This is a genomic window from Mesorhizobium sp. SARCC-RB16n (genome assembly GCF_008520305.1).
Classification (GTDB): Bacteria; Pseudomonadota; Alphaproteobacteria; order Rhizobiales; family Rhizobiaceae; genus Mesorhizobium.
This window is the reverse complement of record NZ_ML703263.1, coordinates 276,100-331,870: the sequence shown is the minus strand read 5'-3', so window position 1 is coordinate 331,870 and position 55,771 is coordinate 276,100. Positions and strand designations below refer to the sequence as shown.

At 63.2% G+C, this 55,771-nt stretch carries 54 protein-coding genes, 1 pseudogene and 1 riboswitch (1 of these 56 cut by a window edge); of the genes and pseudogenes, 33 read left to right on the top strand and 22 right to left on the bottom strand.

From position 1 onward, the window contains the following. Positions 1-413 carry the 3' end of a 3,4-dihydroxy-2-butanone-4-phosphate synthase gene (ribB, locus tag C7I87_RS10170; RefSeq protein ID WP_149904066.1) on the top strand. The gene continues 688 nt to the left of window position 1, outside the view, so the window shows 413 of its 1,101 coding nt (coding positions 689-1,101); its start codon lies off the left edge, out of view; the stop codon is at positions 411-413. A 19-nt stretch (positions 414-432) separates the two neighbouring features. Here ribB and C7I87_RS10165 read toward each other — a convergent pair whose 3' ends face one another. After that, on the bottom strand, positions 433-1,653 hold the full coding sequence (locus C7I87_RS10165; RefSeq protein ID WP_149904065.1) for an MFS transporter: 1,221 nt from the start codon (positions 1,651-1,653) through the stop codon (positions 433-435). Positions 1,654-1,772: 119 nt separating this feature from the next. On the opposite strand from C7I87_RS10165, the gene C7I87_RS10160 reads away from it, so the two are divergent. Together C7I87_RS10160 and C7I87_RS10155 are read left to right on the top strand one after the other, a co-directional pair. Beyond that, a complete protein-coding gene (locus tag C7I87_RS10160; protein WP_149904064.1) occupies positions 1,773-2,381 on the top strand; it encodes a TetR/AcrR family transcriptional regulator in 609 nt (202 codons plus the stop codon). A gap of 90 nt (positions 2,382-2,471) precedes the next feature. Then, complete coding sequence (locus C7I87_RS10155) at positions 2,472-3,455, top strand: hypothetical protein (RefSeq protein WP_246696241.1); 984 nt, start codon at positions 2,472-2,474, stop codon at positions 3,453-3,455. Positions 3,456-3,538: 83 nt separating this feature from the next. Here C7I87_RS10155 and bluB read toward each other — a convergent pair. Next, positions 3,539-4,198, bottom strand: a pseudogene (bluB, locus tag C7I87_RS35920) (5,6-dimethylbenzimidazole synthase); the annotation flags it as partial. 99 nt (positions 4,199-4,297) lie between these two features. After that, positions 4,298-4,477: riboswitch (cobalamin riboswitch) on the bottom strand. A 121-nt stretch (positions 4,478-4,598) separates the two neighbouring features. On the opposite strand from bluB, the gene C7I87_RS10145 reads away from it, so the two are divergent. From C7I87_RS10145 to C7I87_RS10120, 6 genes are all read left to right on the top strand, one after another. Further along, positions 4,599-5,525 carry a histone deacetylase family protein gene (locus C7I87_RS10145; RefSeq protein WP_149904062.1) on the top strand — a complete coding sequence of 309 codons (927 nt, stop codon included), beginning with the start codon at positions 4,599-4,601 and terminating at the stop codon, positions 5,523-5,525. A 3-nt stretch (positions 5,526-5,528) separates the two neighbouring features. Beyond that, positions 5,529-5,780: an exodeoxyribonuclease VII small subunit gene (locus C7I87_RS10140; protein WP_149904061.1), complete on the top strand. Its 252-nt coding sequence runs from the start codon at positions 5,529-5,531 to the stop codon at positions 5,778-5,780. A 94-nt stretch (positions 5,781-5,874) separates the two neighbouring features. Continuing rightward, the gene (locus tag C7I87_RS10135; protein WP_149904060.1) at positions 5,875-6,141 is read left to right on the top strand and encodes a DUF2277 domain-containing protein; all 267 of its coding nucleotides are present in this window, start codon (positions 5,875-5,877) and stop codon (positions 6,139-6,141) included. Between the two features lie 40 nt (positions 6,142-6,181). Next, on the top strand, positions 6,182-7,102 hold the full coding sequence (locus tag C7I87_RS10130; protein ID WP_149904059.1) for a pirin family protein: 921 nt from the start codon (positions 6,182-6,184) through the stop codon (positions 7,100-7,102). Between the two features lie 104 nt (positions 7,103-7,206). Further along, complete coding sequence (dxs, locus tag C7I87_RS10125) at positions 7,207-9,120, top strand: 1-deoxy-D-xylulose-5-phosphate synthase (protein ID WP_149904058.1); 1,914 nt, start codon at positions 7,207-7,209, stop codon at positions 9,118-9,120. 148 nt (positions 9,121-9,268) lie between these two features. Then, positions 9,269-9,562, top strand: coding sequence for a hypothetical protein (locus C7I87_RS10120; protein WP_149904057.1), 294 nt, complete (start codon positions 9,269-9,271; stop codon positions 9,560-9,562). Here the strand turns inward: C7I87_RS10120 and C7I87_RS10115 are convergent. Further along, positions 9,559-9,960: a GFA family protein gene (locus C7I87_RS10115; RefSeq protein WP_149904056.1), complete on the bottom strand. Its 402-nt coding sequence runs from the start codon at positions 9,958-9,960 to the stop codon at positions 9,559-9,561. The two genes, C7I87_RS10120 and C7I87_RS10115, sit on opposite strands and share 4 nt — an antisense overlap. 174 nt (positions 9,961-10,134) lie before the next feature. Here C7I87_RS10115 and C7I87_RS10110 point away from each other — a divergent pair, with 174 nt between their 5' ends. The 4 genes from C7I87_RS10110 (at position 10,135) to C7I87_RS10095 (ending at position 15,451) form a co-directional block, all read left to right on the top strand. Continuing rightward, positions 10,135-10,899, top strand: coding sequence for a TlyA family RNA methyltransferase (locus tag C7I87_RS10110; protein WP_149904055.1), 765 nt, complete (start codon positions 10,135-10,137; stop codon positions 10,897-10,899). Continuing rightward, complete coding sequence (locus tag C7I87_RS10105; protein WP_149904054.1) at positions 10,896-12,137, top strand: class I SAM-dependent RNA methyltransferase; 1,242 nt, start codon at positions 10,896-10,898, stop codon at positions 12,135-12,137. Before C7I87_RS10110 ends, C7I87_RS10105 begins: the two co-directional genes overlap by 4 nt. A 188-nt stretch (positions 12,138-12,325) precedes the next feature. Then, entirely contained in the window at positions 12,326-14,773 is a 2,448-nt protein-coding gene (locus C7I87_RS10100; RefSeq protein WP_149904053.1) for a caspase family protein, read from the top strand. Positions 14,774-15,178: 405 nt separating this feature from the next. After that, a complete protein-coding gene (locus C7I87_RS10095; RefSeq protein WP_149904052.1) occupies positions 15,179-15,451 on the top strand; it encodes a hypothetical protein in 273 nt (90 codons plus the stop codon). 180 nt (positions 15,452-15,631) lie between these two features. Here C7I87_RS10095 and C7I87_RS10090 read toward each other — a convergent pair whose 3' ends face one another. The 3 genes from C7I87_RS10090 to C7I87_RS10080 form a co-directional block, all read right to left on the bottom strand. Continuing rightward, complete coding sequence (locus tag C7I87_RS10090; protein WP_188393799.1) at positions 15,632-16,309, bottom strand: transglutaminase-like cysteine peptidase; 678 nt, start codon at positions 16,307-16,309, stop codon at positions 15,632-15,634. A gap of 221 nt (positions 16,310-16,530) precedes the next feature. Next, positions 16,531-17,943 carry a metalloprotease TldD gene (gene tldD / locus C7I87_RS10085; RefSeq protein WP_149904051.1) on the bottom strand — a complete coding sequence of 471 codons (1,413 nt, stop codon included), beginning with the start codon at positions 17,941-17,943 and terminating at the stop codon, positions 16,531-16,533. A gap of 172 nt (positions 17,944-18,115) precedes the next feature. After that, positions 18,116-18,676, bottom strand: coding sequence for an invasion associated locus B family protein (locus C7I87_RS10080; protein ID WP_149904050.1), 561 nt, complete (start codon positions 18,674-18,676; stop codon positions 18,116-18,118). Positions 18,677-19,052: 376 nt separating this feature from the next. On the opposite strand from C7I87_RS10080, the gene coxB reads away from it, so the two are divergent. The 13 genes from coxB to C7I87_RS10015 all read left to right on the top strand — a co-directional run bounded on the left by coxB (position 19,053) and on the right by C7I87_RS10015 (position 29,321). Beyond that, positions 19,053-19,952 (top strand): cytochrome c oxidase subunit II, encoded by a 900-nt coding sequence (coxB, locus tag C7I87_RS10075; protein WP_149904049.1) that lies wholly within the window; start codon positions 19,053-19,055, stop codon positions 19,950-19,952. Between the two features lie 38 nt (positions 19,953-19,990). Next, the gene (gene ctaD / locus C7I87_RS10070) at positions 19,991-21,643 is read left to right on the top strand and encodes a cytochrome c oxidase subunit I (RefSeq protein ID WP_149904048.1); all 1,653 of its coding nucleotides are present in this window, start codon (positions 19,991-19,993) and stop codon (positions 21,641-21,643) included. A 75-nt stretch (positions 21,644-21,718) separates the two neighbouring features. After that, a complete protein-coding gene (locus C7I87_RS10065; protein ID WP_149904047.1) occupies positions 21,719-22,663 on the top strand; it encodes a heme o synthase in 945 nt (314 codons plus the stop codon). Positions 22,664-22,665: 2 nt separating this feature from the next. Next, positions 22,666-22,827, top strand: a complete 162-nt coding sequence (locus C7I87_RS10060; protein ID WP_127873161.1) for a hypothetical protein — start codon at positions 22,666-22,668, stop codon at positions 22,825-22,827. Next, positions 22,827-23,459, top strand: a complete 633-nt coding sequence (locus C7I87_RS10055) for a cytochrome c oxidase assembly protein (RefSeq protein ID WP_149904046.1) — start codon at positions 22,827-22,829, stop codon at positions 23,457-23,459. Before C7I87_RS10060 ends, C7I87_RS10055 begins: the two co-directional genes overlap by 1 nt. 1 nt (position 23,460) lies before the next feature. Next, positions 23,461-24,342 carry a cytochrome c oxidase subunit 3 gene (locus C7I87_RS10050; protein ID WP_149904045.1) on the top strand — a complete coding sequence of 294 codons (882 nt, stop codon included), beginning with the start codon at positions 23,461-23,463 and terminating at the stop codon, positions 24,340-24,342. 84 nt (positions 24,343-24,426) lie between these two features. Further along, on the top strand, positions 24,427-24,918 hold the full coding sequence (locus C7I87_RS10045) for a L,D-transpeptidase family protein (RefSeq protein WP_149904044.1): 492 nt from the start codon (positions 24,427-24,429) through the stop codon (positions 24,916-24,918). A 40-nt stretch (positions 24,919-24,958) separates the two neighbouring features. Then, entirely contained in the window at positions 24,959-25,345 is a 387-nt protein-coding gene (locus C7I87_RS10040; protein WP_149904043.1) for a DUF983 domain-containing protein, read from the top strand. After that, positions 25,342-26,097: an SURF1 family protein gene (locus C7I87_RS10035; RefSeq protein ID WP_188393792.1), complete on the top strand. Its 756-nt coding sequence runs from the start codon at positions 25,342-25,344 to the stop codon at positions 26,095-26,097. Before C7I87_RS10040 ends, C7I87_RS10035 begins: the two co-directional genes overlap by 4 nt. Positions 26,098-26,185: 88 nt before the next feature. Then, on the top strand, positions 26,186-27,196 hold the full coding sequence (gene ispH / locus C7I87_RS10030; RefSeq protein WP_149904042.1) for a 4-hydroxy-3-methylbut-2-enyl diphosphate reductase: 1,011 nt from the start codon (positions 26,186-26,188) through the stop codon (positions 27,194-27,196). 6 nt (positions 27,197-27,202) lie between these two features. Then, positions 27,203-28,180: a homoserine kinase gene (locus C7I87_RS10025; protein ID WP_149904041.1), complete on the top strand. Its 978-nt coding sequence runs from the start codon at positions 27,203-27,205 to the stop codon at positions 28,178-28,180. Continuing rightward, the gene (gene rnhA, locus C7I87_RS10020) at positions 28,177-28,710 is read left to right on the top strand and encodes a ribonuclease HI (RefSeq protein ID WP_149904040.1); all 534 of its coding nucleotides are present in this window, start codon (positions 28,177-28,179) and stop codon (positions 28,708-28,710) included. The genes C7I87_RS10025 and rnhA overlap by 4 nt, the downstream gene beginning before the upstream one ends. 38 nt (positions 28,711-28,748) lie before the next feature. Further along, on the top strand, positions 28,749-29,321 hold the full coding sequence (locus tag C7I87_RS10015) for a histidine phosphatase family protein (protein WP_149904039.1): 573 nt from the start codon (positions 28,749-28,751) through the stop codon (positions 29,319-29,321). A 2-nt stretch (positions 29,322-29,323) separates the two neighbouring features. On the opposite strand, the gene C7I87_RS10010 is transcribed toward C7I87_RS10015, so the two are convergent. The 3 genes from C7I87_RS10010 to C7I87_RS10000 form a co-directional block, all read right to left on the bottom strand. Next, positions 29,324-29,800 carry a DUF2938 domain-containing protein gene (locus C7I87_RS10010; protein ID WP_149904206.1) on the bottom strand — a complete coding sequence of 159 codons (477 nt, stop codon included), beginning with the start codon at positions 29,798-29,800 and terminating at the stop codon, positions 29,324-29,326. 93 nt (positions 29,801-29,893) lie between these two features. After that, a complete protein-coding gene (locus C7I87_RS10005) occupies positions 29,894-30,376 on the bottom strand; it encodes a peroxiredoxin (RefSeq protein ID WP_149904038.1) in 483 nt (160 codons plus the stop codon). A gap of 82 nt (positions 30,377-30,458) precedes the next feature. Continuing rightward, the gene (locus C7I87_RS10000; RefSeq protein WP_149904037.1) at positions 30,459-31,265 is read right to left on the bottom strand and encodes a protein-disulfide reductase DsbD domain-containing protein; all 807 of its coding nucleotides are present in this window, start codon (positions 31,263-31,265) and stop codon (positions 30,459-30,461) included. Between the two features lie 171 nt (positions 31,266-31,436). Here C7I87_RS10000 and C7I87_RS09995 point away from each other — a divergent pair, with 171 nt between their 5' ends. Further along, positions 31,437-32,045, top strand: coding sequence for a YqgE/AlgH family protein (locus tag C7I87_RS09995; RefSeq protein ID WP_149904036.1), 609 nt, complete (start codon positions 31,437-31,439; stop codon positions 32,043-32,045). An 8-nt stretch (positions 32,046-32,053) separates the two neighbouring features. Here C7I87_RS09995 and C7I87_RS09990 read toward each other — a convergent pair whose 3' ends face one another. Genes C7I87_RS09990 through thrC form a run of 4 tightly spaced genes read right to left on the bottom strand, consistent with a single transcriptional unit; the run spans position 32,054 to position 38,256 of the window. After that, positions 32,054-34,942, bottom strand: a complete 2,889-nt coding sequence (locus C7I87_RS09990) for an EAL domain-containing protein (protein WP_149904035.1) — start codon at positions 34,940-34,942, stop codon at positions 32,054-32,056. Positions 34,943-34,945: 3 nt separating this feature from the next. Then, positions 34,946-35,542 (bottom strand): GNAT family N-acetyltransferase, encoded by a 597-nt coding sequence (locus C7I87_RS09985; protein ID WP_140661409.1) that lies wholly within the window; start codon positions 35,540-35,542, stop codon positions 34,946-34,948. Positions 35,543-35,554: 12 nt separating this feature from the next. Further along, positions 35,555-36,847 carry a M16 family metallopeptidase gene (locus C7I87_RS09980; protein WP_149904034.1) on the bottom strand — a complete coding sequence of 431 codons (1,293 nt, stop codon included), beginning with the start codon at positions 36,845-36,847 and terminating at the stop codon, positions 35,555-35,557. Positions 36,848-36,861: 14 nt separating this feature from the next. Then, complete coding sequence (thrC, locus tag C7I87_RS09975) at positions 36,862-38,256, bottom strand: threonine synthase (RefSeq protein WP_149904033.1); 1,395 nt, start codon at positions 38,254-38,256, stop codon at positions 36,862-36,864. Between the two features lie 130 nt (positions 38,257-38,386). Here thrC and C7I87_RS09970 point away from each other — a divergent pair, with 130 nt between their 5' ends. After that, positions 38,387-39,112: a hypothetical protein gene (locus C7I87_RS09970; protein WP_149904032.1), complete on the top strand. Its 726-nt coding sequence runs from the start codon at positions 38,387-38,389 to the stop codon at positions 39,110-39,112. Positions 39,113-39,184: 72 nt separating this feature from the next. On the opposite strand, the gene C7I87_RS09965 is transcribed toward C7I87_RS09970, so the two are convergent. Beyond that, positions 39,185-40,747 carry a winged helix-turn-helix domain-containing tetratricopeptide repeat protein gene (locus tag C7I87_RS09965; protein ID WP_149904031.1) on the bottom strand — a complete coding sequence of 521 codons (1,563 nt, stop codon included), beginning with the start codon at positions 40,745-40,747 and terminating at the stop codon, positions 39,185-39,187. A 110-nt stretch (positions 40,748-40,857) separates the two neighbouring features. Between C7I87_RS09965 and C7I87_RS09960 the strand changes: the two genes are divergently transcribed. Further along, positions 40,858-41,319 (top strand): cupin domain-containing protein, encoded by a 462-nt coding sequence (locus tag C7I87_RS09960; RefSeq protein WP_149904030.1) that lies wholly within the window; start codon positions 40,858-40,860, stop codon positions 41,317-41,319. A gap of 153 nt (positions 41,320-41,472) precedes the next feature. On the opposite strand, the gene C7I87_RS09955 is transcribed toward C7I87_RS09960, so the two are convergent. Next, entirely contained in the window at positions 41,473-42,162 is a 690-nt protein-coding gene (locus tag C7I87_RS09955; protein WP_149904029.1) for an HAD family hydrolase, read from the bottom strand. A 178-nt stretch (positions 42,163-42,340) separates the two neighbouring features. On the opposite strand from C7I87_RS09955, the gene C7I87_RS09950 reads away from it, so the two are divergent. After that, entirely contained in the window at positions 42,341-43,474 is a 1,134-nt protein-coding gene (locus C7I87_RS09950) for a site-specific DNA-methyltransferase (protein ID WP_149904028.1), read from the top strand. A 64-nt stretch (positions 43,475-43,538) separates the two neighbouring features. Here C7I87_RS09950 and C7I87_RS09945 read toward each other — a convergent pair whose 3' ends face one another. Beyond that, positions 43,539-44,150 carry an HAD family hydrolase gene (locus tag C7I87_RS09945; protein ID WP_149904027.1) on the bottom strand — a complete coding sequence of 204 codons (612 nt, stop codon included), beginning with the start codon at positions 44,148-44,150 and terminating at the stop codon, positions 43,539-43,541. Continuing rightward, complete coding sequence (gene mutY / locus C7I87_RS09940) at positions 44,143-45,297, bottom strand: A/G-specific adenine glycosylase (RefSeq protein ID WP_149904026.1); 1,155 nt, start codon at positions 45,295-45,297, stop codon at positions 44,143-44,145. The genes C7I87_RS09945 and mutY overlap by 8 nt, the downstream gene beginning before the upstream one ends. Positions 45,298-45,346: 49 nt before the next feature. Between mutY and C7I87_RS09935 the strand changes: the two genes are divergently transcribed. The 3 genes from C7I87_RS09935 (at position 45,347) to smc (ending at position 50,274) form a co-directional block, all read left to right on the top strand. After that, positions 45,347-45,847, top strand: a complete 501-nt coding sequence (locus C7I87_RS09935; protein WP_149904025.1) for a DUF721 domain-containing protein — start codon at positions 45,347-45,349, stop codon at positions 45,845-45,847. 164 nt (positions 45,848-46,011) lie between these two features. Next, a complete protein-coding gene (locus tag C7I87_RS09930; protein ID WP_149904024.1) occupies positions 46,012-46,755 on the top strand; it encodes a DsbA family protein in 744 nt (247 codons plus the stop codon). A gap of 60 nt (positions 46,756-46,815) precedes the next feature. Further along, positions 46,816-50,274, top strand: a complete 3,459-nt coding sequence (gene smc, locus C7I87_RS09925) for a chromosome segregation protein SMC (RefSeq protein WP_149904023.1) — start codon at positions 46,816-46,818, stop codon at positions 50,272-50,274. Between the two features lie 152 nt (positions 50,275-50,426). Here smc and C7I87_RS09920 read toward each other — a convergent pair whose 3' ends face one another. The 5 genes from C7I87_RS09920 to C7I87_RS09900 form a co-directional block, all read right to left on the bottom strand. After that, entirely contained in the window at positions 50,427-51,182 is a 756-nt protein-coding gene (locus C7I87_RS09920; RefSeq protein WP_149904022.1) for a GGDEF domain-containing protein, read from the bottom strand. 144 nt (positions 51,183-51,326) lie between these two features. Next, complete coding sequence (locus C7I87_RS09915; RefSeq protein WP_246696240.1) at positions 51,327-51,986, bottom strand: thermonuclease family protein; 660 nt, start codon at positions 51,984-51,986, stop codon at positions 51,327-51,329. A 49-nt stretch (positions 51,987-52,035) separates the two neighbouring features. Then, a complete protein-coding gene (locus tag C7I87_RS09910; protein WP_246696245.1) occupies positions 52,036-53,169 on the bottom strand; it encodes a type 1 periplasmic-binding domain-containing protein in 1,134 nt (377 codons plus the stop codon). An 89-nt stretch (positions 53,170-53,258) separates the two neighbouring features. Beyond that, positions 53,259-53,627 (bottom strand): hypothetical protein, encoded by a 369-nt coding sequence (locus tag C7I87_RS09905; protein WP_149904021.1) that lies wholly within the window; start codon positions 53,625-53,627, stop codon positions 53,259-53,261. A gap of 72 nt (positions 53,628-53,699) precedes the next feature. Beyond that, the coding region (locus tag C7I87_RS09900; protein ID WP_149904203.1) for a DUF5801 repeats-in-toxin domain-containing protein at positions 53,700-55,771 on the bottom strand (2,072 nt) is incomplete at its 5' end.

Here is a 55,771-nt window from a genome sequence, read left to right as displayed (position 1 = left end):
TGCCCTGGGACACGATGCATCATGTCGCCATTGTGTTCGGCGATATTCGCGACGGAGAGGACGTGCCGGTGCGGCTGCATTCGGAGGATGTGGTGACCGACGTGTTCGGCACCAGCCACCGGCTCGACGGCATCATGAAGGCGATGGGCGAGCGCAAGCGCGGCGTCATCGTCTATCTACGCGAGGGCTCGGTCGGCGTCGCTCACCAGGAGCGCAACCGACCGGCGCCAGGCGATCGCGAGGACCATGAAGAGGCGCGCCGGCGCGAGAGCGAATGGCGCGAGATCGGCCTCGGCGCCCAGATCCTGAAGGATCTCGGCATTTCCTCGATCAACCTGATCGCCTCGCGCGAGCGGCATTATGTCGGTCTCGAGGGTTTTGGCATTCATATCGCCAAGACCGAGATTATTTGAGCTCAACAAATCCTGGCTGTCACTCGGCCGGGATTGCCGCCTCGCATCCTTCCAGCTCGCATTTGTGGGTGGCAAGGCTGCGCTGGCCGAGCAACACCGTGACCAGTGCGATAAGGCCTGACGCCGCTGAAACCCAGAACCCGTTCTGGGCGCCGAACGCATCCACCACCGCGCCGGCGGCGAAGGAGCCCAGCGCCATGCCGATGCCGATGCCGGTCGTCACCCAGGTGATGCCTTCGGTCAGCATCGTTTCAGGCACATGCCGTTCGATCAGGCCGAAGGCGGTGATAAAGGTCGGCGAGATCGTCACGCCGCTGAGAAAGACAGTCAGCGCGAGCACGGGCACGGTACCAGCGGTGAGCGGCAGCAGCGTGCCGAGCGCGAGCAAGGCGACCGCGATGGCAAGTTGGCGCTGTAGCGGTGCCTTCAGGTTGAGCGCGCCGATGATGATGCCGAGCACGAAGGACCCCAGCGCATAGACGCCGATGACGAGACTTGCGGCGCCCGGCTGGCCGAGTTCCTTGGTGATCGCCACCGTGCTTACCTCCGTCGTCGCGAACGTCGCGCCGATGAAGATCATGGCGAAGGTAATGATTTGAACCGGTCCCAGGCGGATTGCCGAGCCGGTTGAGCCATGGTCCACCGGCCGCACTTGCGGTTCGGTCGAACGCTGCAGGATAAAGGCTGTCGAGCCCAGGGCGAGGAACAGCGTGCTGACCAGCATACCCGCTTCCGGGAACAGCGCGGCACTGAGGCCTACCGACAGCGATGCGCCGGCGATGTAAACCAGTTCATCCGCCGCCGACTCGAAGGCGAAGGCGGTGTTCATCTCGGGCCGGCCCCGGAAGATCTCGGTCCAGCGCGCCCGCACCATCGCCGGCATGCTCGGCATCGCCGCCGCCAGCAATGCCGACACGAACAGCGTCCATACCGGCCAGTCCTGATTGGCCGACGCGATCAGGACCGCGAATGCAAGCACGGAGACAATGGTGGTGGGTACGACAACCCCCATCTGGCCAAGGCGGTCCACCAGCCTCGATATCTGTGGCGCCAGGAAAGCGTTGGTCAACGCGAATGTCGCGGAAACCGCGCCCGCCAGCCAGTATTCGCCACGCGTCTGCGACAGCATCGCCACGATGCCGATCGGCGCCATGGCGATCGGCAGGCGCGCCATGAAGCCGGCGGCGGCAAATCCCTTGGCTCCGGGGGCGCGGAAGATTTCCGAGTAGGGGTTTTGCATGATCCTGTTCCTCGACAAGGGGCGATTCGGCAATTACATACGAAGCGTATGAGGATCAGATAGATCATACGTCGCGTATGTTAATTGGCATACGGCGCGTATGTAGATAGGCCAGGAATATGCACAGACCCCGCAAGGAGATGATCGCCGAGACGCGTTCCAAGCTTATCGCCGCGGCCCGCCAGGCTTTCGGCACCGTTGGTTACGCCGAAGCGTCGATGGACGATTTCACCGCATCGGCAGGCCTGACGCGCGGCGCTCTCTATCATCACTTCGGCGACAAGAAGGGACTGCTGGAAGCGGTCATCGCCGAAATCGACGCGGAAATGGCCGCCCGGGTGAATGAGGTCGCTTCGCGGGCGCCGACCCGCTGGCAGCATTTCGTCGACGAATGCACGACCTATATCGAGATGGCGCTGGAGCCGGAAATCCAGCGCATCATGTTCCGGGACGGTCCGGCCGTGCTGGGCGACCCGGCGCAATGGTCGAATGCCAATGCTTGCGTCGGTTCAATGACCGATCATCTGACCGCGCTGCAGGGGGAAGGGGTGGTCGTCCCCGGCCTCGATCCGGAGACGGCCGCACGGCTGATCAACGGGGCAAGCAGTCAGGCGGCGCAACGGATCGCCAATTCGGAAGACCCCGAAGCGACGTCGAAGATGGTGGTGGCAGCGTTCAAGCAATTGCTCGAGGGCCTGCTCGAGAAGCCGGAGGCGCGGCCAAACTGAGCTACCGTGGCGCTTCCGCCACCGCCTGCAATTGACAATAGCCGGTTTGAGCGCATCCTCCGCAGCCATCTCTGAGGGGAGATTCGGGGCATGTGGGATTTCGAGATCGGCAGGTCGGTGTCCATCATGATCAGGACCTGGCCTTTCATTGTCTTTCGCATGATCGTCTATTTCGGCATCACGCTGGCCTACATCATGGCCACCGGCACCGGTGCCTCGGTCGGCTACGGCGTCGGCCATATCTCCGCCGATCCCGACGGACCGTTGTCCTTTGCCATGTGGGGCGGCGTGGTCGGTTTCGGCCTCGTCTCGATCGCCGTCTACTGGATCCGCGAATACATCCTCTACGTCGTCAAGGCAGGTCACATCGCTGTCATGGTGCATCTGATCGACGGCCATGACGTTCCCGACGGCCAGAACCAGATCGCCTACGCAAAAGAGGTTGTGACCGAGCGTTTTGCCGAGGCGAACATCCTTTTCGTCGTCGACCAATTGGTCAAGGGCGCCATCCGCGCCATCACCGGCCTGCTGGGCGGCGTCGCGGCCTTTCTGCCCATCCCCGGCCTGAGCGGCCTGGTCTCGTTCCTCAACACGGTGATCCGCTTGTCGCTGACCTATGTCGACGAGATCATCCTCGGCTACAACATCCGCATCAATTCGTCCTCGCCCTTCGAGACGGCACGACAAGGCGTCGTGCTCTACGCCCAGAACGGCAAGACCATGGTCAAGAACGCGGTCTGGCTGGCGGTCATCATGTGGGGCGTCTCCTTCGTCATCTTCCTGCTGATGCTGGCTCCGGCAGCTGCTATTCTTTACCTCATGCCAGGGCAGCTCGCGGGCTGGGCCTTCGTTCTCGCCATCGTCTTTGCCTGGGCTTTCAAGGCGGCTTTCATCGAGCCGTTCGCCATCGCGTGCCTGATGCAGGTCTATTTCAAGACCATCGAGGGCCAGGTGCCCGACCCCGCCTGGGACGCCAGGCTGGCCGAAGCCTCGTCGAAGTTCCGGGAACTCAAGGACAAGGCGCTCTCCACCTTCGACGGTTCGCGCTGGGGCACGGCCGGCGCGACGCGCTGATCGACGGGGACGGCGGGCGCAGCGACGCTGTTGAGGCGGGCAACCGTCGATTTGAGCGGTGCCTCACCCTGGCCGCAAAACGTCTCGCTCATGATCAGGTCGGACAGCGGCAGCCGCCGGCCCCAGCCATGCGTTTCGAGGTCCGGTTTCGGTGCGAATTGCGAAACCCGACCGACGCAAAGATAGGCGATCGGCGTCACGTGGTCGGGAACGGCCAGCAGACGTTTCAACGCTTGCGCCTCGATGATACTGACCCAGCCGACGCCGACGCCCTCGGCGCGTGCCGCGAGCCAGAAATTCTGCACCGCGCAGACCGTGCTGTAGAGATCCATTTCCGGATTGTGCCAGCGCCCCAGCGGCGAGCCTTTCGAGCGCTCGCGGTCGCAGGTGATGCAGATGTTGAGCGCGCTTTCGCAGATGCCTTCCAGTTTCAGCTTGCGGTAGAGCGCCTGCCGTTCTGCCTCGATTTCAGGCAGTTCCTGTTCGCGCGCGGCAAGGAACAGGTCGCGCACCTCTGCCCGCCGCGCGGCGTTGCGAATGATGATGAAATTCCAAGGCTGCATGAAGCCGACGGATGGCGCGTGATGGGCGGCAAGCAGCAGCCGCGCCAGTACGTCGTCGTCGATCGCTTCCGATGTAAAATGGCTGCGCACGTCGCGCCGCGTGAACATGGCGCGGTAAACCGCGTCGCGCGCTACCTGATCAAATCCGTCGCCCACAGGAGCGGTCATGGCTTCCGGCATCGCTTGTCCCCTTGCGATTGCAGCAGTTCAAATTCTCAGAGCGTACTTTGTGCGTCCAAGAGAATGCACGCCGCTCTGATATCATCCGCCTGACCATGCGGATGACGATGCCTGCCAGGCCGGTCTTCTGGCTCGGGATCAACCCGCGTCCGGTGCCTTCCCGTCATCGACAGTGGCATTTACCGGCGCGGTCCCCCTCACAGCGTTGGGCACGCCACGGCGTTAAACCGTGTTCCCGATTCTCCCGCTTTCGCAGGCACCAGGCAGTAGCGGCAATCTTACGCCGAAGTGCTGGCGGCGCCAATGCCCGCAGCGACATGAATGGACGCAGGTTCGATTTTCCCCAGCGATCGGGCCGCAACGCATGGCCATCACGGCACCGGGGCACTAGATAGGGGACATGACAACCCGTCTCTACACGCATCCGATTTTCCTCGAACACATCACGCCTCCCGGTCACCCCGAGCGGCCCGATCGCCTGCGCGCCATCGAACGCGTGCTCGACGACGAAGCTTTTGCCGCGCTTGACCGCGTCCAGGCGCCGGAAGGCGACGAGGCGACGATCCTCTACGCGCATCCTGCCGATTTCGTCGCGCGTGTCCGCGCCGGCATTCCGGAGGAGGGCATTGCCCGCATCGACGCCGATACCACCGCCAGCCCGAAGAGCTGGCAGGCGGTGACCACGGCGATCGGCGCCGCCAATGCCGCCGTCGACGACGTCTTTGCGGGCCGCGCCGACAATGTCTTCGTCGCAGCCAGGCCGCCTGGCCACCATGCCGAAAAGACCACGGCGATGGGCTTCTGCTTCTTCAACACGGCGGCGATCGCGGCCCGCTACGCGCAGAAGAAGCACGGCGTCGAGCGTGTCGCCGTCGTCGACTGGGACGTGCATCACGGCAACGGCACGCAGGATATTTTCTGGGACGATCCCTCGGTGCTCTATTGCTCGACGCACCAGATGCCGCTCTACCCCGGCACCGGCGCAAAGAGCGAGACCGGCGTCGGCAACATCGTCAACGCACCGCTGGCGCCGCAGACCGGCAGCGAGGTGTTTCGCGATGCTTTCCTGTCGCGCGTGCTGCCGTCGATCGATAATTTCGCGCCCGATTTGATCATCATTTCGGCCGGCTTCGACGCGCACCACCGCGATCCGCTGGCGGAGATCAATCTGACCGAGGACGATTTCGACTGGGCGACCGGCCAGCTGATGCAGCGCGCCGCACGCCATAGCGGCAACCGGCTCGTCAGCCTGCTCGAGGGCGGCTACGATCTGCAGGGATTGGCATTTTCGGTCGCCGCCCATGTCGGGCGACTGATGAAAGGATGAATGATGACTGGTGAGATCAACGAAGACGTCAAGGCGATGAGCTTCGAACAGGCACTCGACGCGCTGGAGAAGATCGTCGATGATCTGGAGCGTGGCGACGTCCCGCTCGACCAGTCGATCCGGATCTACGAGCGCGGCGAGGCACTGAAGGCGCATTGCGACCGGCTGCTGAAGGCCGCCGAGGACAAGGTCGAGAAGATCAGGCTGTCGCGCGACGGCAAGCCGGTTGGAACCGAGCCGCTCGACGCGGACTGAGCCCTGGAGCAGCCTTACCGATTTTTGGACACGATCATGATTGAGGATACGGGTTCGTCCCGATTGAAACGGACAAGAGGGAGATACGGAAGCGATGTGCAGAAACATCAAGACCCTGTTCAATTTTGATCCGCCGGCAACGAATGACGAAGTCCGTGACGCGGCACTCCAGTTTGTCCGCAAGCTGAGCGGCACGACGCGGCCTTCCGCCAAGAACCAGCACGCGTTCGATCATGCGGTCGAAGCCATCGCGGCATCCGCACGCGAATTGCTTGATTCCCTCGAAACCCACCAGCATCCGCGCAATCGCGAAGAGGTGGCGGCCAAGTTAAGAGCAAAGGCGGCAATCCGGTTCGCCTGATAAGTCCAATGCGGCCATCGATCGCTGATGAGGAGAGTTCATGAGCTTCTTCCCGGGGAAAGACCCTGAGGCCGGCGATGCCTTCGCCAGCGACCAGATCGAGCTGATGGTCATACCCAACGCCAAGGATATTGGTGGCTTCGAGGTGCGCCGCGCCTTGCCGACCGCCAAGAGGCGGCTGGTCGGGCCGTTCATCTTCTTCGACCGTATGGGTCCGGCTATCCTGAGGGCGGGCCAGGCGCTCGATGTTCGACCGCACCCGCATATCGGCCTGTCGACCGTGACCTATCTGTTCGACGGCAAGATCAGGCACCGCGATTCGCTCGGCACCGAAATGGTGATAGAACCCGGCGACGTGAATCTGATGACCGCAGGCCGCGGCATCGTCCACTCCGAGCGCACGCCGCAGGAATTGCGCGGCGCGCCGATGTCGATCTCCGGCCTGCAGACCTGGTTGGCTCTGCCGGACGGCAAGGAAGAGGTTGCGCCGGTGTTCGAGAACACGGCGGCGCTGCGGCTCCCCGAAATCGATGCCGAAGGCGTCAGCGGACGCGTGGTCATTGGTGATTTCCAGGGACTGCGATCGCCGGTACGGGCGGATTCCGAAACGCTCTACGCTGATTTGCGGCTGGCGCCCGGTGCCAGCGTCAAGATCCCGGCCGATGCGGAAGAGCGCGCCATCTACACGCTGGAGGGCGAGGTTTCGATTTCAGGCGACGTCTTTCCGGCCGAACGGCTGCTGGTGTTCCGGCCTGGCGACGAGATCGTCATATCGTCGCCGACGGATGCGCATTTCATGCTGTTCGGCGGCGCCTCGCTCGGTTCGCAGCGCTACATCTGGTGGAATTTCGTCTCGTCGTCCAAGGAGCGCATCGAGCAAGCCAAGCAGGAATGGAAGACCGGCCGCTTCGATATCGTTCCCGGCGATGAGAAAGAATTCATCCCGCTGCCGGAAGGCTGAGCGGGTCGGTGAGGGGCTGACCGGCCGCGTCACCGACACGCATTTACTTTCGCCGGCCGGCGGCCTATCCCGCCGATGAACAGAAAGCCCGAGCAGGCCTAACCGTGAACGCAACGCCGCATACGCCGCTTCTCGACAAGGTCCGCATCCCTGCGGACCTGCGCACACTTGCCGAAAGCGAATTGCCGCAACTGGCGTCCGAGCTGCGCGCCGAACTGGTCGATGCTGTCTCCCACACGGGCGGCCATCTCGGTGCCGGGCTTGGCGTGGTCGAACTGACGGTGGCGCTGCATTATGTCTTCAACACACCTGACGACCGGCTGATCTGGGATGTCGGCCACCAAGCCTATCCGCATAAGATCCTGACCGGACGCCGGGACCGCATCCGCACCTTGCGCCAGGAAGGCGGCTTGTCGGGCTTCACCCGCCGGGCCGAGAGCGAATACGACCCGTTCGGCGCCGCCCACTCCTCGACATCGATATCGGCCGGCCTCGGCATGGCCGCCGCCCGCGACCTCGCAGGCCGCCGCAACAATGTCATTTCCGTCATCGGGGACGGCGCCATGTCCGCCGGCATGGCCTATGAGGCGATGAACAATGCCGGCGCGCTCGATGCCCGTCTCATCGTCATCCTCAACGACAACGATATGTCGATCGCCCCGCCGACCGGCGCCATGAGCGCCTATCTGGCGCGCCTGGCTTCCGGCAAGACCTATGTCGGCCTGCGCGACTTCGGCAAGAAGCTGACCTCCTATCTCGGCAAGCGGGCCGATCGAGCCATCACCCGCGCGGTCGAGCATGCGCGCGGCTACGTCACCGGCGGCACTTTGTTCGAGGAACTCGGCTTCTATCACATCGGCCCCATCGATGGTCACAATCTGGAGCATCTGATTCCGGTCCTGAAAAATGTCCGCGACAACGGCAAGGGTCCGGTGCTGATCCATGTCGTGACCCAGAAGGGCAAGGGCTATGCGCCGGCGGAAGCCGCCGCCGACAAGTATCACGGCGTCAACAAGTTCGATGTCATCACAGGAACGCAGGCCAAGGCGCCGGCCAACGCACCAGCCTACACCAAGGTATTCGCCGAAAGCCTGATCCAGGAGGGCCGCGAGGACGATCGCATCGTCGCCGTCACCGCCGCCATGCCGAGCGGCACCGGCCTCGACCTGTTTGGCGAAGTGTTTCCGGCCAGGACGTTCGATGTCGGCATCGCCGAGCAGCATGCGGTCACCTTCGCCGCCGGCCTCGCCACGGAAGGCTATAAGCCGTTCGCGGCGATCTATTCGACCTTCCTGCAGCGTGCCTACGACCAGGTCGTGCACGACGTGGCTATCCAGAAATTGCCGGTGCGTTTTCCCATCGACCGCGCCGGCTATGTCGGCGCCGACGGCGCCACCCATTGTGGTGCCTTCGACACCACCTTCCTGGCCTCATTGCCGGGTTTCGTCATCATGGCGGCGGCCGACGAGGCGGAACTGCGCCACATGGTGCGCACGGCCGCCAGCTACGATGACGGCCCGATCGCCTTCCGTTATCCGCGCGGCAATGGCGTCGGCGTCGACATGCCGGAGCGCGGCTCGGTTCTCGAGATCGGCAAAGGCCGCATCGTCCGGGAAGGCAGCAAGGTCGCCCTGCTGTCCTTCGGCACAAGGCTGCAGGATTGCCTTGCCGCCGCCGAGGAACTCGGCGCGGCCGGGCTCTCCACCACGGTTGCCGATGCCCGCTTCGCCAAGCCGCTCGACGAGGACCTGATCCGCCGGTTGGCCCGCTCGCACGAGGTTCTGGTCACGGTGGAGGAGGGCGCCGTCGGCGGCTTCGCCAGCCATGTGCTGCAGTTCCTTGCCCATGAAGGACTACTGGAGAGCGGCCTGAAGGTACGCCCGCTGGTGCTGCCGGACGCCTTCACCGACCACGCCAAGCCGGAGAAGATGTATGCCGACGCCGGCCTCGACGCCGCCGGCATAGTGCGCACCGTTTTCACGGCCCTCGGCCATACAGTCCGTGCCCAGCGCGCCTGAATCAAAACCTCAAGCGCTTGAATCAGTTTGCCGGCTTCATTTCGTAACGCATTGTTAACGCTGCCGTTTGGCTTTTCGCTTACCGTGTCCCTTGGCCGTTTTTCAACGGCGCCCTGCTAGATCACAGCCAGGCAGGGAGACAACAACAATGAAGACGCTTCTGTGCGGCGCGGCCCTCTTGGCGGCGATGGTTGTACCGGCTGCCGCCGAAACAGCCTATGACCGCAATCTTGAAAAGGCGGCGCTAGACATTGTTGCCGGCAAGATCGGCGATATCCGCGGCGGCTTTTCCTACAGACAGGTGCCGCAGCTTGTGGTGCTGCCGGACACCGCGCCTCAGTCCGCTATTGTGACCGAGCATCCACGCGAGCAGGCTTTAGGGAATCGGAACGATGGTCTGTCTCCGGCTGTCGAGCGCCAGGTTTCGCGGACCATCTTCTAAAACCACATATCGCGCACGCAGCGACCATCGCGCGGCAGATCGTCGTAAGAGTCGAGACCATCGAAATGGTCGATCGGCAAGTCGGCGACGGCCTCGGGCGGCGCCAGCCGCACATTGACGGCGATCCGTATTCGGCCAGAATCGCTGGCGCGCAAGCCGCGCCACGCCAGCACGCAGGCGCAGGTCGGGCAGAATAGGATTTCAAGCGACGGCGCGTCCTTTCCGGCGCGCGTATAGCTGGCCGTCGGCCCCGAAACGCGAATGCGTTCGTTGACATAATCATAGGCCCAGAGCGCGCCATAGCGGCGGCAAAGAGTGCAGTTGCAGGCCGTCACCGGGCCGGGATCGCCTTCCAGCGTCCAGTGGGCTGCGCCACAGTGGCAGGTTCCCGTCAGCATTCGTCCTCCTTCGTGTTGCAACAACTGGGACCCTCCTCGACTAATATTCTGCCGGACCCCATACCATGCACGCAAGCTGCGGCTTGGCTCGATGCACCGGCCGCTCGCGCACGACGTCACCTTGTCCCGTGTAATGTCCTTGCCTTCACCGCGCGCTTTCGCCAGAGAAGGCCGATGAATTCGCCTCTGCCAGCCAGCACACGCCAGCGGCTCGACGACCTGCTCGTCCAGCGCGGGCTGTTTGCCAGCCGCTCGCGTGCTCGCGACGCGGTAGAGCGCGGCACGGTGACGGTTGATGGCGCCATTGCCCGCAAACCCGGCCAGAACGTTTCGCCGCAGTGCCTTGTTGTCATCGACGATCCGGCGCAAGGCTATGTGTCGCGCGCGGCGCTCAAACTGATCGGCGGACTGGACCATTTCGGCCTCGACCCCGCCGGCCGCGAAGCCCTCGACATCGGCGCCTCGACAGGCGGGTTCACCCAGGTGTTGCTGGAACGCGGCGCATCCCATGTCACGGCCATCGATGTCGGGCACGGCCAGATGCATCCCGATATCGGCGGCGATCCGCGTGTAACCGTGATCGAAAGCCTGAACGCACGCGATCTCACGGTCGCCGATCTTGCCGGCCGCAGTCCGGATTTCATCGTTTCCGACGTCAGTTTCATCTCGCTGAAACTGGCGCTGCCGCCGGCGCTTGCTATTGCGAAGCCCGGTGCCGGCGCGGTCTTTCTGGTCAAACCGCAATTCGAGGCCGGTCGCGAGGCGATCGGCAAGGGCGGTCTGTTGAAGGATCCCTTCGATGCCGCCCGTGTCGCAGGCCTGCTGCAGGATTGGCTGGATGCCGTTCCCGGCTGGCGCTCGCTTGGTCTGCATCTGTCGCCGATCGACGGTGGCGACGGCAATCGCGAATTCCTGCTTGGTGGGATCAAGGACCGATGAGCGCACGCTTCACCATCAAGAAACTGGGCGCCCAGGGCGACGGCATCGCCGAAACTGAAATCGGCGATCTGTTCATTCCCTTCACGCTGCCGGGCGAGACCGTCACCGCCGCGCGCGAAAGGGATCGCGCCACGCTGGTGGCGGTGCTGGAGGCCTCGCCGTTGCGCGTCGAACCCGCCTGCCGCCATTTCACCGAATGCGGCGGCTGTGCCCTCCAGCATTTCGAGGCCGAAGCCTATCGACAGTGGAAACGCGAAAAGGTGGTGCACGCCCTGAAGGGCAAGGGCATCGAGTGCGGCATCGACGCGCTGGTCCCCTGCGCGCCGCAGTCGCGTCGCCGTGTCGTGCTTGCCGCCCGGCGCACCGAGACAGGCATGTTGCTCGGCTTCAATCGCCATCTGTCGCCGGAAATCATCTCGATATCCGAATGCCCGATCTCGCTGCCCGAGATCGTCGCCGCGCTCGGCCCGTTGAAGGCACTGGCCGAATTGATATGCGCGACCACCAAATCATTTCGGATGGCGGTCACCGTGACGGCTTCGGGCCTCGATGTCGCGGCGCACGAATCCGGCAAGCTCGGCGAACACCAGCGCCGTATCGCCTCCAATTTTGTCATTGCGCAGGGCTTCGCCAGACTGTCCATCGATGACGAGATCGTCATCGAGCCGAGGAAACCCGTGGTCATGTTCGGCAGCGTCGCGGTCGCGGTGCCGCCAGGTGCCTTCTTGCAAGCGATCGAGGCAGCCGAACAGACCATGGCCGAGATCGTCGGCGGACATCTGAAGCGTGCCAAAAAGGTCGCCGACCTTTTTGCCGGATGCGGCAGCTTCGCCTTGCGGTTGGCAGCGAAGTCGGAAGTGCACGCAGTCGAAGGAGATGCGGCCGCACTTTCGGCGCTAGACCGGGGATCACGCTTCGCGACCGGGCTCAAGCGGGTGACGGGCGAACGACGCGACCTGTTTCGGCGGCCACTGACATTCAAGGAGTTGAACGCCTTCGACGGACTGGTCTTCGACCCCCCGAGGGCGGGTGCCGAAGACCAGTCGAAGCAGATCGCCCGCTCGGATGTTCCATACGTTGCTGCGGTGTCCTGCAATCCAGTGACCCTGGCTCGCGATCTGCGCATCCTCATCGACGGCGGCTACACTTTGAAAAGCGTGACGCCAATCGACCAGTTCCTGTGGTCGTCCCATGTCGAGGCTGTCGCCTTGCTGGAAAAACCGAAGAGGCGGCGATAGCCGGCATCGGGTCGGCTCCGCACGAACCGACAATGATCACATTTTCTTGAGGCTGCCGCTTCGGACGGCCTTGATCGCAACTTGCCGAAATCGCGCCGCAAAGCCGCCCCTTTGCGCCCGTCTATTTTCGAATCGATGGTGAGGGAACCTTCCTCCTCCAGCGTCGTTGCCTATGTTGGTGGCCAGAAATGCGGACGCTTCAGAAATTCTTCGGTTTTTTCGCTATTTTCATTTTCATGGCCGCCTCGGCGACGGGTGCCCTCGCGCAAGAGCAAAAACGCCTCGCTTTTGTTATCGGCAACGCTGCCTATTCCTCTGGCGCACTGGTGACACCCGCCAATGATGCCGGACTGATCGCGCAGACCTTGCAGGCTGCCGGTTTCGATGTGGTCGGCGCGCGCGATGTGGATCAAGAATCGCTGCGCGGTGCGCTACGCGATTTTCTCGGCAAGGTGTCCGCCGCCGGTCCCGACGCGGCCGTTTTCGTTTATCTTGCCGGCCAGGGTGTGCAATTCGAAGGTGAGAACTACTTCTTGCCGGTCGATGCCCAGATCTCCAATCCGAGCGACGTCCCGCTTCAGGGTATGCGGCTCTCCGACGTCACCAAGTCGCTGGCTGGATTGTCGACAAAGGTCAACATCGTCGTGCTCGATGCAGCGCGACCCAACGATTTCCCGCAGTCGAACCAGCCGTTGGCCGGCGGCCTTGCGCTCGTCGACCCCGATCCGAACATGCTGATTGCTTTCAACGCCGCTCCGGGAACCGTTGCACCGGAGGGCAAGGGTCCATATGGCGCGTATGCTCAGGGGCTGGCCGAGATGATCCGCGAAGGCGGCCTACCGCTCGACGATGTCTTTGACCGCACACGCCTGCGTGTCAACGAGGTGACGCAAGGTGCGGAAGTGCCGTGGAACGCCTCGGAAATCACGCAACCCTTTGCGTTCTTCGATCGTGGGCCGGATGCGCCGGCGCCGCAGGTCTCAGCCGCCGAAGCGCGAACAAACCGGACCAAGGAGATCCGCGATTTCGACGCGCATGATGCCTATGTGGCGGCTTTGGATCGCGACACGATGCGCGGCTATGAGGATTTCATCGCCGCCTATCCGCATGACCCGATGGCCAAGCGTGCGCGCGCAATCCTGGCGGCTCGGCGCGAGGCGATCACCTGGCGCCAGACCTGGCTTAGGGATACGCCGGAAGCCTACTGGTCCTATCTCGATCGCTATCCGCATGGCCCTCATGCCTGGGACGCCCGCCGCCGGCTCGAGCATTTCGATGCCGAGTTGGAGCCGCCGCAGAGTTTCGCAGTCTACGCCTATGATGTGCCGCCACCACCGCCGGAAGAGATCGTCTATGTCGACCGGCCCGAGCTCTATTTCGACGACCCCGAGTTCGACTTCGATCCACCGCCTCCTGTCGGCGTGATCTTCCTGCAGCCACGGCCGCGCGACTTCATCGAATTGCCGCCACCGCCGCCGCCGGCCGACGTCTTCGTCCTGCCGACGCCGGTGTTTGTGCCGATACCCGCGTTTATCAACCCGCCGCGTGACATCGTGCCGCCGCCGAACGACATCATCTTCAACAACATTCACAACACAACCGTCATCAACAACACCAACAACACGACGATCAACAACGAGACCACCAATCAAGCCGGGCAGCCAAATGGCAATGCATCGGGCGGTCTCACCACCGGGCAGAAGATGGTCGTTGGTGCGGGCGCGGCCGCACTGGTCGCCAAGGTGGCGCTGCCGCCGCTGCTGCAGAAAAAGGCGGTGCTGTCCAAGCAGAATCAGGGCGGCCAGCAGCCCGGCCAGGCTGCCACGCAGGGCCAGCAGCCGGGTGCGGCGTCCCCGCAATCGAAGAACCTGTCCGCCGGCAAGCTTGGAACCGGTCACGCATTGCCCGGAGCCAACGGCAAGGCACTGCCGCTGGTCAATGGCAAGCCGGTACTCAACGGGCAGAATTTGCCCAACGCCAAGTCCAAGAAGCTGCTTGGCAAGCAAGGCATAGTGGGCGGCAACCAGCAGGCCACCGGAAATAGTCAGCAGGCTACTGGAAATGCCGGCGCGGCGGGCACGGCACAGCAGAATGCAACCGGCCAGGGGAAGGGCAAGCTCCGTAAGCTTCCGACCGTCAATGGCGCCCCTGCCCAGCAAGACTTGAACGCCCAGCAGAAGTTCAAGAACAATCCGAACGCGTTGTCCGACCAGAATGGTGGAAAACCGAAGAAGCTCACACGCAAGGATCTATCTTCCGGTCAGCCCAATGTCGCACCGAACGATCAGGGCTCGCCCAATGGGAACAAGAAGTTCCGCAAGTTGCAGAACGGCGATGGCGGTCCCAGCGGCGCGGGAGTCGGCATCCAGCGGAACCTCAAGGTCAACAAGCTGAACGAGAACGCGCAGCGCCAGTTGAAGCGGCAGGAGAAACCCAACGTGCAGGTCTTCTCCAAGCCGCAGAAGCCGGAGTTCCATGCGCAGCCCAAGCCCCAGGTGCAGGAGCGACGCATCCAGCAGCAGCCCAAGCCCCAGGTGCAGGAGAGGCGCATCGAGCAGCAGCCCAAGCCGCAGCCGCCGCAGGCCAACAAGAAGCCCGCTTGCGGGCATCCGGGTGAGCCACCCTGCAAGCAGTAGTCTGTCGGTAACGAGATAGAGCGGTTTGTCGTTTCCGTGAAACGATGAACCGCTCTTGAGCTTTCGTGAGTTCGGATATTCCGACCCGTGATATTGCGATCAAGGGATCGCTGGCGCTGGAGCGCTACAAACCTTTCAAAAAATGAGCCGGCTTGCAGGAAATAGCACATGTTACCCATAGGCGGCTCGGACTTGAGTCGCGACATGCAAAGGGCAAAGGGCTTGAGGCACGTCGCTGGTCGCGTTGTGAGGTGGCGCGGCTGTGCCGGCGGCAGAATATCGCCTGGCTGCGACGGCAACCCGCGATCAGATCACAACTGCGTGGTTGGCGGCTGCCGTGATTGCGCAGTACGCCGGCTCGCTGGTACCCAGTCAGTGCAGGGGGACCAAAAAGGAGTGAGCACAATGAGGATTGCAAGCGTTCTGACATCCATCGCCGTAGCCGCGTTCATCGCGACGGGAGCCGCCGCGGCAGCGACGACAGCAGCCACGACGACCACTGCGCCGGCCGCTACCACAGCCGCCCCTATGAAGAAGGCAAAGACGACTACGATGACGCCCGAGAAAACCGCGATTTCGAAGCAATGTTCCGCGCTTGCGGATGCCCAGAAGCTGCACGGCAAGGCACGCGCGAAGTTCCGGGCCGACTGCAAGAAGAACGGCGGCAAAGCCAGCTGACCGTCTGCCTCCGCGGCAAAGGGTTGCTGCCAGCCTGTCCTGCTGGGAAGGCTGGCAGCGATTCGGGAAATATAAACTGTTTTCCCTCTGAAGCCACTTCCTGAGAGACAAGGGCCGATGACACGGTTCCGGAAACCCGCCGACGCCTGTAGTGCGTGGACCGCTACGGTCCCGACAGTCTCAGTCTATGAGCTTTGCAACATTCGTAAGGGCTTTCGGGCTGCCACCTCGCTGGTTGACCGACAGCCAGACATTCGGATTTTGCTGCGACTGACGTTTCAGGAAATAGTAGCCGGTCGCGTTCCAGGGCCTGATTTCGTCGACCATATTGTCGAGGATGAGATCGCCTTTGTCGGTTTTCACCGTCAGGACGGTGTGCCCTTCATTGTTGAGGTCGCGCACGACCGTCATCAACAGCGCCTGCCGGGGAAATCCAGCCTCCTGAAGGAGCTTGCGTTTGTAGAGTGCGTAAATCTTGCAGTCGCCTTTGCCGTCAACCGGATAATCCCAATGGTCCGCCATCGTGCCCCAGTGATCGAAATTGCTGACGGGTTTGATGGAACTGTTCGCCTTCTGATTTATCCGCTTGAGGACACGGAGAGTCCGCGCTGTCAGCTTGACATTCGCGGCCGGCAGAGCGGGCACCTTGCATTCTTTTGGTCGGCGATGACAGAAATCGATCCAACCGTAGGGGACGCTGGTGCTCCCACCCACGGCGGCAGACCCATCCACGGAAGATTGGGCCGATCGAGACCTGAACAATGTCGACTGCGCCGACGCCGGACTGGCCAGCAGCGATGTCGCACCAATCAACGAAACAAGGCCAAGCCCGAGAGCCAGGACAGGGGAGTGCCGCATTGCCAAAACCACCACCGCAACGAGGAACTGGTGCTGCGTTCGTGCGCTAAAGGCAGCCCAGGCAGTCAAAGACCTAATAATTCCTTAATGTGGATTGTGTCCACTTCAAGGTCCCGGCCGCCGAAATGCCGGCACCTGTCAGGATGACGATGGGCATGGTCGAGAACGCCTGTATCCGGAACATCACTTGGCGGATGATGACATCGGACCGGCACCGAGCCTCAAACCCGCGTGCCGCCGACCGTCATCTGGTTCATCCTTAGATGCGGCTGGCCGACGCCGACGGGCACGCCCTGGCCGGCCTTGCCGCACATGCCGATGCCATTGTCGAGCTTCATGTCGTTGCCGACCATCGTGACGCGGTGCATGGCGTCAGGCCCGTTGCCGATCAGCATGGCGCCCTTGATCGGTTGCGTCACCTTGCCGTTCTCGATCATGTAGGCCTCGGTGCAGCCGAACACGAATTTGCCCGACGTGATGTCGACCTGGCCGCCGCCGAAGGAGACGGCATAGATACCGTTCTTGACGGAGGCGATGATTTCGTCCGGCTCCACGTCGCCTGAGGTCATATAGGTGTTGGTCATGCGCGGCATCGGCTGGTGCGCATAGCCTTCGCGCCGGCCGTTGCCGGTGGCTTTCATGCCCATCAGCCGCGCGTTCTGCCGGTCCTGCATGTAGCCGACCAGCTTGCCGTCCTCGATCAAAACGTTGCGGGCCGAAGGCGTGCCTTCGTCGTCGACGGTGAGCGAGCCACGCCGCTCGGGGATGGTGCCGTCGTCGACGACGGTGACGCCCTTGGCGGCCACTTGCTGCCCCATCAGGCCGGCGAAGGCCGACGTCTTCTTGCGGTTGAAGTCGCCTTCTAGCCCGTGCCCGACGGCTTCGTGCAGCATCACGCCCGGCCAGCCGCTGGACAACACGATGTCGAAAGTGCCGGCCGGGGCCGGAATCGCCTCCAAATTGACCAGCGCCTGCCGGAGTGCCTCCCTGGCGGCGAGCTTCCAGCTATCCTCGATCAGGAAGTCGCCGAACGCCTTGCGCCCGCCCATGCCATAGGAGCCGCTCTCCTGGCGGTCGCCATCGCCGACGACGACCGAGACGTTGACGCGGACCAGCGGCCTGATATCGCGCACCACCTGGCCGTCGGCACGAACGATCTCGACATGCTGCCAGGATGCGGCGATCGAGGCCGTCACCTGGCGCACGCGTGGATCCTCGGCGCGCAGCCAGGCGTCGATTTCCTGCAGCAGCTTCGCCTTGGCCTCGAAGGAAGGCGAGGGGATCGGGTTCTCGTCGCCGTAGAGATGGCGGTTGGTGCGGGCGGGGGCTGCGGCAAGCGTACCGGAATAGCCGCCCTTGACGGTCGAGACGGCTTCGGCCGCGCGCAGCAGCGATGCCTCGGACAGGTCGCTCGAATGGGCGTAGCCGCTGGCTTCGCCGGCGACCGCACGCAGGCCAAAGCCCTGGTCGGTGTTGAAATTGGCGGTCTTGAGCCGGCCATTGTCGAACATCAGCGCCTCGCTCTCGCTATATTCGAGGAAAAGCTCGCCGTCGTCGGCGCCCTTGATGGTATCGGCGACGATCTGCTTGATGCGGTCGTCTGAAATGTCGAATTGGCCGATCAGGCTGTTCATGGCGCGTCCGTCCGTGGGATGATTGCTTTCCCCCGATGTAGGGGTGAAGCCGCGCCCGCACAATCGGCAATGATAATCCGCGCCGACGAATGACACCGTCCGCTTGATGTAAGCCATGCTTTTGGGGTCGGCAAAAAGCCGCGTCCGGGTCTGGTTCAGCGCGGAGCCGCGATCAGGGCAGGGCAGCGAAGCCTTCGGCGAAACCCTTGAGATCGACGGGAATGCCGATGCCTTCCTCTGGCGTCTGGAACACGATGAACGTTGCCGACGTGCCGGTCTTCAGCGTATCGAGCAGCGGCTTTTCGAGAATGACCTCGGCGTAGCATCCGTCCTGGAAGCAGCGCACGAAATAGGCGCGGCCGATATCCTTGCCGTCGACGTTGAGGCCGAGGCCGTTCGGCAACAGCACGCCGAGCGGCGCCAGCACGCGCAGGATCTCGGCCTTGTTGTCGGCGGTGCGCAGCACGACGACCGAAAGCCCCATCTCCGGGCGGTCTTCGGCGACGACGTTCTGCATCATCACGCATTGTTCCGAGGTGGCGCCGGCCGGCGTGTCGCAGATGATCGACCAGGCGCCATGCGTCGAGCGCACCGTGCCGCTCGGCTGGGCGGCATTGGCCTGACCAGCGACGAACAGACCGGCCGCGGACAGGACGGCGAGAAACACGGCGTTCGCCAGGGTTCTCGAAAGTCCCGGTCGCGTATGCCTCAGTCTCGAAAGCCAAGAGTTCATGACGGCTCCATTGCGAATCACGGCACTTTAAGCCGCGCCAATACCAAGTAAAGGACGAGACCGCGGCCGGACTGTCCCGAAACAGGCAATACGGCGCTTTTCCCTGCCAAATTCGCCTGAATTACGACGCTTTGCGGGCGCCGCCAGCATAGGGCGGACAGCCCGCCGAACATACCCGATTCGTCACCATGGCCATTGCCCCGGAAGAGCCATGTCAGCTCGCGCGCAAAAATGCCGCACGGTTTCGACCGCTCCTTTCTTGCGGAGGGAAAAAGAGTATGGTTTGAACCACCTTGAGACTGTCGGGATTCCCGTCCCGGCATTGTTCGTTATTCTCGTTGGCACCGCCGCGAGGAACTGGGAGACGAAGAGGGCGATGAGAAATTTCCTAGCTGGCGCCAGGTTTCTAGCAAGTGCCAAGTTTCTGAGTGCTTGTGCCGCTGCCACGATTTTTGCCGGCACATCCGCCCATGCCGATCAGCCCGTGGAGTGGGAGACCACCTTCCAGGCGCCGGCGACCGATATGATGCGGCAGATCGAATGGTTCGGAAACTACACGATGTGGTTCATCGTTCCGATCACCATCCTGGTGCTCCTTCTCCTCGCCTACTGCATCGTCAGGTTTCGCGCGAGCGCAAATCCGGTTCCCTCCAAGACCAGCCACAACACGCTGATCGAGGTGATCTGGACCGTCGGCCCGGTCGTCGTCCTGCTCTGTCTCGCCATTCCCTCGTTCCAGCTCTTGACCGCGCAATACACCCCGCCGGAAGAGGCCAAGCTGACGGTCAAGGCGACCGGCAACCAGTGGAACTGGGATTACGAGTACCAGACCGACAACACGCTCGCCTTCAACTCCGCGATCCTCCAGGATGGCGATCGCGCCAAGGCAGGCAAGGAAGACCGCAAGGTCTATCCGCGCCTGCTCGCCGTGGACAATGAGCTGGTGGTGCCGGTCAACACCATGACGCGCGTGCTCGTCACCGCGACCGACGTGATCCACTCCTTCGCCATGCCGTCCTTCGGGATCAAGATCGACGCCATTCCGGGCCGCACCAACGAGACCTGGTTCAAGGCGGAGAAGGAAGGCCTTTATTATGGTCAGTGCTCGCAGCTCTGCGGCAAGGATCACGCCTTCATGCCGATCGCCATCCGTGTCGTCTCGGATGCGCAGTTCAAGACCTGGCTGGCGGCGGCCAAGACCGATCTGCCGGGCGCCAACAAGACGCTCATGGCCGAGGTCGATGGCCAGAACAAGGTAGCGGCCGCCGGCAATTGATGTCGCGGGTTAGCAAGATTTAGGGAACGGAGCGGAACATGGCAGACGCTGCAGCTCACGACGGGCACGACCACAAGCCGTATCACGGCTGGGTGCGGTGGGTTTATTCGACCAACCACAAGGACATCGGTACGCTCTACCTGATCTTCGCGATCATGGCCGGTATCATCGGCGGCGCGCTTTCGGTCGCCATCCGCATGGAGTTGCAGGAGCCTGGCATCCAGATATTCAGCGGCCTGGCGCAGATGGTCTACGGCATGAACGGCGACGCCGCCATCGACGGCGGCAAGAGCATGTACAATGCCTTCGCCACCGCGCACGCCCTGATCATGATCTTCTTCATGGTCATGCCGGCGCTGATCGGCGGTTTTGCCAACTGGATGGTGCCGATCATGATCGGCGCTCCGGACATGGCGTTCCCGCGCATGAACAACATCTCGTTCTGGCTGCTGCCGCCGGCCTTCATCCTGCTGCTCACCTCGATGTTCGTGCCAAGCGCACCAGGTGCTTTCGGTGTTGGTGGTGGCTGGACGCTCTACCCGCCGCTGTCGACTTCGGGGCAGCCCGGTCCGGCCATGGATCTGGCGATCCTGTCGATCCACATCGCCGGTGCGTCCTCGATTCTCGGTGCCATCAATTTCATCACCACCATCTTCAACATGCGCGCCCCGGGCATGACGCTGCACAAGATGCCGCTGTTCGCCTGGTCGGTGCTGGTCACCGCGTTCCTGCTCTTGCTGTCCTTGCCGGTCCTGGCCGGCGGCATCACCATGCTGCTCACCGACCGCAATTTCGGCACCACCTTCTTCGCTCCCGATGGCGGCGGCGATCCGATCCTGTTCCAGCATCTGTTCTGGTTCTTCGGCCACCCGGAAGTCTACATCCTGATCCTGCCGGGCTTCGGCATCATCAGCCACGTCATCTCGACCTTCTCGAAGAAGCCGGTGTTCGGTTATCTTGGCATGGCTTACGCCATGGTCGCGATCGGCGCAGTCGGCTTCATCGTCTGGGCGCACCATATGTACACGACCGGCCTGTCGCTCGACACGCAGCGCTATTTCGTCTTCGCCACCATGGTCATCGCGGTGCCGACCGGCGTGAAGATCTTCTCCTGGATCGCGACGATGTGGGGTGGGTCGATCTCGTTCAAGACGCCGATGCTGTGGGCACTGGGCTTCATCTTCCTGTTCACCATCGGCGGCGTCACCGGCGTCCAGCTGGCCAATGCCGGCCTCGACCGTTCGCTGCACGACACCTATTTCGTCATCGCCCACTTCCACTACGTGCTGTCGCTGGGCGCGGTGTTCGCCATCTTCGCCGGCTGGTACTACTGGTTCCCGAAGATGACCGGCTACATGTATTCGCCTGTCATCGCCAACACCCACTTCTGGGTCACGTTCGTCGGCGTCAACCTGATCTTCTTCCCGCAGCATTTCCTCGGCCTCGCCGGCATGCCGCGCCGCACCATCGACTATCCCGATGCGTTTGCGGGCTGGAACTATGTGTCGTCCATCGGCTCTTATATCTCGGCCGTCGGCGTCCTGATCTTCCTCTACTGCGTGTTCGAAGCCTTCCAGAAGAAGCGGGTGGCCGGTGCCAACCCATGGGGCGAGGGTGCAACGACTCTCGAATGGCAGCTGCCTTCGCCGCCGCCCTTCCACCAATGGGAGCAGCTGCCGAAGATCAAGTAAGACGGCTCCCCCTCGAATGCAAAACCGCCGGTCCGCCGGCGGTTTTGGCCAACGGAATAATGGACTTGAGTACGCATGGCCCTAGTCGACAAAACCAGCATTGACGAAGCGGGCTTCCGCATGTCGGAAGCGACGGCGGGCGATTTCTTCGCCCTCCTGAAGCCGCGCGTCATGTCGCTGGTGGTGTTCACCGCCTTTGTCGGGCTGGTCGCGGCACCCGTGACCATCAATCCGCTGCTGGCGGTGATAGCCATCCTGGCTATTGCGATTGGGGCTGGCGCCTCGGGTGCCCTCAACATGTGGTACGACGCCGACATCGACGCGGTGATGACCAGGACTGCCAGCCGCCCAATCCCGTCCGGTCGTATCCAGCCGCACGAGGCGCTCAGCTTCGGCCTGGTCCTTTCGGTCCTGTCGGTGATGACGCTCGGCGTGCTGGTCAACTGGCTGGCCGCGACGTTGCTGGCGTTCACCATCTTCTTCTATGCCGTCGTGTACACGATGTGGCTGAAGCGCTCGACGCCGCAAAACATCGTCATCGGCGGTGCCGCGGGCGCCATCCCGCCGGTTATCGGCTGGGCCGCGGCGACCGGATCGGTCAGCCTCGAAAGCACCATCCTGTTCCTGATCATTTTCCTGTGGACGCCGCCGCATTTCTGGGCGCTCGCACTGTTCAAGTCCGAGGACTATGGCCGCGCCGGCATCCCGATGATGCCGAACGTTGCCGGCCATGCATCGACCCGCCGTCAGATTTTCGCCTACGCTCTGGTGCTGGCCCCGGTCGGCGTGCTGCCCTGGCTGCTCGGCTACACGACGCCATTCTATGGCGTGGCTGCCATGCTGCTTGGCGCTGGTTTCGTCTGGTATGCTTGGAAAGTGCTTGGCATGGCCGACGATGACCGCGCCATGAAGCCGGCCAAGGCCCTATTCGCCTATTCGCTGCTCTATCTCTTCGCCATCTTCGCCGCCTATCTGGCCGACAGTGTCGTCGAACGCGCGCTTGCCATGGGTGGGGCATGACCATGGTCGAGAAAGAACTCGAGACGGTCACCTTGACCGATCGCCAGAAGAAGGCGCAGCGCAGCCGTTCCATTGCGATAGGCGTAGCGCTGGCTCTGCTGGTCGTGATTTTCTACATCGCGACGATCGTGAAGTTCGGCCACAATTTGTCGGGCAAGATGTGATGAGCGTCGAGACGCCCAGAAAGACGGTAGGCAAGACCAGCAACCGTGTCGTCGCGGCCGTCTGCCTCGCCTTCTTCAGCGGCATGATCGGCATGGCTTACGCAGCCGTGCCACTCTACAAGATGTTCTGCCAGGCGACCGGTTATGGCGGCACCACGCAGCGTGTCGAGAAGCAGTATGCCGGCCGCGTGCTTGACCGCGAGATCACCGTCCGCTTCGACGCCAACATTGCCGGCGTGCCTTGGGAGTTCCAGCCGGTCCAGCGCTCGATGAGCATGAAGATCGGCGAGACCGTGCAGGCGCATTATCAGGCGACCAACAAGTTCGATCGCCCCGTCACCGGCCGCGCCACCTTCAACGTGCAGCCGGAACTGGCGGGTCCGTACTTCAACAAGGTCGAATGCTTCTGCTTCACCGATACGACGCTGAAGCCCGGCGAGACGCTGGACATGCCGGTCCTGTTCTATGTGGACCCCGATATCGTGAATGTGCCGGAACTGAAGGACATCAAGACGATCACTCTGTCCTATACGATGTTCCCGGTCGAGAAGAACAAGCCGGTCGCCTCCTCGGAGCCGGCCAAGGGCAGTAGCAAGACAGTTTCAGATACCGAAGCAAATCTCGGGGGTTGATATGGCAGACGCGCACGCAAAACCACACCATGACTACCATCTCGTCGACCCGAGCCCGTGGCCTTTCCTGGGATCGGTCGGGGCGCTTGTCACCGCTTTTGGCGGTGTCTGCCTCATGGAATATTTGAAGGGCGGCTCCTTCCCGATCTTCGGCTTCAACATCGCCAATCCCTGGCTGTTCTTCATCGGCATCGTGATCGTGCTGTACACCATGTTCGCCTGGTGGTCGGACACCATCAAGGAAGCTCATGAGGGCCACCACACGCGCGTCGTGTCGCTGCACCTGCGTTACGGCATGATCATGTTCATCGCCTCGGAGGTGATGTTCTTTGTCGCCTGGTTCTGGGCCTATTTCGATGCCAGCCTTTTTGCAGGTGAGGTGCAGAACTACGCGCGCCACACGTTTACCGGGGGTGTCTGGCCGCCGAAGGGCATGGAGGTTCTCGATCCTTTCCATCTGCCGCTTTACAACACCGTCATCCTGCTGCTGTCGGGCACCACGGTCACCTGGGCGCACCACTCGCTCCTCCATGGCGACCGCAAGGGGCTGATCAACGGTCTGGTGTTGACCGTCGGCCTCGGCATGCTGTTCACCATGGTGCAGGCCTACGAGTACATGCACGCGCCGTTCGGCTTCAAGGATTCCATCTACGGCGCCACCTTCTTCATGGCGACCGGCTTCCATGGCTTCCATGTCATCATCGGCACCATCTTCCTGCTGGTTTGCCTGATCCGCGCGATGAAGGGCGACTTCACACCCAAGCAGCATTTCGGCTTCGAGGCGGCCGCCTGGTACTGGCATTTCGTCGACGTGGTCTGGCTGTTCCTGTTCGCCTCGATCTACGTCTGGGGATCGGTCGGCGCGGTGATCGAAGGCCACTGATCCACCTTGGGGTTTCAATTTCGGGAGAGGCGGCCGCGGCGACGTGGCCGCCTTTCTTCTTTTCGGCGCAATGATCGCCGATCGATGGAAGATGCGGCTGACCTGGGTATTTTCGCCTTCATCCTCTTGGCATTTCCGGCGTTTGGCGCTGACAGGGTCGATCTTGTGCGTGTCCACAAGGCGGAGCGGCGGCTCGAGCTGATCGGCGCCGGCAAGATCCTGCGCAGCTACAGCATCGCGCTCGGTGGGGATCCCGTCGGCCACAAGCACCAGGAGGGCGATCAGCGCACGCCGGAGGGACGCTATGCCCTCGACTGGCGCAACCCCAACAGCATCGCGCACAAGTCGATCCATGTCTCCTATCCCGATGCCGAGGATCTGGCGGCCGCGAAGGCGCGCAATGTCGATCCCGGCGGCATGATCATGATCCACGGCCAGCCGAACGGTTTCGGCTGGTGGGGCTGGCTGCTTCAATTGGTCGACTGGACCGACGGCTGCATTGCGGTTACGGACTCCGACATGGACGAAATCTGGGCAATGGTGGCCGATGGCACACCGATCGAGATCGAGCAATGACCATGAATGGCGGCCCTATCCATGACTGAAGACCCTAACCATGACTGAAGATAAGGCGATCTGGCCTCCGATCGATCCGATTTCGGCCGGCCTGCACGGCCGTTGTCCGCGCTGCGGCGAAGGGCGGCTGTTTTCCGGCTTTCTCACCGTCGGCAAGCGCTGCGTCAATTGCGGCCTCGACTATTCCTACGCCGATGCCGGTGACGGGCCGGCTGTCTTCGTCATCCTGATCATCGGCTTTATCATCGTCGGCCTGGCGCTTTGGGTCGAAGTGACGTTGAGCCCGCCGCTCTGGCTGCATCTGCTGATATGGATCCCGCTGGCCCTGGTGCTGTGCCTGACGGCGCTCCGGTTGATCAAGGGCGTCCTGCTCACCCTGCAATACCGCAACAAAGCGGCCGAGGGCAGGCTGGACCGCGGCGAATGAGCGAAGCTTCCGTCAAAGCCGGCGGCCATTCGCGGCCGAGATCGGCTCTGTTGTTCGCCCTCGGCCTTGTGCTGTTCTTGATCCTGCTGGCACTCGGCACATGGCAGGTCCAGCGCCTGCACTGGAAGGAAGGCCTGCTGCAGACCATCGACCAGCGCACACATTCGGCGCCACTGCCGCTGGCCGAGGTCGAGAAGGAATTCGCCTCGACCGGCGACGTCGACTACACGCCGGTCACGGTCACCGGGACTTTCCTGCATTCCGGCGAACGGCATTTCTATGCGACCTGGGAAGGGGATGCCGGCTTCAACGTCTACACGCCGCTGGCCCTCGACGACGGCCGTTTCGTCCTGATCAACCGTGGCTTTGTGCCATACGACCTAAAGGACGCCGCCAAGCGCGCCAAGGGACAGGTAACGGGCAAGGTCACGGTCACCGGGCTTGCCCGCAACCCGCTGCCGGCAAAGCCGTCAATGATGCTTCCCGACAATGATGTGGGGAAGAACATCTTCTACTGGAAGGACCGCGACGTCATGGCCGGCAGCGCCGGCCTGCCGGCCGGCTTCAAGCTGGTGCCGATCTTCATCGATGCAGACAAGACGCCAAATCCCGGCGGCTTGCCGGTCGGGGGCGTCACCATCATCGACCTGCCGAACAGCCATCTGCAATATGCTGTGACCTGGTACGGGCTTGCCGCGGCGCTCGCTGCCGTACTCATCCTGCGGCTTCGCCGGCCCGCGAAAGAGGACTGAACACGAGCGATGCCCCCCTTTCTACCGAGACCCTTGACAGGGCAGGGGTGGGCACCTCATTTCGGCACTGACCAACCGGCAGGATTTGATGCTTCACACAATCGCCAAGCCTCCTCTGACGATCCGGCTCTGCCAGCCGCGCGGTTTTTGCGCGGGCGTGGACCGTGCCATCCAGATTGTCGTGCTGGCACTGAAGAAATATGGCGCGCCGGTCTATGTCCGCCACGAGATCGTGCACAACCGCTATGTCGTCGAGGGGCTGCAAAGCCTTGGCGCGGTCTTCATCGAGGAACTTTCCGAAATCCCGGCCGAACATCGGCAGTCGCCGGTCGTCTTCTCGGCGCACGGTGTGCCCAAGTCAGTGCCGGCGGACGCGCAGGCGCGCAACCTGTTCTATCTCGACGCAACCTGTCCGCTAGTCTCCAAGGTCCACAAACAGGCGATGCGGCATCAGCGGCTTGGGCGCCACGTTCTGCTGATCGGCCATGCCGGGCACCCCGAGGTGATCGGCACCATGGGGCAGTTGCCGGAAGGCGCAGTAACGCTGGTCGAGACCGAGACCGATGCCGCCCGGCTTATGCCCACTGACCCGAAGGCACTCGGCTTCGTCACCCAGACCACGCTGTCGGTCGAGGATACCGCCGGCATCATCCGCGCACTGCAGGAGCGCTTTCCGGACCTGCAGGCGCCGGCGGCGGAATCGATCTGCTACGCCACCACCAACCGCCAGGAAGCGGTCAAGGACACCGCCCCGGGTGCTGACCTCTATCTGATCGTCGGCGCTCCCAACTCCTCGAATTCGCGCCGCCTTGTCGAAGTAGCGGAGCGTGCCGGCGCCGCCATGTCGCTTCTCGTGCAGCGCGCCGCCGAAATTCCGTGGAATGACATCGGCGGCATTTCGACGCTCGGCCTGTCGGCGGGGGCATCGGCGCCGGAGATCATCGTCGACGAGATCATCGACGCGTTCCGCCAGCGTTTCGATGTGACCATCGACCTGGCCATCACGGCCACCGAAACAGAGGATTTTCCGGTCATGCGGGTATTGCGCGATGTCGAACTGACGCCGGCCGACATGGCCTTCGTCAACGGGGCCGCGTGAACGGCCATGGCGGTCTACACCGACGTTGCGGAGGGCGAACTCGGCGCTTTCCTGAAGCACTACCCGGTCGGCGATCTCCTGTCCTACAAGGGCATCGCCGAAGGCACCGAGAATTCGAACTTCCTGCTGCACACCTCCAGCGGCTCTTACATCCTGACGCTCTATGAAAAGCGGGTCGAGAAGGCGGACCTGCCGTTTTTCCTCGGGCTGATGGGCCATCTCGCCAACAAGGGGGTGTCCTGCCCGCTGCCGGTGACCGCGCATGACGGCAGCGTCATCGGCACGTTGGCTGGCCGGCCGGCCGTCATCATTACCTTTCTCGAAGGGCTTTCGCTGCGGCGACCGGCAGCGACGCATTGCGCCGAGGTTGGCAAGGCGCTGGCCGCGCTGCATCTGGCCGGCGCCGATTTTTCGATGAGGCGCCCGAATGCGCTCGCTCTCGACGGTTGGCGCAAGCTTTGGGACGCATCTCGCGACCGCGCTGACGAGGTCGAGCCGGGCCTTGCGGCCGAGGTCGATGCCGACTTCGCCGATTTCGAGCATAACTGGCCCAAGGGTCTCCCCGAGGGCATCATCCATGCCGATCTTTTCCCGGATAATGTCTTTTTCCTGGGCGAGAAGCTTTCGGGTCTTATCGATTTCTATTTCGCCTGCGACGATCTCTACGCCTACGACGTCGCCACCTGCCTCAACGCCTGGTCCTTCGAGAAGGATTTTTCCTTCAACCTCACCAAGGGCAAGGCTTTGCTTGCCGGTTATCAGAGCGTGCGCCCCCTGAGCGCGGAGGAGAAGGCGGCGCTGCCGATGCTGGCGCGCGGCTCGGCGCTGCGCTTCATGCTGACCCGGCTTTACGACTGGCTGACCGTCCCCGGTGGCGGGCTGGTCATGAAACGCGACCCGACCGAATACATCAGAAGGATGCGATTCCATCGCGCGATCAGATCTCCTTCGGAATATGGATTGGCCGAAGATGGGGCATCATGAGCAAGCAGGTTGAAATCTTTACCGACGGCGCCTGTTCCGGCAATCCCGGTCCCGGCGGCTGGGGCGCGATCCTGCGCTTCAACGGCACGACCAAGGAGCTTTCCGGCGGCGAGGCCGAGACGACCAACAACCGCATGGAGTTGCTGGCGGCCATTTCGGCGCTGAATGCGTTGAAGGAGCCTTGCACCGTCGAACTCCATACCGACAGCAAATACGTCATGGACGGCATTTCCAAATGGATCCACGGCTGGAAGAAGAACGGCTGGAAAACCGCCGACAAGAAGCCGGTCAAGAACGGCGAGCTCTGGCAGGCGCTGGACGAGGCCAACCGGCGCCACAAGGTCACCTGGAACTGGGTGAGGGGCCATGCCGGCCATACCGAGAACGAGCGTGCCGACGAACTGGCAAGAGAAGGCATGGCGCCGTTCAAGAAGGGGCCTTTCAGGCCGGCAGCGTCAGCGCCAAAGCCTGATGTCGAGGCTAAACAGCCGCTGGCCTCGAAGGCGCGCCGTTCGACCCAGAGCTATTGAGCTCCTGTTTCGCGGCGGCCGGCCGAAGGGTTTCTGTCATGCCGATCGCCTACTACATCACCCATCCTCAGGTTCAGATCGATGCCACCATTCCGGTACCGGATTGGGGCCTCTCCGACATCGGCTGCGCCAGGGCCCACGCAATGCTGAACCAGCCGTGGATCGCGTCGATCGGGCGTGTGGTGTCGTCAGGTGAACGCAAGGCCGTTGAAACCGCCGAGGTGCTCGGTCGGCATCTATACCTGACCGTGCAGGCGAGGGAGCGGATGCATGAGAACGACCGTTCGGCGACGGGTTTCCTGCCGCCTCTGGAGTTCGAGGCGGTCGCCGACCAGTTCTTCGCCAATCCGCACGAAAGCATTCGTGGCTGGGAGCGGGCCATCGACGCTCAGCAGCGCATCGTGAGCGAGGTCGCTGCCGGCGGCGCCGGAGATGTCGCCTTTGTCGGACATGGCGGTGTCGGTACGCTCCTGCTGCTGTCGCTCAGCGGGCGGGAGATCTGCCGCGACGCGGATCAGCCAGCGGGCGGTGGCAACTATTTCGCCTACGATATCGGCGCGCGCCGCATCATCCATGGATGGCGGCCGATCGACAGGCTGGAGCAGCCATGAACTCAGCGGATCAGCAGCGCCGTGCCCCAAAGCCCAAGCGCGAACATGGTGTGTGACACCAGGTTGAGGGCGCGGATCTGCATCGGGTTCGGCCGCTTTGAAGCGGCCCAGCCAGCGCCCATGCCTGGCGCCAGCAGGAACCAGCCGGCACCGACTGTGACGATGCCGAGGATGAAGGCCGGCAGGAAGGTCGGCGAGGTCAGCCAGCCTGCGCCGGCCAGCACCACCAGGATGATGCCGGAGACGATGCCGACGAAGTAATGGAAGGCCCAGCCCAGCGCTTTCTCGTGGGCGTAGGGCGCCGCATCGCCGATGTCGTCATGAAACACCTTGTCGCCGAGGTGCCAGACCCAGCGCCCGACCGGTCCCCAGTTCGGCCGTGGCTGGCCGAACGCCTTGTGCAGGAAGAAGGCCCAGATATCCATCAGGATGGTGGCGCCGACGCCGATCGCGATAGCGCGCCAGAAGATGTCGAACATCATTGGAATCCCCTTGGAGCCGGCAGTTCTGGAGCGCAGCCGCTTGTCAGGCGAGAGCAGCCGTTGCGGCCTCGCCTGACCGGCCGTCGAAGTTCAGAGCTGGCCGAGAATATGAGCTGCGCCGGACTCATCGACGCCGGGTTTGGTCTCGACGTTGAGCGCGATGACCTTGCCGTCGTCGACAATCATCGAAAACCGCTTCGAGCGCAGGCCCATGCCGCCACCGGAATGGTCCGCGTCGAGACCGACAGCTTTGGCGAAATCGCCATTGCCGTCGGCGAGGAACAGGATTTTGCCTTCGCCGCCAGTGAAGCGCGCCCAGGCTCCCATGACGTGGACGTCATTGACCGAAACGACGGCGATGGTGTCGACACCGCGCGCCAGGATCGCGTCATGGTTCTCGAGATAGCCGGGCAGATGGTTGTTGCTGCAGGTCGGCGTGAAGGCGCCAGGAACGCCGAACAGCACCACTTTCTTGCCCGGAAAAATCTCGGCCGACGTGATCGGCTTGGGGCCGTCGGCTGTCATGGTCTTGAAGGTCGCCTCGGGCAGCTTGTCGCCAACGGAGATGGTCATGAATTCCTCGCTTGGGGAATGGGAAGGACGCGTGCTTGCCTAGCGAACTCGGCGGGTTCCCGCAACCATCGCTGCAGCGGTATCAAGGGAAAGGCAACAGCCCTTCGACTGCGCCCGCCGAACTCGTCAGTGTGTAGTGGAGCCCGCCGTCCGTCGGCGTCGTCGAGGGGCGATCGAGGATCGGCACGGTGAAGATCAACTTGCCGTCCTTTTCCGCGCGGGAAGGGGTACCGAACATGTAATCGCGCTCGCCGGCGACGAAGAAATCCGCTGCCCGCGGATCGCCAGGGAAACTCGCCTCGACCACCAGCGTCTCGTGATCGCCCGGCAGCACCTTGACACCAAAGTCAGGCTTTGCCGCCGCGGGCAATGCCGTGAAACCCGCCTTTACCAATGCCGCGTCGTCGGCATTGTCGGGATCGGAAGCGGGGTCGACGCTCAGCCGTGTCTGCACGGGGATGCAGATGGTTTCACAAATGCCGAGAAAGATGTCGGCATTGATGACAGCCGGCTGGTTTGGCGTCGCCAGCGCGAACGTCACTGGCAGCGAAACCGGGTAGTTGTAGCCGGCCCATTTGCCATAGCCATCGTCGTGGCGCTGCGGCGCGGGAAAAGACAGTGCCGCATCGGCAATATTGGTGCTGGCCGATATGTCGAGCTGCGGCGGCACACCTGCGTCACCCGGGTCGCGCCAATAGGTCTTCCAGCCGGGTTTGAGCGCGATATCGAGAACACCCTGGATACGGCCGGCATCGTCCGGCTTGCCTGATGTCACCAGCCGCACCTTGCCGCCCTCGCTGTTGTACCAGGCGGATGACGAGGCGGTGGCGGGAAGGGCGGTTGCCAATCCGATGGCGGCGCCGAGCAACAGGATCTTCAAGCTTTGCATGGCGGTGATTTGGCCGTCCGTTCGTGGCCGCGCAATGATTTCATGGCCTTGCTGATATCATATTTGCGTGACCTTCGCGGGCAAGCCAAGACGGTCTAGCAATATGGGCTTTGGTCGAATCCGGTACGGCGCATCTTTTCGACGCCCGGGAAACACGGTACCCTGCCTGGCATGGATTTGTTGCGCCACAAGAAGACAGCCGCCGGCGGCGGCTTTCTCGACGATCAGTTCCTGATTGCCATGCCTGGCATGAAGGATGATCGTTTCACGCGCTCGGTCATCTACATCTGCGCCCACAGCGATGAAGGCGCGATGGGCCTGATCATCAACCAGACACAGCAGATGCTGTTTCCGGACCTTCTGGTGCAGCTCGGCATCATGAACGAGTTGGAGGCGATCCGCCTTCCGGCGCAGGCGCGCGATTTCGTAGTGCGCAATGGCGGGCCTGTCGACCGCAGCCGAGGCTTCGTCCTCCATTCGGGCGACTACCGCGTGGAATCCTCGCTCACCGTTTCCGATGACATCTGCCTGACAGCGACCGTCGACATATTGCGGGCGATATCGTCAGGACGCGGGCCGCGCCGCGCGCTGATGGCGCTCGGCTATTCCGGCTGGGGCGCGGGCCAACTGGAAACCGAGATCTCCGAGAACGGCTGGCTGACTTGCCCGGCGACGCCGGAATTGCTGTTCGACGCCGACATCGAGCGCAAATACGACCGGATTCTCGCCTCCATCGGCATCGATCTCGCCCATCTCAGCCTGGCTGCCGGCCACGCCTGAGATTCTACTCACGCCTGTGTCAGCGGATACTGTTCCTTCAGCGTCTTCAGCACCTGGTCGCCCGGCATCGGCGCGCCGAACATGAAGCTCTGCACATATTCGCAACCCATCTGGCGCAGTTCCAGCGCATCGCGCTCGTCCGATATGCCCTCGGCGACCACCGACAGGCCGAGCTCATGCGCCATGTTGACCATGGATTTGAGCAGCACCGCGCGCTTGGGCGTGCTGTCGTCGACGAAGCTCTTGTCGATCTTGATCGTATCGAACGGGAACCGCGTCAGATAGGCGAGCGATGAGTAGCCGGTGCCGAAATCGTCCAGCGAAAGGCCGATGCCGAGCTGTTTCAGCTTGGTCAGCACGTGGGCGGTCTGTTCGGGATTGTCCATGACCAGGGACTCGGTGAGTTCGAGCCGGAAGCAGCGCGGCTTCAGGTTGGCCCGTGCGATCACGGAACGCACATCGCTGACCAGGTCGCGGCGGATGAGCTGGCGGCTGGACAGGTTGACCGAGACCGACAGCGGCGCGTCGCCGATCTGCTTTTGCCATCCTGCGAGATCCTCGGCCGCCTGCTGCATGGCGAACAGCCCAAGCTGTACGATCAGTCCGCAGCTTTCGGCGACCGGGATGAAATCGGCCGGCGGGATCATGCCGCGGCGTGGATGGTCCCAGCGCAGCAACGCTTCGAAGCCGGCGACGCTGCCGTCCTCCAGGCGCACGATCGGCTGGTAGGCCAGCGTGAATTCGCGCCGCTCGATGGCGCGCCGCAGGTCGGATTCGAACTGCAGGCGGTCGGTGCCAACGGTGCGGAACGCAGGACGGAACGGCTCGATCCTGTCGCCGCCGAAGCGCTTGGCCTGATGCATGGCAAGCTCGGCGTCCTTGACCATGTCCTCGGCAGAGGTCTGCGCCGAGGTCCAGGTGATCAGGCCGATCGAGGCGGTCAGCACGATCTCGCGCTTCGCAAAGGTGATCGGGTTGTTGATCGCATGCTTGATGGCATCGGCCACGCCGGCGATGCGGGCGGGGTCCTGCTCGGACAGCAGCATCAGCGCGAACTGGTCGCCGGCGAAGCGCGACAGCGAATCCTTCGGCTTCAACAGCCGGTGCAGGCGGCGCGCTATGGTGAGCAGGATGGTGTCGCCGGCCGAGATGCCGAGCCCGTCATTGACCTGCTTGAAGCGGTCGATGTCGATGACGAAGACGGTCGGACGCACCTTCTCTTCGGTGCGGGCAATCGAAATGATCGCCTCCAGCCGGTTCATGAACAATTCGCGGTTCGGCAGGCCGGTCAGATTGTCGTGCACGGCGTCGTGCAGCAGCCGCTCCTCGGACTTCTTCTGTTCGGTGACGTCGACCATGGTGCCGACGCAGCGGATCACCTCGCCGTCCGACCCGATCACCGGACGGGCGCGCAGGGCAAACCAGTGATAGTGCCCGTCGGCGCCGCGCAGGCGGAAATTCTGTGCAACTCGGCCGCGGCGGTGTTCGAGCACCACGTCGAGCGTCGTGCGGAACGTATCGCGATCATCGGCATGCAGCACTGGCAGCCAGTTGCGTGCCGCGCCGCCCAGGCTGTTCGGTGCCAGGCCAAGTTGGATGCTGACATCGGGTTTGGTCACCACACGGTCGCGCAGCACGTCCCAGTCCCACACCGTGTCGCCCGATCCCGCGACGGCCAGCGCCTGCCGCTCGAGGTCGGAGAACAGCCCCTGATGCAGCGCACCGCCCGCAAAGGCGTGCTGCATGACGGTGAAGCCGATCAACAGGATGATCAGGATCAGCCCACCGCCAAGCGCCGGCTGGGCGATGTCGTTGTCGAGCATGCCGGTGATCGCCATCCACGACCCGCACAGCCACAGCAGTACCATCACCCAACTGGGCACCAGCATGATCGCTCGGTCGTAACCACGAATGCCGAGGAAGATGATCAGCCCGAGCCCGGTCAGCGCCGTGGCGGCAAACGAGATGCGGGCGATGCCGGCGGCGACCGCCGGATCGACGATGGCGACGCCGGCGATCAGCAGCAGGCCCAGGATCCAGACAAGGGCGCCATAGCTGAAGTGGCCGTGCCATCGGTTGAGGTTGAGATAGGCGAACAGGAAGACCACGAAGGTCGCCGCCAGTGCCACCTCCGTTCCGGCCCGCCACATCTGCTCGTTGCCGGGCGAAATCTCGATGACCTTGTTTAGGAAGCCGAAATCGACGCAGATATAGGCAAGCACCGCCCAGGCAAGGGCTGCCGTCGCCGGGAACATCGACGTTCCCTTGACGACGAACAGGATGGTCAGGAACAGCGCCAGAAGGCCTGCGATGCCGATGACGATGCCGCGAAACAGCGTGTAGGAATTGACCGAATCCTTGTAGGATTCCGGATCCCAGAGGTAGACCTGCGGCAGCTTCGGCGAGGCGAGTTCGGCGATGAAGGTGATCACCGTGCCGGGGTTCAGCGTCACCCGGAACACGTCGGCGTCGGGGCTGGTCTGACGGTCGAGCGCGAAGCCTTCGCTGGGTGTGATGGCGGCGATGCGCGTCGAGCCCAGATCCGGCCAGAAGATGCCGGAATTCACCAGCCGGAAATGCGGCGCGACGATCAACCTGTCGAGCTGCTGGTCGGTGGTGTTGGCGAGCGCGAAGACCGCCCAGTCGCCGGTCGAGCGGGCGTCGTTGGCCTCGACCTCGATGCGTCGCACGATGCCGTCCGGCCCGGGCGCGGTCGACACCTGGAAGTTCTCACCCTGGTTGCGGTAGATCTCGACGGCGCGCGACAGGTCGAGCGCGACATCGTCGCGCGCAATCTTGATGGGCTCCACGGCAAAGGCCGACGAAGCCGCGCACAGCGTCAGCATCGTCGCCAGCAGAAAGGCGAACAGCGGCCCTTTTCGCAGGAAATTCGTCAAAAATCAGTCCTTCGTTCCAGCGCCCGGCGGATCGTCGGCGATCCGGGCGTAGAGGTAGTGGTCCTGCCAGATGCCGTTGATCCTGAGATAGGATCGCAGAAGTCCTTCGCGCCGGAATCCGGCTTTTTCAAGCACGCGGATCGACCTGATATTGTCGGGAATACAGGCGGCTTCGATCCGGTGCAACCTCAGCGTATCGAAGGCGAAGCGGGCCACCACCTTGACCGCGTCGGTCATCAGGCCGCGGCCGCCGAAGCGCTCGCCGATCCAGTAGCCGACATGGCCGCTTTGCGAGACGCCGTGGCGTATGTTGCCGAGCGTAATGCCGCCGGCCAGCTTGCCGCTCGACTTCTCAAAGATGAAGAAGGCGATCGCTGTTCCCTGTGCGTAGTCCTCGCGGTAGCGGCTGATGCGCAGGCGCCATGCCGTGCGGTCGAGTTCGTCCGGGGTCCAGCGTGGCTCCCAGGGCTCCAGGAACGCCCGGCTTTCGCCGCGCACCGCCGACCACTCGCGGTAGTCGTTGGTGAACGGCACGCGCAGCGTGACGAGGTTGCCCTTCAGTGCCGGCAGGTCACGGCGAAAGAAAGGGAGCGCGAACACGGCGCTTGGGACTTAAACGGCGAGTCTGCGGGCCGTGGTCTGTGTGCCAGGAAGCGAATCGAGGATCGCCTCGTATGGTGCCAGCGTACCCACGGGCCCGACAGCGGTAAGCGTCGGCTTGGTCGAAAACATCCGCGACGACAGATCGGTCAAGCGCTCGACCGTCAGTGCCGCCAGCCGCTCCATCAGCTCTTCCTTTGCGATCGGACGGCCGAAAAGGAGCAGTTGCCGGGCGATCTGCGAGGCGCGGCTGGCCGGGCTTTCGGCGGACATGATCAGCCCGGCGCGATACTGGGCGCGTGCACGGTCGAGTTCCTCCTGCAGAATGTTTTCGCCGGCCTTCTGCAACTCGTCGACGATGACGGGCACCAGTTTGGCGATGTCGCTCTGCCCCGTGGCGGCATGGACGCCGAATATGCCCGTGTCGGAAAAGCCCCAGTGGAAGGCATAGACCGAATAGCAGAGGCCGCGTTTCTCGCGGACTTCCTGGAACAGGCGCGATGACATGCCGCCGCCGAGGATCATCGACAGCACCTGCGAGGCGTAGAAATCGCGCACATGGTAAGCGCGGCCCTCGAAGCCCAGCACGATCTGCGCGTCCATCAGGTCGCGGTCCTCGCGGAAATCGCCGCCGACATATTGCGCGTATTGCGGAATGGTGCTGTCGGCCTTGCTGCGGAAGCCGCCAAGCCGGTTTTCGACCTCGCGCACGAACTTGTCGTGCTTGATGTCGCCGGCGGCCACGATCACCATCCGCTCGGCGCCGTATTGGCGTTCGATGAAATCGTGCAACTGCTTGGAGGTGAAGGATTTTACGGTTTCGGGCGTGCCCAGGATCGAGCGCCCGATGGTCTGGTGGCGGAAGGCCGTCTCGGTGAATCGGTCGAAGACGATGTCGTCGGGCGTGTCGTGCGCGGCGCCGATCTCCTGCAGGATGACGTGCTGCTCGCGCTCGAGTTCCTGCGGGTCGAATTCGGACTCCTGCAGGATGTCGGACAGGATGTCGACGGCCAGCGGCACATCGTCGGAGAGCACCCTGGCGTAGTAGGATGTGGTCTCGACACTGGTGGCGGCATTGATCTCGCCGCCGACGTCCTCGATTTCCGAGGCGATCTCGAAGGCGCTTCGCCGCTTCGTCCCCTTGAACGCCATGTGCTCGAGCAGATGGGCCATGCCATGCTCTTCTTCGCGTTCATTGCGGGCACCCGACTTGACCCAGGCACCCAAGGCAACCGATTCGATACTTGGAAGGGTTTCGGTGGCGACTGTCAGGCCGTTCGACAGACGGCTTACCTCAACACCCATATGGCTTGTACTCCCTAACGCGCCGCCCGCGCGCGGCGGCTGACATAATCTTCCACCATTTTGAGGTCGGATGGAAGTACCGTGTATTTTTCCTCAAATGTCATCAATCCCCCTAGCCATGCGGGCAGGGCGGGCGAGACGCCGCTGGCGGCCGCGACGGCGGCCGGGAATTTCGCCGGATGGGCGGTGCCCAGCACCACCATCGGGACCGCGCCAGCCTTGCCCGCCGCCACATGCATGGCTGCCGCCGTATGCGGATCGAGCAGGTAGTTGCTGTTTGTCAGCGTCGAGCGGATGGTATCGGCGACCTCCTCCATATCGGCACGGCCGGCGTCGAATTCGGACCGCATCCCGGCAATTTCCTGGGCTTCGATGGTAAAGGCGCCCGATTGCTTCAGGCCTGCCATGTAGCGCCGCACCGTTGCCGCGTTGCGGTTGGACGCCTCGAACAGCAGGCGTTCGAAATTCGACGACACCTGGATGTCCATCGACGGCGAGGTGGTCGCAAAAACGCCCTTGGTGCGGTACTCGCCGGTCGCGAAGGTGCGTGCCAATATGTCGTTGTCGTTGGTGGCGATGACCAGCCGTTCGATCGGCAGGCCCATCTTCTTGGCGGCATAGCCGGCGAAGATATCGCCGAAATTGCCTGTCGGCACCGTGAACGACACCGGCCTGTCCGGCGCGCCGAGCGACAATGCCGAGGAGAAATAATAGACGATCTGGGCCATGATGCGCGCCCAGTTGATCGAATTGACCCCCGACAGCGACACCCGGTCGCGAAAGCCGTGATCGTTGAACATGTCCTTCAGCAGGCCCTGACAGTCGTCGAAATTGCCCTCGATTGCCAGCGCATGGACATTTCCAGCCTTCGACGTCGTCATTTGCCGCTGCTGCACCGGCGAGACGCGGCCATGCGGAAAAAGGATGAAGATGTCGGTGCGGCTGCGCCCGGCAAAGGCATCGATGGCCGCCCCACCGGTATCGCCCGATGTGGCGCCGACGATGGTCGCATGCTGGCCGCGTTCGGCAAGCACATGGTCCATCAGCCGGGCAAGCAACTGCATCGCCACGTCCTTGAACGCCAGCGTCGGCCCATGAAAGAGTTCGAGGACAAAAGTGTTGGCGCCGGTCTGCACCAGCGGACAGACAGCCTCATGGCGGAAGGTGGCATAGGCTTCGCGGACGAGGCGCTCGAAGACCGGTGCGGCGATCTCGCCGCCGAGGAACGGCGTCAGCACGCGGATGGCGAGGTCCGGATAGGCAAGGCCGCGCATGGCGCGGATGTCGGCGGCCGAGAAGTGCGGCCATTCGCGCGGCACATAGAGCCCGCCATCGCGCGCCAGGCCAGCCAGGATGGCGTCGGAAAATCCAAGCGCGGGCGCTTCCCCGCGGGTACTCACATAGTGCATGTCACAGATCCGTTTGCCGCCTGGTTTTTCCGTTCACCACAAGGTGGTTAATTTCTGCACCGGCTCTAGTCGCATTTTTGCCGCGCGGTTGATATACGTCACCAGCTTTGCGAGAGGGAAGTGCAGTTTCATGGCGTTTCGTATATCAAGTGGTCGCTTTTTGGCGGGTCTTGCGCTCACGGGCTTTATGCTTGCCGCCGCCGGCTGCCAATCCGGCGACAATGGCATCCTGAACCTCGGTTTCGGCAAGAAGGACCCGACGGCGCCACCGCCGCCGCAGGATCCCAAGGTGCTGGCCAGCCAGCTGAACGCCTATTGCCCAAGGGTGACGGTGCGCGATGGCACGGCCTTCTTCAACACCTATGTCAATGAGGTCCAGAAGCCCAAGCCGAAGCTCAAGAAGACCGGCGACGCCGCTGCGGATGCCGCGGCCCAGGCCGCGGCTGACGCCGCCGCTGCTACGCCGCCCGACGATTCGGCGAGGATCATTTATCAGGCATCGATCAGCGACGTGACCCGCGATTGCAGCCGTGCCGATGGACGGCTGACGATGAAGATCGCGGTTGCCGGCAAGATCGTACCAGGGCCGAAGTTCACGCCGGGCACCATCACCATGCCGATCCGCACGGCGGTCATGCATGGTACCGACGTACTTTATTCGCAGATCCACCAGTATCAGGTTCAGGTGACCGATCCCTCGGTCGCGACCCAGTTTGTCTTCACCGATTCCAATATCGTCGTACCGGCCCCAACGGCCGCGGACTATCAGGCCTATGCCGGCTATGACGAAACCGCGCCCAAGGCGACGACCGACAAGCCGAAGCGCAAGAAAAAGAAAGCCGCGGCAGCGAACTGAACCAAGTCCAGACGACTGGCGGCAAGTTTGCCGAAGGCGCATCGTCACAAAGGCCCCACGCAGTCCGTCCGGCTATTCGGGCAGTCCTGCGCGCCGTAGTGCGCTACCAAGAGCCTCGGCGAGCGCGGGCGCGCAGTTCACGCCTGCGAACTGGCGGCTGTAGCGAAAGCCAGGCTGAAGCTCGAGCACGCGAGCTGCGGCCACCCTCGCTTCATCCAATCGGCCAAGGTTGGCCAGCGCGGCGGCCAATTGAACATAGGTGATGCTGTGCGCCGGGTTGGCTTGAACGGACTTGTAGGCCGCACGGCAAGCTTCTTCGTAACGGCCGCGCAACAAATGGCTCATTGCTTGAGCATCAAAAGCCGCCCAAGTCCACGAATCGAACGGGCTTAGCCGCATACCTTGCTCGCTCCATTCAATCGCGCGCTCAGCTTCGCCGCTCCATCCGAGGATGACGCTGCCAAGAATGTAGGTCAGCGCCGATGACGGGCTGATGGCGAGCGCGGCTTCCAAAGCAGTAAATGCAGCGGCGCGATCATGCGCATCCATTCCGATGGAAAAGCCGGCCCAAGTCAGCGCGAGCGCATCGTCCTGGCCATTGACAATGGCAGACCGGGCGTGACGGATCGAAGACGCACGGTTGATCTCCTGCAACCCGGCGCGAAGAAACAGGCAATGGTGGCACATCGCGGCATTGCCATGCGCCAGCGCATAAGTCGGCTCGAGTGCGATAGCACGGTCAAGAAGCGGCAGCGCTCTGGTCACTTGCCTCGGCATGCCTGAATCGACGTCAGGCTGGGCTTGCAGCACGAGATCGTAGGCGTCGAGACTGTCGGGCCGTTTCCGCCTGACACGTTCGATTTCGGCTTTCCGCACGCTCGGCGCAATTGCGCCCACTGCCGACAGCGCGATCTCGTCTTGAAGCGCAAAGATGTCTTCGGAACTGCGGTCGTAGCGCTCGGCCCATACATGTGCACCGGTCGATGCATCGATCATCTGCCCGGTAACACGCACATTGCCGCCGGCCTTGCGCACACTGCCTTCGAGGACATAGCGAACGCCGAGCTCTCGACCGACCTGCTTCACGTCCGCGACGCGACCCTTGTAGGTGAAGGTCGAGTTTCGTGCGATGACGAACAACCACTCGATGCGCGCTAGGCCTGTGATGATGTCGTCCACCATTCCATCGGCAAAGTACTCCTGCTGCGGATCGTCGCTCAAGTTGGAGAACGGCAGGACCGCGATGGAAGGTTTCTCAGGCAAGGTCGGCGCCGACGCGGCGCGGACGGCGGCCGAGGCATCAGGAACATTCCTGGTGACAGCCGGTCCGACATAGCGATAGCCGCGGCGCGGCAATGTTTCGATCCAGCTCTCGACATTCGCTGTGTCAGCCAGGACGCGGCGCAAGGCTGCGATCTGCACCGTCAAGTTGTTATCGGCAATCGCCAATCCGCCCCAGCCGGCCTCGATCAGCGCATCCTTGGATACGGGAACGCCCGCATTCTGGATCAGCAGGCGCAGCAGGGCGACGGCGCGTTGCCCAAGTATGGTCGGCTTACCCCTGCAAAAGAGAATGCCCACCTCCGGATCGAGGCGGAACGGGCCGAACTGGTAGAGGTCGCCCCTTACGGTCATCAGAGTCTTTTAGCAAATTTTTGGGAACGGATTCACGACTTTCCGCCACGAACGGCCGATGTTGGACAAATGCTTGTTAGAAGCATGCGCCCCAGCCAAAGGAGGGTCATATGAGCGCCAATGCCTTCATCCGCAGGCCCGATGAGAAGAAGGGCGTCATGCTGCGAGGTCATCCCATGGCTTTCCTCGTAACCCGCGAGAATACCAGGCACACCAGCATGTTCGATTGGACGATCCCGCCGCAGTTCGCCACCGGGCGGCATGTGCACCGGGTGCAGGAGGAGACTTTCTACCTGCTAGACGGCGAGTGTGAGTGGCATTTCGGCGACGAGACGGTCCGCGCGACGCCTGGAACCTTTCTGTTCATCCCGCCGGGGGTGCCGCACAACATCACCAATGTCAGCGAGAAACCGGCTCGCGTGCTGATGACCGTTTCTCCGCCTGGCCATGAGCATTATTTCGAAGAGCTCGCCAGACTTGCGGCGCAGGGGGCGCCGGATCCAAAAGCGCTCGCCGATCTACGAAATCGCTACGACACCGACCAGCTCTCGACTTTGACGACGCGCACGTAGGCTCGTCACCAGACTTCGATCGCCGCTCCCGGCTTTTCTGAGTTCGGACCTTTCTTCCGCGAGCCGCCGGACACGCTTTCGAGAACGACACCGGCTGAGCGATGGTCGGATGCGCTGGAAAATCTTCGCGAGCAGAGTTTCCAGCGAGCCGCCCTAAGCGTCTTCCGACCACTCCGACAGCGCCGCTATCACGCTTTTCAATTCCACCCAGCGGCGGATCACCGTTTCGGCGCCGGCCTCCGTCAGGACATCGGCATGGCCGGGATAGCTGTGGCTGGCGCCCGTAAAACCGATCACGCGCATGCCGGCGGCCTTGGCGCCGGTGACGCCATGCACGGAATCCTCGATGACGAAGGTGTTCGCCGGGTTGGCGCCGAGCTTTTCGGCGGCGTGCAGGAACACGTCCGGAGCCGGTTTGGTCTTTCCGGTCGGCGTCTCCATCGCCGAGAAGATGCGCCCGGCGAAGAATGGCAGCAGATGCACCTTCTCCAGCATGAACTCGATCCGCTCCGAACGTGAGTTGGAGCAGATGCAGCGCTGTGCCGTGACCGAGGCGACCGCTTCGCGCACGCCTTCGATCGCACGAACGTCGTTGCGCAGTTTACGGTCGACCAATTCCTCGGCGCGATCGATCAGCGACACCTGGAACGGGATTTTGGACTTCTCCTCGATCCGGATCAGGATGTCCTTGAAGGTCAGGCCGGCATAGGTCTCGGCAATTTCCTCCGCCGAGACTTCATATCCGGCCAGAGTGATCAATTCGGCCTCGACCCGCGCCGCGATAATTTCGGAATCGACGAGCACGCCGTCGCAATCAAAGATGACAAGGTCTGGCTGGGGCATGGTGATCCGGACGATGGGGGATGAAGGGATGGCCACTCGGGGCTCGAGCGGCGCGGCATACACCAATGGGCACGGCTTCGCAAACTCCTCCACGGGATCGCTAAAGCTTCACCGAATATTTACGCTGATCGGTAACCATAACGGGGAGTAAACAGTAACGCGTGCCTTGGGTGTAAAAATGTCAGCCGTGCGTCTTCTCGACGAGCTCTCCCACGCTCCCCAGCAATCCGAATGGCTGGACACCATCCTGAAAGGCGACTGCGTGGCGGCCCTTGACCGCCTGCCCGAGAAGTCGATCGACGTCATCTTTGCCGATCCCCCCTACAATCTACAGCTCGACGGCGATCTGCACCGTCCCGACCAGTCCAAGGTCGACGCGGTCGACGACGACTGGGACCGGTTCGAGAGTTTTGAAGCCTATGACGCCTTCACCCGCGCCTGGCTGCTGGCGGCACGGCGCGTGCTGAAGCCCAATGGCACGATCTGGGTCATTGGCTCCTACCACAACATCTTCCGGGTCGGCGCCAAGATGCAGGATCTCGGCTTCTGGATCCTCAATGACGTGATCTGGCGCAAGACCAACCCGATGCCGAATTTCCGCGGCCGCCGCTTCCAGAACGCGCATGAGACGATGATCTGGGCCTCGCGCGATCAGAAGGGCAAGGGCTATACCTTCAACTATGAAGCGCTGAAGGCATCGAACGACGATATCCAGATGCGCTCCGACTGGCTGTTCCCGATCTGCACCGGCGGTGAGCGCCTGAAGAACGACAATGGCGACAAGCTGCATCCGACGCAGAAGCCCGAGGCGTTGCTCGCCCGTATCATGATGGCCTCGACCAAGCCGGGTGACGTCGTGCTCGACCCGTTCTTCGGCTCCGGCACGACCGGCGCCGTGGCCAAGCGCCTCGGCCGCCACTTCGTCGGCATCGAGCGCGAGCAGGCCTATATCGACGCCGCCAATGAGCGCATCGACGCCGTGCGGCCACTCGACGAAGCGGATCTCACTGTGCTTACCGGCAAGCGCGCCGAGCCGCGCGTCGCCTTCGTCAGCCTGATCGACACCGGGCTGGTGACGCCCGGCGCCACGCTCTATGACGCCAAGAAGCGCTGGGCCGCCAAGGTTCGCGCCGATGGCACGGTGGCGATCGGCGACAGCGCAGGCTCGATCCACAAGATCGGCGCCGAGGTGCAGGGGCTGGACGCCTGCAACGGCTGGACCTTCTGGCATTATGAGCGCAGCGGCGGCCTTACCCCGATCGACGAGCTTCGCCGCATCGCCCGCCTCGGCATGGAGCGGGCAGGGGGCTGACCCCTGCCGCTTGCCTTCTATTCGTTGGTTCAAAGCCTCAACGGACCGCCGTAAGCGATTCGGATCACGCCTTTATCCCCAAGCGCTCAAGATCTGCTTGAAGCGTCTCGGCGTCAGTGAACAGCACCGCTTGCCAGCCCGCGGCCTTGGCGCCGTCGACATTTTTCTGGCTGTCGTCGATGAACAGCGTCGCGGACGGCTCGAGGTCGAACGCAGCCACGTGATGATCGTAAATGTCACGGTCCGGCTTGATCTTGCCGATCTCGCCGGAAATGGTGACGCCGCGCGGACGATCCAGGAAATCGAAGCGTTCGCGCGCTTCCGCCAGCGTGTCGGAGGCGAAGTTGGTCAGCATGGTGACATCATGGCCGCTTTCGATCAGGCCGAGCATGATGGCGACGCTGTCGTCATAGGCATGCGGCACCATGTCGTGCCAGTGGCGGCGGAAATTGCGGATGTTTTCGGCGTGCTCGGGATGCTCCGCGATCAGCAGTGCCTCGGCCTCTTCCCAGGTCCGGCCGCGATCCTGCTCGATGTTCCAATCATGCGTGCAGACATTGTCGAAGAACCACTTCCGCTCTTCGGCATCGGGAATGAGGCGGCTGAACGGAATGTTCGGATCGTAGTGGATCAGCACGCGGCCGATGTCGAAAACGATGTGGCGGATTTCAGTCATGGGGCCTCTTTGCACTCAATGGCGACGGCTTTTTCGTCGCGCCGGGTATCGCAGCCTCGATTGCCTTTTTCATGACAGTCGGCAGCGCCTCGCCTGAAATCTCACTGGCGGCCGACCAGAAGTACCCCTCCGGCGCATCACCTTTGATGTGGGCGCGAAAAACTTCGAGTTCGAGAGCGAAATGGGTGAAGACATGCGTGATTGTTCCGGCGTGCCGCCAGTCGCCGGGAAAGGGCGCCGCGGCCTCCGTGGTCGCTCCGTCCACTCGCGCCGTCCATGCCGTTGTCGGTACTTCCGTCATGCCGCCGAGCAGCCCCTTTTCCGGCCGCTTGCGCAAAAGAATGGCGCCGTCCTCATGCGCGGCCACGAAAGCCGCGCCGCGCCGCAGCGGTTTGTCGGCTTTTGGCAGCCGCACCGGGAAGTTCTCGGGGTCGCCTGCAATGACGGCGCTGCAGCCCCCGCGCAGCGGGCACAGCATGCAGCGCGGCCGGCGCGGGGTGCAGATCGTGGCGCCCAGATCCATCATCGCCTGGGCGAAGTCGCCGGGCCGCGTCGCTGGCACCATGCGCTCGACCTGGCCCCGGATCTCGGCCTTGGCTTCGCTCAGCGGCGTCGTGATTGAAAACAGTCTTGAGATGACGCGTTCGACATTGCCGTCGACAACGGCGGCGGGACGGTCGAAGGCGATCGCCGTTATTGCCGCGGACGTATAGGCGCCGATCCCCGGCAATTCTCGAAGTCCGGTCTCGGTGTCGGGAAACCGGCCGCCGCGCGCCGCCACCAGATCGGCGCAGGCCTTGAGATTGCGGGCGCGGGAGTAATAGCCGAGCCCCGCCCAGGCTTTCATCACATCCTCAGTCGGCGCCGCGGCCAGCGCCTCGACATCGGGCCATTTCTCGACAAAGGCGCGGAAATAGGATTTGACCGCTTCGACGGTGGTCTGCTGCAGCATCACTTCGGACAGCCAGATACGGTAGGGGTCGGGCCGCACGCCGCGCGCATGCTCGCGCGGCGTCACCCGCCACGGCAGTTCGCGATGATGCGCGTCATACCAGGCGAGCAGGCGTGACGCCGTATCGTCTGAGATGGCCTTGCTGTTCGGGGCCTTGCGGGTCAGGGCCTTGCGGGTCTCGTCTGCTGGTGCCATTGATCTTGCGTTGGCCTGGCCGGTATCTGCTGGGTCGTGGCTGGAGCACATGGCAGGGAAAAGGCCCTTCGGCAATCCCGTTCCGGTGAGCGATCTCGCCACCGAGATCCTCGACCCGGTGCTGCGTAAGCGGGCAGGTATCTCGATTGGTCTCGTCCAGTCCTGGGAAGAGATAGCCGGACCGCGCCTCGCCAAACACTCGCGGCCCGAAAAGATCCAGTGGCCGCGTCGCCTGCACGAGGACGATCCGTTCGAGCCGGCCGTGCTGGTTATCGCCTGCGAAGGCATGGCCGCCCTTCATCTGCAGCACGAGACCGGCGAGATCATCAACCGCGTGAACGCCTTCCTTGGCTTTACCGCAATAGGTCGCATCAGGATCGTGCAGAAGCCGGTAAGCTCCGGAAAAGCCCGGCCCAGGCCTGCCCTCAGGCCACTGAGCCCGGCGGAAAAGGCGAAATTGGCCGATACTGTCGGGTTGATCGAGGATGACGGGCTGCGCGCCTCGCTGGAAAGGCTGGGTGCGACCATTTTGGGGGGAAGGAAAGCCTAGTTCTGACTGGAAACAGTCATCGGTTTGTCGTTAATCTCGCGCATTCGTGATCACCCTTGTCAGGTTTCGCGATTGGATTGGGGACAGGGATGCCTTAATTCGCGCCAACTCTCGCTTTTTCGTGCCATTGCATTGCAAAATCCAACCCTTGTCAGGTGATTCGTATGAGCCGTACCCCGTTTGGCCAAAGCTTCTCTCGCAGAAACGTCCTGACGTCGCTGGCCGCCATCCCGGCGGTGGCCCTGCTCGCCGCCTGCAGCGATTCCGGCGAACAGGCCAAGGCGGCGGATGTGAAGCCCACGGACCCGGCAACGCCTGCAAAGCCGGCCACGCCCGCCGCGGTCCAGGTGCCGGAGGCGCAAGGCACGGTGGATATGGCTGAATTGCTGAAGCCGGGTGCGCTGCCCGACAAGCAGCTCGGCAAGGATGACGCCAAGGTCACTATCGTCGAATACGCCTCGATGACCTGCCCGCACTGCGCGCATTTCGCCGAAACCACCTTCCCGGAGCTGAAGAAGAAGTACATCGATACCGGCAAGGCCCGGTACATCCTGCGCGAATTCCCCTTCGATCCGAGCGCCGAAGCCGGTTTCATGCTGGCGCGCTGCTCCAAGGACAACTATTTCCCGATGGTCGATGTGCTGTTCAGGCAGCAGGCGAACTGGGTCGGCGTGTCCAACACCAAGGAGGCGCTGCTGCAAATCTCCAAGCTGGCCGGTTTTACACAGGAGTCCTTCGAGGCCTGCTTGACGGACCAGAAACTTCTGGACGATGTGAGATCGGTCCAAAAGCGTGGCGCCAATGAATTCAAGGTCGACTCGACACCGACCTTCTTCATCAACGGTAAGACCTACAAAGGGGCGATGTCGATTGAGGAAATGTCGGCCATCATCGACCCTCTGCTCTGACATCAGCTCAGCGCCGAGGCGGCAGCGCTCCGGCGCTGCCCGCCTTTGTGAGGCGCGTGAATGAAGTTTTCGCGCCTCCGCCTCCTTGGGTTCAAGTCCTTCGTCGAACCAGGCGAGTTCGTCATCGAACGCGGCCTGACCGGCATTGTCGGGCCGAACGGGTGCGGCAAGTCGAACCTCGTCGAGGCGCTGCGCTGGGTGATGGGCGAAAGCTCCTACAAGAATATGCGCGCGTCCGGCATGGACGACGTGATTTTTTCCGGCTCGGGCACGCGTCCCGCCCGCAACACCGCCGAAGTCACGCTTTTCCTCGACAACAGCGACCGCTCGGCTCCATCGGCCTTCAACGATGCCGACGAACTGCAGGTGTCACGCCGCATCGAGCGCGAGGCGGGCTCCCTCTACCGCATCAACGGCAAGGAAGCGCGCGCCAAGGACGTGCAGCTTCTGTTCGCCGACCAGTCGACCGGCGCGCGCTCACCCTCGATGGTGGGGCAGGGCCGTATCGGCGAACTGATCCAGGCCAAGCCGCAAGCGCGTCGCGCGCTGCTCGAAGAGGCGGCGGGCATTTCCGGCCTGCACACCCGCCGCCACGAGGCGGAACTGCGGCTTAAGGCAGCCGAACAGAACCTCGAACGCCTGGACGATGTCGTCGGCGAACTGGAAAGCCAGATCGAAAGCCTGAAGCGCCAGGCGCGCCAGGCGTCTCGTTTCAAGAACCTGTCCGCCGACATCCGCAAGGCCGAAGCCACGCTCTTGCAACTGCGCTGGACGCTGGCCAAGACGCAGGAAGGCGAGGCGCGTTCGGCGCTGGCCATGGCCACGGCGCTCGTCGGCGACCGCGCCGCCACGCAGATGAACGCGGCCAGGGAGCAGGCCATCTCCGCCCATCGCCTGCCTGACCTGCGCGACGCGGAAGCCGCGGCTGCAGCGGCCTTCCAGCGGCTGTCGATCGCCAGGTCGCAGATCGAGGAGGAAGCTGGCCGCATCCGTGCCCGCCAGACGGAAATCGAGCGCCGGCTGCAGCAGCTCGACGGCGACATCGCCCGCGAAGAGCGGATGGTGCGCGACAATGCCGACGTTCTCGAGCGCCTGCGCGCGGAAGAGGCCGCGCTGAACTCCGAAAACGCAGGTGCCGCGGAGCGCGAGGCCACCACCCGCGCGGCATTCGAACAGGCAGCCTCGACGCTTGCGCAAAGCGAGGCCAAGCTTGCTGCGCTGACCGCCGAGCGCGCCGAGGCCGCCGCCTCGCGCCATCAGATCGAACGGACCTTGCGCGAAACCGCCGAGCGGCGCGATCGCTTCGCCCGCCAGCTCGCCGATGTCGATCGGGAATTGTCGGACATCCTCGCCAAGGTGGCCGGCCTGCCGGATCCGGCCGAGAAACGGATCCTGGTCGAACAGGCGCTGGCGTTGCTGGAAGAGTCCGAGGCCGCGATGGCGCAGGCCGAGCAATCGGTCATCGATGCTCGTGGCACCGAAAGTGCCGCGCGTCCGCCGCTTCAGGACGCCAGGGCGGAACTGGCTGGGATCGAGACCGAAGCGCGCACGCTGGCCAAGATCCTGAACGCGGCCAGCGGCGATCTCTTCCCTTCCGTGTTGGAGCAGATCAGCGTCGAGCGCGGCTTCGAGACGGCTCTGGGCGCGGCCCTGGGCGAAGACCTCGACGTGCCGCTCGACCGCAGCGCACCGGCGCATTGGGGCGAAAGCGAAATCCAGCCCGGCGACGCCGCGCTCCCCGAAGGGATCAAGAGCCTTGCCAGCGTAGTTCGTGCGCCAGCACAACTTGCCCGCCGCCTGGCGCAGATCGGCATCGTCGAGGCCGCTGACGGCCGCCGGTTGCAGGGGCTTCTGGCGCCCGGCCAACGCCTGGTCAGCCGCGCGGGCGCGCTGTGGCGCTGGGACGGCCTGACCGCCAGCGCCGACGCACCGACCGCCGCCGCACAACGGCTGGCGCAGAAGAACCGGCTTGCCGAACTCGACGCCGAAGCGGTGCAGGCGACCCTCGTCCTGCGCCAGGCCGAGGAGGCGCTGGCAGGGGCCGAGCTGGCCCTGCGCCAGGCAAGCGAAGCGGAGCGAACCACGCGTCAGGCCGGACGCGATGCCCAGCACCGGCTCGACGCCGCCCGCAATGCGCTGGCTGAAGCCGAGAAAGCCGGCGGCGAACTCTTGAGCCGTCGCGCCGCTTTGGACGAGGCCCGCGCGCGCATCGTCGACAGCCATGAGGAGACGTCGGCGGCTTTCGTCGAGGCCGAGATGCTACTGCAGGACGCGCCGGATCTCGGCGACCTGCAATTGCAGCTCGAACAGTCTTCCGCCAATGTCTCGCGCGACCGCGCCGCACTGGCCGACGCGCGCGCCGTCCATGAAGGCTTGCGGCGCGAAGCCGAGGCACGCACGCGACGGCTGGATGCCATCGGCGCCGAGCGCAGCAACTGGCTGGTGCGCGCCGAAAACGCCTCGACACAGATCGCCTCGCTCGGCGAACGGAAGGCCGAGGCCGAGGCCGAGCGCGAACGGCTGGCCGATGCGCCCGACGAGATCGACGCCAAGCGCCGTGCGCTGCTATCGCAGCTCACCGAGGCCGAGACCTTGCGCAAGGCGGCCGCCGACCGTCTGCAGGAGGCGGAGAACAGGCAGGCCGAACTGGACAAGGCGGCCACAGGTGCCATCCAGTCGCTGGCCGAAGCGCGCGAAACCCGCGCCCGCGCCGAGGAACGGCTGACGGCGGCCGACGAACGCCGGCTGGAGGTCGAGGCGCGCATCCAGGAAACGCTCAACACGCCGCCGCATCTGGTCATCCGCCACACCGGCCTGGAAGCCGACGATCCGATGCCCGAGATGGCCGAGATCGAACGCCGGTTGGATCGGCTGAAGATCGAGCGCGAACGGCTCGGCGCCGTCAATTTGCGCGCCGAGGAAGAGCAGAAGGAGCTTTCCGAGCGCCTGGAGACGATCGTGTCCGAGCGCGAGGACATCATCGAAGCGATCCGCAAGCTCAGGCAAGCGATTCAGAGCCTCAATCGTGAAGGCCGCGAGCGGCTGCTGGCCGCCTTCGATGTGGTCAACAGCCATTTCCAGCGCCTGTTCTCGCATCTGTTCGGTGGCGGTACGGCGGAATTGCAACTGATCGAATCCGAGGATCCGCTGGAGGCGGGGCTGGAGATTCTTGCCCGCCCGCCCGGCAAGAAGCCGCAGACCATGACGCTGCTGTCGGGCGGCGAGCAGGCGCTGACGGCGATGTCGCTGATCTTTGCCGTGTTCCTAACCAATCCGGCGCCGATTTGCGTGCTCGACGAAGTCGACGCGCCGCTCGACGATCACAATGTCGAGCGCTTCTGCAATCTCATGGACGAGATGGCCAAGACCACCGAGACACGGTTCGTCATCATCACCCACAATCCCATCACCATGGCGCGCATGGATCGTCTGTTCGGCGTGACCATGGCCGAGCAGGGCGTCAGCCAGTTGGTCTCCGTCGACTTGCAGGCCGCGGAAGCGATGCGCGAGGCAAGCTGACGCTGACAGCGCCGCGGCCCCGTAGGAGCTGCGCGTTCGCCGTCAGCCAAGGATCGTAGCGAAGGGATCGCGGGCGATAAGCCATGGATTCTGGCATCGACTTTCCCGATGGTCGCAAAAGTCGCGGCAAAACCGAACCAGTCTTGGGGGCTTCAGGTTGAAGCGCGTTGAATACGCGACAGTTCAAAACCGCCTTTGCCCGACAAGCTCTCTTCCGCCGGCCGGAACATGTCCTCGAAGTCCAGATCCTGCTCGAAAACCACGCCCCCGACGGTGACGGCCAGGATCTCCTCGGCGCCCTGAGGGGCAAAATAGACCTGCGAGACGCTGGCGCGGATACGCTCGCCAACCATCCTGGCTTCGGCCTCGCTCGTTCCGGGAAGGAAGACGCCGAACATGGACGCGCCTATGCGGCCGACGACGTCTTGCGAGCGCACGCAAGACCGGATGGTTGAGCCTATGAGGCGCAAGGCCTCGTCGCCCCAGCTCAGGCCGAAGCGCAAGTTGATGGCGTTCAGATGTTCAGGATGAATGACCAGGAAGGCGCCCGATCGCTCGCCAGGAAGGGAAGGCCTGATTGCACGTCTCTCGATCAGCGACGTGAAGACCGTGCCGTTCAGGCAACCGGTCAGCGTATCGAAGGTCGCGGCCCTGTTGAGTTCCCGCCGGTAGCAACGGATCTCGGCCAGTTTCAGGCCTATGAACACAAAAAGCGGCAGGCAGATCACCAAAGGCAAAAGCGTTGCGGTGATCATGCCGCGCCCGAAAGGCGTCAGGGTCTCGCTGAACAACAGCAGATAGTTCAGGATCAGGGAGACGCACAGGCTGCCGATGGTTCCAAGGAACGCCAACCAGGCGACGTTCTTCCATTCGTGATGGGCCGAGACATCAGCTGCTGCGTTGCTCATCGTCGATCTCCGTTCGAACGCCAAGCATAAGACCGGCAAGTTACGATTTCGGTTTCGAAGAACAATACAATTTGAGGCGTCGGGAAAATCGTCAAGCTTTCTGGAGACGATGCCGATCTTTGCGGCGTATCCGGCTGCCGTCGCCTATGGGGGTCCGAAGATTCCCATCTCCGCCGTCCTGGCTGTTGCTTCGGCCTTGCCATAGATGCCGCTCGGCAAGGCCAGCGCCCAGCCATTCGATACGAGCCAGGCGCCGACATCCTGTTTGCCCAGCCTGCATGTCGCCGCGACGGGGAAGCGATCGACCGCCGGAGGCACGAAACAGTTCAGCGCCCGCCCGCGAATCCAGTTGTTGAAAGCCGCGCGCGCCCGCTGTCCGCAAGGCCAAGCGCTATCGTGAAACAGGCAGACCCTGTCGGCCTCGACGCTCTGGGTCCCGCTGATGAACAGTTTCCGCCCCATCGAGTCGAAACCGGCCGACGACGTGGCCACCGGACGGTAGAGCGGTGTTTCCTGCCAATCCTTGGGCATCGATGGCTTGGGGCGTGTGGCGAGGCCGAGGTCGCCAAGAGGCGAACGAGGTTCCACCCGCTCCACGTCAGGCCCCTCGATCTGCGGCGGTGTGATGAGATTCTCGGCAATCTTGCGGGCCGAATTGACGATCGATCGAACCGGGTGTTGCGCGACTTCATCGCTGATGTCCGGGGCCGGGCCGGTGGCGGTCCGTTCGACAGGGAACAGGGTCGCTGCCTTGACCAGCAGCAGGATGCCGACGAGAAGCTCGAGGCTTGCGACCGCAATCATCAGGCGAAAGCGTCCGGCATGCCCCATCAGGCCGCCGGCGCCAAGTTCGCTAGAAGCTGGACGTCGATTTGGCAACCAGTTTGAGCGCACCCTTTTCAATCCGGTAAAACGGCATCGAGCGTTCGCTGGATCCATCCGCGCGGAACCTGAACAAGCCGGTCGATCCGCGAAATCCACTCCGGTTCTCGAAGACCTGCCTGTTGAAACCGTTGGGACCGGCAGCGCTCGCAATTCCCGCGGTCAGGGCAACCATGTCATAGGCATAAGCGACATTGACGTCAGCCTGGTAGTTGAAGGTTGCCTTGAAACGATCCGAAATCGGACCTGTCTCGTGTTGGTCGAGCGTCGCGATATAGGCCCCTTCGAATAGTGGACTGGTCGGGTGCTCCAGCCAGCGGTTCGTGCCAATCACGGGAGTCGATTTTCCAGGAATGCCCTTTGCCTTCAGGGCGATCAGGATTGGCGACGGATTGCTGTCGCCGCTGGCAACGACCACGGCATCGGGCGCGTCCACCAGCGAGCCCATGTCCGCCACCGCCTTGGCCGCGCTGTCGGCGCTCGTATAGGGTATGGTGATCGCAAGTGCGGCTCCGTACACGCTGAGGCTGTTGGCGACCCGCTTTTCCATGATATCGGCACTCGCGCCCGCCGGCACCAGCAGGACGAACTTCTTGCCGCCCTTGGCCGCGATCGCGCCGGCTCCCGCGGCGGCGCTGTCCGCCTCGCTGAGGCATACCGCATAGACGCCCGGGCCACCGGCAAAATTGTCCGCAAGAGCCAGAACCACCGGCCGGTTTGAGCCCGACAGTTTCGCGACATGCTGCGCCGCCGGTAGTTCGGTCGGACCGATGACCACTTTCGTTCCCGAGGTTATGGCCTTTACCGCCAGTTGCTGGGAGTAGGTCGCGTCTCCCCTCGTGTCCTCGATGGTAAGCATCAGCAGCGGGTTGCCGAGGTCCGTCATCGCGAGCTTGGCGGCATCGAGCATCTTTCTGCCGTTTTCCCCCGCGGATCCGGGGGCGGAGAGGGGCAGCAGCATGGCGACTCTTGTGGGGCCGGTGCCGAGGGACTGCGTTGCCAGGCTTGCGTTGGCAACAGCAGCCGGCGGATTGGCGGCCTGGATCGCAGCGGGATCGAGCGCGTCGGACACCGCGCCTTTCGATTGGCAGCCGAGCAACGACATGGCCAGCGCGGAAGCGACCACCCATGTCCGCGGGCCGTGGACCGGCCGGTCAGATTCCATTCTCTGCCAGCGCGCTCTCGCTCCTGCGGTCAGTTCATGTACTCGACCATGCGGTCGTGAAAACACTCGCACTTGTTGAGCGTATCTTCGTCCTTGTAGTTGGTCTTCAGGTACCCGTAAGCCATGCCGCAGGCGACCTTGGCTTCCGATGCCCAGACGAAGACCGGCCGGGATGAATGGATCCATTCCGGGCTGTTGGCGACCGCGACGGATTCGTCCATCAGCTTCACGACCTGTTTCGTGAGGTCGACCGTGTTGTCGGTCAGCACGAGGTTGGACGTTCCAACGGTGCGGCAATAATCGGCCGTCGGGCCTTCGATGATGTCGGCTGCAAAGCCGGTCGATCCGGCCAAGAGCAGCGCCGTGGCCGAAATCAGCAATCTTGCGCGAATATTCATGTAAGCCCCTCTCCAAATTGCCATTTCATGTTCCACTAATGCATAGCATGGGAGCACGAGCGCGCAGAAGTGCTAAATCGTGGCCGTGTGCTGCGCATGGGTGTTGTCGTCGTAAAGGATCGTAATCGTGCCAGCGACGGGTGTGTTCGTAAGCTGCGCCACGTCGACAAAATTGGCGGGGTTACCCGAGCCGCTGGTGTCCACACTCAGCGCGCCAGTCCCGCTGTTGTAGTGCACGTAGTTGCTGATGTTACCAGCTGGCGCTGTGTCGAAGAGCGCAGTCAGGTCGATCTTGTCGCCGTCGCCGCCCACGCCGCTGTAGTCGCTGATGAGATCCTTGATGTCGAGGTGATCAAGCTTGAACGTGTCGGCCCCCGTGCCGCCGATCAGCGTGTCCTGACCGGCACCGCCGATGAGGATGTCGTTGCCACCGCCGCCGTTGAGTGTGTCGTTACCGGCGCCCCCGGCGAGATAGTTGGCAAGGGCGTTGCCGAACAGATGATCGTCACCGGAGCCGCCGATCAGACCCTCGATGCCGGTAAGCGTATCGCCTGCGGCGTCGCCACCGCCGATCGTTCCGGCCGCTGGGTTATTGGGGTCTGCTGGCGCACCCGACGCATGGCCGTCGTCGGCAAGATGGATCGAGATGGCCCCAACGCTGCCGGTATAGTCGGCAATGTCGGTTCCGGCTCCGCCTGCGATCGTATCGGTGTGCGAGCTTCCGGCGATCACATCGTCGCCTGCTGTCCCGGTAAGGGTGAAGCTGCCGCCGCTACCTGATGCCACCTGATGGATATTGAGCGATGACGTCGACGTTGTGTCTCCATCATGGTCGGTTGCTGAGACTTGGAAGGCAAGATTCAGGTCGGGTGGCAACACGGTCTTTGAGTAGCTCAAGTTATCGAGGCGCATATCGCCCGAGGTACTGGCTACGGTCATCGAGTTGAACTGTATCGTCGGGTCGATGATCAACTGCCCGCCAACGACGGTGGCCGTTCCGGACTGCTGGTTCAAGATGGTCGTGCCGTCCGCGGCGTAATTGTAAGCTGTCCAGTCGACCGTGCCCGAGCCGTTGGCGGTAAACGTTACCGAATCGACGAGCTGCCCGTTCACGCCATGCGCGTCGTTCGTCGCCGTGTTGCCCGGAGAGTGGAACTCGATCCAAAACGACTCGCCAGTCGTGAAGTGGTTGTTTGCGACGCCGAAGCCTTGGGTGGACGCATTTATTCCTCCGCCACTCAGAGCTTCGAGCTCGACCGTCCCGCCAGCTACCTCAACATGATTTTGCGGACCCCCGGCAGTGATGCCGCCGAGCGCCACCGACACCGCCGTCGCTGCCTGTGGTGTGACCAGATCGAACTCGTAGGTTCCGTCCGCTCGCACGGTCAGATCAAAAACATCGGTCGCGCCGGCCGTGGCGTGGAGAACGGTCGTGCCGTCCGCGGTGTGCGACTGGCTGTAGGTGATACCGGTGATCGCCGGACCGGTGATGTTGAAGTGATCAATGCCGTCCGCGCCTTGTACCAGCGAGAAGAAGCCTGCCAGCGATCCGACCTCGTTGGGAATGGTGCCCGACGTGAAGGAGCCCAGCGAAGGACCGTCGTCATGGAAAGTGGCCTTGGAGCCGAGATCAATCGACTGCGAGGCGTGGTCACCATCGTGATCGGTCACGGTCGCCGTCAGTGTCACCAGGCCTGAGGTCAGGCTGATGCCTTCGGAGGTGTCCGTTGGATTGTCTGCAGTATTCTGGTGGACGGCGCGGAACTCCGACAGCGTTGCCTGGCCGCTCGCTGTGTCGACCGCGAGTGTGAACACCAGGTAGGCGGCATCGCCGCTGTGGCCGGTGACATAGCCCGAAACAGTGCCGCCACTCTGTGTCAGCACCACTGCCTGGCCCGTAGCCGAGTCGATCAGGTTAGAGGTCACACCTTGTGAGGAGACGCTCACGCCGTAGCTGGTGGTGGCGCCGTCGGCACCCTGCACGACGGTGAACATTCCCGCAAAGGCGGCCGAAGCTGACGTCAGCGCCGCGTTCGGTGTCGAGCCGTTCGCCAGGTAGCTTTCATCGACGTCAAGCGTTGGCGCCGCCGCCCCGCTCAGCGTGATCGAGGGGCCGTCGTCATGGATGGTGATCTGCCCGCCCA

Excerpts from the sequence above, each read along its gene's own strand:
- C7I87_RS10165 (WP_149904065.1), bottom strand. The coding sequence starts at position 1,653 with ATGCAAAACCCCTACTCGGAAATCTTCCGCGCCCCCGGAGCCAAGGGA.
- C7I87_RS10160 (WP_149904064.1), top strand. The coding sequence starts at position 1,773 with ATGCACAGACCCCGCAAGGAGATGATCGCCGAGACGCGTTCCAAGCTT.
- C7I87_RS10155 (WP_246696241.1), top strand. The coding sequence starts at position 2,472 with ATGTGGGATTTCGAGATCGGCAGGTCGGTGTCCATCATGATCAGGACC.
- C7I87_RS10145 (WP_149904062.1), top strand. The coding sequence starts at position 4,599 with ATGACAACCCGTCTCTACACGCATCCGATTTTCCTCGAACACATCACG.
- C7I87_RS10140 (WP_149904061.1), top strand. The coding sequence starts at position 5,529 with ATGACTGGTGAGATCAACGAAGACGTCAAGGCGATGAGCTTCGAACAG.
- C7I87_RS10135 (WP_149904060.1), top strand. The coding sequence starts at position 5,875 with ATGTGCAGAAACATCAAGACCCTGTTCAATTTTGATCCGCCGGCAACG.
- C7I87_RS10130 (WP_149904059.1), top strand. The coding sequence starts at position 6,182 with ATGAGCTTCTTCCCGGGGAAAGACCCTGAGGCCGGCGATGCCTTCGCC.
- C7I87_RS10120 (WP_149904057.1), top strand. The coding sequence starts at position 9,269 with ATGAAGACGCTTCTGTGCGGCGCGGCCCTCTTGGCGGCGATGGTTGTA.
- C7I87_RS10115 (WP_149904056.1), bottom strand. The coding sequence starts at position 9,960 with ATGCTGACGGGAACCTGCCACTGTGGCGCAGCCCACTGGACGCTGGAA.
- C7I87_RS10110 (WP_149904055.1), top strand. The coding sequence starts at position 10,135 with ATGAATTCGCCTCTGCCAGCCAGCACACGCCAGCGGCTCGACGACCTG.
- C7I87_RS10105 (WP_149904054.1), top strand. The coding sequence starts at position 10,896 with ATGAGCGCACGCTTCACCATCAAGAAACTGGGCGCCCAGGGCGACGGC.
- C7I87_RS10100 (WP_149904053.1), top strand. The coding sequence starts at position 12,326 with ATGCGGACGCTTCAGAAATTCTTCGGTTTTTTCGCTATTTTCATTTTC.
- C7I87_RS10095 (WP_149904052.1), top strand. The coding sequence starts at position 15,179 with ATGAGGATTGCAAGCGTTCTGACATCCATCGCCGTAGCCGCGTTCATC.
- C7I87_RS10090 (WP_188393799.1), bottom strand. The coding sequence starts at position 16,309 with ATGCGGCACTCCCCTGTCCTGGCTCTCGGGCTTGGCCTTGTTTCGTTG.
- tldD (WP_149904051.1), bottom strand. The coding sequence starts at position 17,943 with ATGAACAGCCTGATCGGCCAATTCGACATTTCAGACGACCGCATCAAG.
- C7I87_RS10080 (WP_149904050.1), bottom strand. The coding sequence starts at position 18,676 with ATGAACTCTTGGCTTTCGAGACTGAGGCATACGCGACCGGGACTTTCG.
- coxB (WP_149904049.1), top strand. The coding sequence starts at position 19,053 with ATGAGAAATTTCCTAGCTGGCGCCAGGTTTCTAGCAAGTGCCAAGTTT.
- ctaD (WP_149904048.1), top strand. The coding sequence starts at position 19,991 with ATGGCAGACGCTGCAGCTCACGACGGGCACGACCACAAGCCGTATCAC.
- C7I87_RS10065 (WP_149904047.1), top strand. The coding sequence starts at position 21,719 with ATGGCCCTAGTCGACAAAACCAGCATTGACGAAGCGGGCTTCCGCATG.
- C7I87_RS10060 (WP_127873161.1), top strand. The coding sequence starts at position 22,666 with ATGGTCGAGAAAGAACTCGAGACGGTCACCTTGACCGATCGCCAGAAG.
- C7I87_RS10055 (WP_149904046.1), top strand. The coding sequence starts at position 22,827 with ATGAGCGTCGAGACGCCCAGAAAGACGGTAGGCAAGACCAGCAACCGT.
- C7I87_RS10050 (WP_149904045.1), top strand. The coding sequence starts at position 23,461 with ATGGCAGACGCGCACGCAAAACCACACCATGACTACCATCTCGTCGAC.
- C7I87_RS10045 (WP_149904044.1), top strand. The coding sequence starts at position 24,427 with ATGGAAGATGCGGCTGACCTGGGTATTTTCGCCTTCATCCTCTTGGCA.
- C7I87_RS10040 (WP_149904043.1), top strand. The coding sequence starts at position 24,959 with ATGACTGAAGATAAGGCGATCTGGCCTCCGATCGATCCGATTTCGGCC.
- C7I87_RS10035 (WP_188393792.1), top strand. The coding sequence starts at position 25,342 with ATGAGCGAAGCTTCCGTCAAAGCCGGCGGCCATTCGCGGCCGAGATCG.
- ispH (WP_149904042.1), top strand. The coding sequence starts at position 26,186 with ATGCTTCACACAATCGCCAAGCCTCCTCTGACGATCCGGCTCTGCCAG.
- C7I87_RS10025 (WP_149904041.1), top strand. The coding sequence starts at position 27,203 with ATGGCGGTCTACACCGACGTTGCGGAGGGCGAACTCGGCGCTTTCCTG.
- rnhA (WP_149904040.1), top strand. The coding sequence starts at position 28,177 with ATGAGCAAGCAGGTTGAAATCTTTACCGACGGCGCCTGTTCCGGCAAT.
- C7I87_RS10015 (WP_149904039.1), top strand. The coding sequence starts at position 28,749 with ATGCCGATCGCCTACTACATCACCCATCCTCAGGTTCAGATCGATGCC.
- C7I87_RS10010 (WP_149904206.1), bottom strand. The coding sequence starts at position 29,800 with ATGTTCGACATCTTCTGGCGCGCTATCGCGATCGGCGTCGGCGCCACC.
- C7I87_RS10005 (WP_149904038.1), bottom strand. The coding sequence starts at position 30,376 with ATGACCATCTCCGTTGGCGACAAGCTGCCCGAGGCGACCTTCAAGACC.
- C7I87_RS10000 (WP_149904037.1), bottom strand. The coding sequence starts at position 31,265 with ATGCAAAGCTTGAAGATCCTGTTGCTCGGCGCCGCCATCGGATTGGCA.
- C7I87_RS09995 (WP_149904036.1), top strand. The coding sequence starts at position 31,437 with ATGGATTTGTTGCGCCACAAGAAGACAGCCGCCGGCGGCGGCTTTCTC.
- C7I87_RS09980 (WP_149904034.1), bottom strand. The coding sequence starts at position 36,847 with ATGGGTGTTGAGGTAAGCCGTCTGTCGAACGGCCTGACAGTCGCCACC.
- thrC (WP_149904033.1), bottom strand. The coding sequence starts at position 38,256 with ATGCACTATGTGAGTACCCGCGGGGAAGCGCCCGCGCTTGGATTTTCC.
- C7I87_RS09970 (WP_149904032.1), top strand. The coding sequence starts at position 38,387 with ATGGCGTTTCGTATATCAAGTGGTCGCTTTTTGGCGGGTCTTGCGCTC.
- C7I87_RS09965 (WP_149904031.1), bottom strand. The coding sequence starts at position 40,747 with ATGACCGTAAGGGGCGACCTCTACCAGTTCGGCCCGTTCCGCCTCGAT.
- C7I87_RS09960 (WP_149904030.1), top strand. The coding sequence starts at position 40,858 with ATGAGCGCCAATGCCTTCATCCGCAGGCCCGATGAGAAGAAGGGCGTC.
- C7I87_RS09955 (WP_149904029.1), bottom strand. The coding sequence starts at position 42,162 with ATGCCCCAGCCAGACCTTGTCATCTTTGATTGCGACGGCGTGCTCGTC.
- C7I87_RS09950 (WP_149904028.1), top strand. The coding sequence starts at position 42,341 with ATGTCAGCCGTGCGTCTTCTCGACGAGCTCTCCCACGCTCCCCAGCAA.
- C7I87_RS09945 (WP_149904027.1), bottom strand. The coding sequence starts at position 44,150 with ATGACTGAAATCCGCCACATCGTTTTCGACATCGGCCGCGTGCTGATC.
- mutY (WP_149904026.1), bottom strand. The coding sequence starts at position 45,297 with ATGGCACCAGCAGACGAGACCCGCAAGGCCCTGACCCGCAAGGCCCCG.
- C7I87_RS09935 (WP_149904025.1), top strand. The coding sequence starts at position 45,347 with ATGGCAGGGAAAAGGCCCTTCGGCAATCCCGTTCCGGTGAGCGATCTC.
- C7I87_RS09930 (WP_149904024.1), top strand. The coding sequence starts at position 46,012 with ATGAGCCGTACCCCGTTTGGCCAAAGCTTCTCTCGCAGAAACGTCCTG.
- smc (WP_149904023.1), top strand. The coding sequence starts at position 46,816 with ATGAAGTTTTCGCGCCTCCGCCTCCTTGGGTTCAAGTCCTTCGTCGAA.
- C7I87_RS09920 (WP_149904022.1), bottom strand. The coding sequence starts at position 51,182 with ATGAGCAACGCAGCAGCTGATGTCTCGGCCCATCACGAATGGAAGAAC.
- C7I87_RS09915 (WP_246696240.1), bottom strand. The coding sequence starts at position 51,986 with ATGATTGCGGTCGCAAGCCTCGAGCTTCTCGTCGGCATCCTGCTGCTG.
- C7I87_RS09910 (WP_246696245.1), bottom strand. The coding sequence starts at position 53,169 with ATGTCGTTGCTCGGCTGCCAATCGAAAGGCGCGGTGTCCGACGCGCTC.
- C7I87_RS09905 (WP_149904021.1), bottom strand. The coding sequence starts at position 53,627 with ATGAATATTCGCGCAAGATTGCTGATTTCGGCCACGGCGCTGCTCTTG.